We start from the raw sequence: 57,671 nt of genomic DNA on the forward strand, positions 1-57,671 counted from the left end.
GCCCTCCCTGCGACACACACCCGCCGAAACGTCTCATCCTGATTGTCGCTGAGTCTCATCCTGTTTGTCGCTGCGCATCCTCCTTCGTTCTCTTTGTTTATACCAGCGAATAGGTCTTGCCCGCGCCTGCTTCAAGGAGGAAACTGCGCCCCTCTCCGAGACAGGCTATTACACGTGCGTCGGCGTCTCGCGCCGCTATAAGCGCGGGGTTTGGTGTCTCCTCCGCAGTCATGCCACAACCCCCGCGGCCGGCGGGGCGATTGCCGGCGGAGGTACATCCTGTTCCGCTAACCACACGAGGCCATCCCGGATATAGCGTGGGACCGTCCACTTCTCCTCGCCCAGTGCGAGCGTCAGCGCGACCTCGGATTTCTTCAACGTGAGCGCTTCAGTCCAGGCTTGCCCCTCCCGTTCCTCTGCAGATGGCCCTGGAAAGGGAATGAGCCGCCCGGCGGCGCCGGGGCCGGAGTCCGGCCCCCGCAACCATAAAAAGCCCGCTAGTACAGCACGCTAGCGGGCTTTTCGACTCTCAAGCTATAGTCCGGAAATGCGATCGGGTACTATATGGGTACCACTAAGAATCAAGCTGTAGCCATACTCGGAGGAGGAGTGTTCGATATTTCTGGAACTTTTGCTCATGGCGCGATGGCGCCATAGGTGTTGATGTCGCCTACGCATGGCAAGGTTGTGTTCTGTAGAATCGGGCCGACCAATGCGGCTTGGGGAGGTTGCACAAGCAAGTCACGTTGGGATTCACGCTGACATACCGCCAGAACTGCTATTACGACGCGGGGTTCCTCGCTTATCCAAGCTTTAATAAGCGCTTCAGAGCTAGTCGGTAGCGCGCCGGAGCAGTCTTCCAGGCGAGAGGAAGCAGGGTTATGAGCCCAAGGGCGAGCACCGTTAACCCGGCACGCCGCCAGTCACCGGAGGCGAGCTCATCTCCGAAATGCGCGAGCAGGAAGCTCGCCGGGATGATACCGAACAGGGTAGCAAGGGCAAAGCGCCAAGTCCTGAGCGGCGTCAGACCGGCGGCGTAGCTGATGACGTCGAAGGACAGGAACGGCATGAGCCGTGTCGCGAACACAACCGCCATGAGGGCGTTCTGGGACGTGATGAAGCGGTGCAGGACACCCGTCGACAGCCGCGTGCCGAGCCATGCCTTGAGTGCGTCGTATCCGATGAGGCGCGCGACGCCAAAAGCGGTTAGGGCGCCGATCTCGGAGCCAATGGCAACGTAGAACGCGCCCCAGTAATGGCCGTAGGCCGCGCCGGAGGCGAGCGCGATCGGCGCGCTTGGAATCGGGCTCATGACAATGGCGACGGTCATCAGGCCGATGATCAAAAAGGGACCGAGCGGGCCGAATTGCATCACAGCCTGCTCAAGCGCTGCGCCGTCGCGCAGGCGGTCCAGTATGCCGATGCGCCATAACACAAGGACGGTCGCGAGGAAGACGGCCAACACCGCCAGACCGGCGATGATGCGGGGCCAGGGTGGATTGGGTCGTGTGTCCTGCCCTTCGTTCACATTGGTCCTTTGGTGATTTCGCTCAGGGGACGGTGCACGTCGAACAGCTTGGCGTTGAGGTTTTCGATGGCGGGCGCCAGCCCGTCCATCGCCTCGACCGTGTCCTGGCCGAAGGGACCGTTACAGACGAAGTCGAACTGCATCAGCATCACAGAACCGTCCCTTTCTCTCCTTGGGGGCGGCTTCCGCATTCAGGATGCGGCAGCCGCCTTCCAGACGTTAGCGGTCTTCGTCCATCTCCATCATCATGCGCTGCTGTTCGAGCATCTGTTGCATCATCTGCTGCATCATGCCCTGCTGTTCTTGCATGCGCCCCATCATCTGCTGCATCCGTTCGGACATATCGCCCGACATGTCCCCGGACATGCCCATGCCCTGACTGCCGGATCCCTGATCGCCCGACATCCGGCCGCCCATCTGGCCCTGCATGGGCATGTTCCCCATCATGCCGTGCATCGCCTGCATCTTCTCGACCATCATCTGCATGTGCTGGCGCGTGAGCTGACGGCGCTCGGCGGGGTCTGTTGTCTCGCGGGCCTGCTGCATCATCTCCTGCATGCGCTCGAAGGACGGCCCGCCTTGCATCTGCTGCTGCATCTGCTGGGATTGGCCTTGCTGTGGCTTTGCTCCATGCTGGGCCGCCAATGCACCTGCCGCGGTGAGGACGGTGAGGCCCGCGGCTATGGCGAGAGCTTTCAAACCCGGCAAACGCATCGTGCTGGAAGGTATCATCGGCCGTGAATCTGTCATCTCCGGTCTCCTTGGTTGGGATGAAAGACGCTGTAGGGGTGGAGGGGGCGCAACCGGTGCAGCGTCGGACATCGGATCGCTATGGTGACCCGAAGGCACAACCATCTGGACTTACAGACGGAACGACTTGCCCGCCGTTACAGCTTCAGCCCACCTGCCGGCCCCGTGCACAATCCGTCTCTTCACAGCGGCAGTCGAGGAAACCATGGATCGGGCAGATCAGGCACAAACAAACCCCCTGCTGCTGCTTTTCCAGTGCTTGCTTGGTCGTGATGCAGCCTCACAGCGACATTCTTCAAGTCGGCGCCGAGGCGCTGCCGCACAATTCCGCGAATCTCCCAACAGCTCTACGCGCGACATCAAGTCGGCGCATTCTAGCCTGAGCGTGGACAAGGAGGCTGTGGGGAGAAAGTTGCATATCCCGTCGCCGAATTCCGCGTCGGTCTCGGTCGAGAAGGCTTCGAGATCGTTTGGACTCACCACCTCGCGCGCACTTCAGCTTGAGTATGTCGGCAAGGGTTCTCTTTCATCGCTCCATCCTCTTGAGAGTTAAAGCCTTCGGCAAACCCGGCGCGGTTCAGCCCGCCGATAGAAGGGCAGTTGTAGAACTTTGTGATAGTTACAAACTACAGCTCTTGCCGTTGCGCATTGATTCACAGGTGCAGTCGTCAAATCTACCTTCGGAGCAATCGGTGCAGAACGCTGCTAGAGAAACACGCAGTGCTTGGCGCGCCCGATGCAGGCGCACTCTCGCATTCGATGGTGTGATCCCAAGATCAGCTGCGGCTCGTTCACGCGGTTCATCCGACAGATCGATCCGTTCAAGAATCTCTGCATAGTCCGGGCGCAACCCCGGCACAAGCTCTCGAAGACAGCTGCAAACGCTTTTCTCGTTCGCAAGATCTATCTGGCCATCGCCCAATACCATCTGGTCTTGCATGTAGCTGTCTTTTCGGCGCCGCCGTGCAGCCTCACTGCGGTAATGATCGGTCAGCACCGAGCGCAGCACCGTATACAACCAGGCGACCACACTTTCGCTATTCCTAAGTACTGTCCCGCTGTTGATGACTCGCACGCAGAAAGTTTGAAGCACATCCTCCGCAGTGACCGAATCCCCGACCCGACGCACGAGATAGCGACGAAATTCGTGATAATAGTCGGTGAGTGCCATTTCTATTTCCGGCGTCATCGGCCGTGACGTGTTGCCGAGCTCATCGGAAAGTGGGTCGGTTTCAATCGTCTTATGTGCTGCTACAGTCATGCTCAAAACCTCGGCCCGAGTTGGCAAGATCGGGCGATCCGGAAACATCTTCGGGCTGAGCGCCTTAGGTCAACGCACGACAACACCCCACGCTCAGCCTTGCGCTAAAACCCACCATAGGGGTCGAGTTTCGGGCTCATAATGCGAGAATCGAGAGCAACGGCATTGATCTAAATCAAAGCCATAAAGAGTAACGGTACAGTAGTTCAGTGAGGGCAACCGCCGTGGTCGAAGGTAAGTCGAGAGAAATCTGTGGTGGAAGCTGGGCGCGAACCTAGGCCGGGCAGCAGCAAACCAACACGGTTGCCCTTATCCGGCCATTCTGGCCGGCTTAGTCCCTCTGCGCGTCACCAACACGACCCCAAGAATCGCAAGGACAATGCCGGCGATCTGCATCCAGCCAAGGGTCTCACCGTAAAACAAAGCGCCCATTGCAAGGCCGAAAATCGGGATCAGGAAGCTGAACGCGTTCGCGCGGTTGAGAGGCGCTTTCTCCAGCACGGAGAACCATAGCCAGTATACCAACGCCGACCCGAACAGACTGAGAACAAGGAGCGCGCCTACAAATGGCAACGTCCATCGGATCGTTGTTGGCTCCTCCGTGGCCCAGGCGACAATAGCGAGCGGAACACTGCCGATGAGCAACTGGAGGCCCATTGCCATAAGGGCGTCGACGTTTCCGGCAATTCGTTTAATTACAACGTTGCTGACCGTGACGCCGAGTGCAGCCAGGACAATATAGGCTACTCCTAGAATGTAATTTTCTTGCCCGCCGGTGAGTATCTGGGGCGAAGTGATGACGAGTATCCCCATAAAGCCCAAGGCAAGGCCTGCTTTGCCCAGCGCGGTCAACTGTTCTTTGAGGATGATACCCGCCAGACTCGCCGCCAACAGCGGTTGGGTGTTGGCGATTACAGTGGCGATGCCCGGGGAAACGAATTCCGCGGCATGGAACATCCCCAAGAAGCCCAGGCTGGTGGCACCTGCGCCAACGATGGCCAACATTGTCCAGATTCGACGACTTTTGGGCAGGGGCTGCCGCAATGCAAGCGCGACGATGATCAACGCTGCGCCTGCCAGGAACGCGCGCAGCGTGGCGAATGTCAGGTGAGGGGCAAATTCAATGCCGACGGTTATCAGCGGGAAGCAGGCAGCCCAAAGCAACATGACCAGAATGATTTGCGCGATGATTCCAACGGTCACTCGACTTTCATCCCATCGTCTATCCGTCCCGCGACACCACCATCACGACCTACTGGCGTTTGTCTGCCAAGTCTCGTGTCGTTGCTGATTGGATTCACACGAGTTGATCCGTTCGGTTCACGCACACTGGCAGGGATGAACGGCCCGGTTTTCCGCGCCGCGCGACATCTCGCGGGTCAACCAGAAACCGGCCCCGAGCAGCAATGCGCCACCATAGATCATGCCCTGCGCCGGGATTTCGGCGAAGATAAGGTAGCCCAGCGTTGACGCCACGACCGGTGAGACGATGATATCGACGAGCGCATAGACATTGGCGTTGAGCGTCTTGAGGACGATGGAGATGCCGAAATAGGCGAAGCCGGTCGAGACGATGCCCAGCCCCGCTGCCCAGAGCATCACCGGCAGGTCCATCCCGAGTGCGGCATAGGAGATGGTCGCGGCGGGCGTGCCGGGGCCGGCGAGGATGAGCGCTGGCGACAGGATCAGCGCCCCCGCGAGCATCGACCAGGCGATGTCGTTGCCGGCCTCGGTCTTTCCTTCGTAGCGCATGTAGGCGACCATGGCGGCGTAGATCGCGCCGTCGCCGAGTGCGACGAGGTTGCCGATCATGTGGCCGCCCTCAAGCGGCTTGGCGAGGACGATACCGGTCAGCGCGACGGCGAAGATCAGGATGTAGCTCTTGCGTGCCTTTTCGCCGAGAAACAGCGCCGAGAAGATGAACACGAAGAAGGGCGCGACGCTCCAGAAGATCACCGCATTGGCGATGGGCACCAGCGTCATGGCGTAGTTGAAAACGCTGATCTGCGTGGCGATCAGCACGCCGATGATCGCGGTGTCTTTCAGGTTGCCTTTCGGAAAGCGCAAGGGCCGGCCGGTCGCCAGCGGCATGACCGCCATCAGAAAGGCGGCCGCGAAGCTCAGAGCGTAGAAATTCAGCGTCTGGATCGGGATCAGTCCGTCGGTGAGCTTCACGAACACGCCGATTGTGGCCTCCGACAGCGTGATCAGCAGGAGCAGGAGAACGATCTTCATTTCCGGCTGCGGCCCCCTGCCGTGCGCGTCACGTCGATGGCTTCAGCCCCGGACTCATCAAGGCAGGTGTCCTCGACCTGCAAGGTGACGAAGAAGAATCCGAATTTTTCTTTGAGCATGGCGTGCGCTGCCGCCAGGACCGCTTGGGGATCGGTCTCGTCGGCGACGCGCACATGACCGGAGAAGACGTAACGGCCGCTGGTCAGAGCCCAGGCATGGACGTGGTGGGCATTCGCAACGCCTTCGACCTGCTCCAGCGCGCCGGTGACATCGGACAGGCCGACGTCGGCCGGTGTGCCTTCCATCAATAGGTGAGCAGCGTCGCGCAGAATGCCCCAGCTGGCCCAGAGCAGCACGAAGCCGAAGCCCATACCAAGGATCGGATCGATCAGCAGGAACCCGGTGAATTGAATCACGAGTGCCGTCACGATAATGAGCAGGCTGCCGACGAAGGTTTGAATGATGTGCCAAAGTGCGCCTTTCACGTTCAGGTCGCTCTGGCTCTGCTTCCAGATCAAGCCGAGCGAAATAAACTCGGTGAAAAGCCCGCCCGCCGCGGCCCAAAGCATCGGCCCGGTAGGCAGCTCGATCGGGTCGGACAGCCGCATCGCACCCATTACGATCACGATGAGCGCCATGCCCAGAAGGAAGCCGCCATTGACGAGCGCTCCGATAATCTCGGCGCGGTACCAGCCGAAACTGCGATCCTCGTCGGCGGGGCGGCGGGCAAGCTTGGCGGCGACGATCGCGACTAGTACGCCACCCACCGCCGAGAAGGTGTGGAAGGCGTCGGAAATCACCGCGATCGAGCCCGTCCAGAGGCCGATGCCCATCTCGATCACGAAATAGATGCCGGTCAGCCAAGCCGAGATCACCATTCCCCGTCCGCTTGACGGCATGTGGCCGGCATGGCCGCTATGGGCTTGGCTCATTGATTCTATCCTCTCTTCACGTACTCTTTGACTACAAAGTTCTGCGTTCATTTCGCGCCACGGCGAGGCAGACGCTCCCGCGGCTACCACCGGCTTCAGCGTGAAAGGATCCAGGATCGTTGCATCGCATCAGACGACCTGTCACTCCCCTCTTCGAGATCAGCCCCTATCTCATCCCTTGATTGGACGGGACAGGGGTAAATTCGCAGAAACTCGAGAGTTATTGCCAATTGATCTGTCGCTACTGTCGATTCCAAGTAAATTCTTGATTGCCGTTTTATTTCCCAGCACGGAACAGTCAAAATGTTTGGGCATCAAACCTTAAGAGGGGGTTCCAGCGTCAACATGACGAGGTGTAGGAGGGTCCGGCGGCCTAGCTGAAGTCGTCTGATGACTATCTGTTCGCTGAGACCGAGATCTGTGGCGATCCTGGTGGGCGGATGATTCAGAATTTCCGCGCGCCACACCACCTCGGCGTAGCGGGGTTCCAAGAGACGGATAAGCGTTTCGATAAACTCCTGCAGAATTGCCTCCATCTCGGTGTCGTCGGAGCCGTCCGAGTCCGGTGGACACCCAGAATCTCCCTCCCCGTCGCTATTTCCGTTCCGGCCTTTGTGTGCCGCCAAAACGCCACCATCAAGGCAGTCGCGCTGGCGTCGGCATGGCTGGCACCTTGGGGTTAAAAACCCTTCTGGATGAACGAGCTGTTCGTTATCTGGATCAATCAGGCCGGCTTTTGAAGCGGCACGGATTCCATCTTCCATCGTCTCGATCACTTGGCCTCGCTCCTCCGCTGCTCAAAACCGGGACGGTGTGCCCACCCGGATTTTCATTGGCGTCACATAAGACGTGAATGGGTCGCCGAAAGTTACACAAATCCTTCACGGCCACCGGAGCGGGTCGGAGCTTTCCTTCCCGTCGAACGACTATGCGATCAGCGCTCCTTGTGTAACGGAGCCAGCCGGGCATCGTCTTCTAGACATGGAGGACCCGGAAGGATTGAGCCCGTAAGGAGGAATGAACGTGATCAAAGACCTTGCCCAACGCGACACAACGCAATCTGCAGTTTTCGCACAAGGCTGCAACGGCCGTTGCAGAGCGGTTGGTATCTCTTACGGGGGTTGAAATCATGGGACGAACGGCATTGGTGACCGGCGGCACGCGCGGAATCGGCTCCGCGATTGCCAGAACCCTGCGCGATGCGGGCTATACGGTCGCCGCTAGCTACCACGGCAACGATCTGGCGGCCGAAGACTTCAAGGCGGCAACGGGCATCCCTGTTTTCAAATGGGATGTGGCCGATGACGAGGCCTGCGCCGCCGCCGTCGCGAAAATCACCACCGCATATGGCCCGGTCGAGATTCTCGTGAACAATGCGGGGATCACCCGCGACGCTATGCTCCATAAATTAACGTCAGAGCACTGGCGCGCGGTAATCGATACCGATTTGACCGCTTGTTTCACTATGTGCCGCACCGTCATTTCCCCGATGCGGGAGCGCGGTTACGGCCGCATTATCAACATCAGCTCGATTAATGGCCAGAAGGGCCAACTGGGCCAGACCAACTATGCGGCGGCGAAAGCCGGTCTTCTGGGATTCACCAAGGCGCTAGCGCTCGAGAGCGCCGCCAAAGGCGTCACCGTCAACGCCATTGCCCCGGGCTATATCGAGACCGACATGGTCGCCGACGTTTCCCCTAAGGTTCTCGATAGCATCGTCGCCCAGATCCCGGTCGGCCGCCTCGGCCAACCCGAGGAAATTGCCCGGGCCGTGGTGTTTCTGGCGAGCGACGACGCGGGTTTCATCACGGGTTCGACGCTGACCGTCAATGGCGGCCAGTACCTGATCTGAGCGGAATCAGGAACCAATCCACTCAAGCGAGACAAGAAGGAAAGCACACCGATGACTCACAAGCAGGTTATGCTTTGTACCCCCGTGCGCACCGCGATCGGCACCTATGGAGGATCCTTGAAAGATCTGCCGGCGACCGAGCTCGGCGCAACGGCGATCCGCGCGACGATCGAGCGGTCGGGCGTCGATCCCTCGCTCGTTCAAACCGTGGTCATGGGACAGGTGATCCAGGCGGGCGCCAGAATGAACCCTTCACGCCAGGCGGCAATCGGTGCTGACATTCCGGTTGGCGTGCCAGCGATGACCGTCAATCGGGTGTGCGGCTCTGGGGCTCAGGCGATCGCCTCGGCGGCCCAGGAGATCATGCTCGGACATATCGACTGCGCGGTCGCCGGCGGCATGGAGAACATGGACCAGGCCCCCTACATCGTTCAAAACGGGCGCTGGGGTTATCGCATGGGTGATGCCCAGATGTACGACAGCATGCTCCGTGACGGCCTGAACGACGCCTTTTCCAGCGAGCACTCCGGCTGGCACACGGAAGACTTGGTGAAGAAGGCTCAGATTACGCGCGAAGATCAGGATCGCTGGGCCGAACGCTCTCAGCGGCGCTTTTCCGAGGCGCAGGCTGCTGGCAATTTCAAGCAAGAGATCGCTCCGGTAGAACTCAAGACTCGTAAGGAGACGACCACATTCGATACCGACGAGCACAACCGGCCCGACACGACCCTCGACAGTCTGAGCAAGCTCAGGCCTGCCTTCCGCAAGGAGGGTACGATTACGGCTGGCAATGCGCCGGGACTCAACAGCGGAGCGGCGGCGATGATAATCGCCGAGGCGACTTGGGCGGAGAAGAACGGTCTTAAACCCATGGCCAGGTTGGTTTCCTACGGTGTGGGCGCGGTCGATCCCGGCATGTTCGGCCTCGGACCGGTACCGGCCGTCTTTCAGGCTCTGGAGCGGGCGGGCTGGAGCGTTGGCGATCTCGACCGCGTCGAGATCAATGAGGCCTTTGCCGCCATTGCCGTTGCGCTCGCGCGTGAGATCGGAATCGAACAAGACATCGTTAACGTCGAAGGCGGCGCTATTGCCCACGGTCATCCGATCGGCGCAACGGGGGCCGTTTTGACGACGCGACTCCTGCATGCAATGGAGCGCAATGGGGTCAAGCGGGGCTTGGTGACGCTCTGCATCGGCGGCGGGCAGGGCATCGCCCTCACCTTGGAGCGGACGTCCTGATGCTGACTGTCGGATCCGCAGGTGACGGGCAGGTAGCTTGAAGATGCCGTTCAAACCTACCGTCGCTGCGTGACCATAGTGCTTCATGCCGTTTTCTCCGCGTTCAAGCGGCCACAAAGATACTTAAAAACAAGAATGCCGAAGGATAGGGGCCAAAATGCTTGTCGCGACAATACTGGCGCTGTCACTCGCCATATTGACGTTCTTATTTCATTATGCGGTTCTGCGTTGGCTGTCCGGTGGCATGGCGCGCATCGCGATGACCGCTGGTGTGCGTATCCTGGTCATCGTTCTTATGGTGACCGCAGCGCATCTCATCGAGATTGGGATTTATGCGGTCGCCTATGCGCTTGGTGATGGCGTCCTCGCCCTCGGCGGTTTCGGCGGCCTGGCCGTCGCCGAGCCGCTCGACTACCTCTATTTTTCGATCGTGAGCTACACCTCGCTCGGGCTCGGCGATGTGTTTCCTTCTGATCACCTCCGCTTCATCACCGGCGTTGAGGCCTTGAACGGCCTGTTGCTGATCGCTTGGTCGGGATCCTTCATATATATCGCGATGGCACGTCTTTGGCCGTGGCGATCCTGCACCGAGCCGACTCGCGGCAACGCGGACAAGAGGTTCAAGTCGGCCCCGATGCCACCTCAAAATACGGACAGTATGAATTAGCCTTCCAAATGCTCATAGAATATTTCTGGTGTGGGCAGAACGGCAGAGACAATGTGCAGTATAGGAATGCCCATATTCTATAGAGTGGGCGAGAGGATCTGATGAAATCTGATTACCAGGCGAACAGCATCACTCTGACCGGCGGTGTCTCGATGGGCACCGGCGTCATGATCGGAGCGGGAATCTTCGCGCTTACCGGTCAGATTGCAGAACTTGCGGGCCCGTGGTTTCCGCTTTCCTTCATCGCCGGCGGGATCGTTACCGGATTCAGCGCCTACACCTATGTGAAGATGTCGAACGCTTTTCCGTCCGCCGGCGGGATCGCAATGATCTTGCAGAAGGCCTACGGGCCGGGGGCGATCGCGGCGGCAGCGTCTCTGCTGATGGCGCTCTCGATGGTGATCAATGAGAGCCTTGTCGCGCGGACCTTCGGGACCTACGTCCTCAGACCGTTCGATCTGGGTGCGGATAGTATTCTTGTGCCCGCGCTCGCCGTTGGGCTGATCGTCTTTGCTTATCTGGTTAACATCTCGGGCAACCGCTCCGTCGGCCTGTTCTCGGTCGTTATGGCGTTTTTGAAGATCGGCGGCATTGCCGTCTTCGGCATTGCGGCGCTCGCGGCCAGCGGGTTCACCTTCGAGCCTGCGTCCGGATCGTCCGAGACCATCCCGATCGCTGGCTTCACGGCGTCGGTCGCCCTGTCGATCCTCGCGTTCAAGGGCTTCACCACGATTACCAACAGCGGCGCCGAGATCGTCGACCCGCATCGCAATGTCGGCCGCACGATCATCTTTTCCATCGCGATTTGCGTGGTGGTCTATCTGCTCGTCGCATTCGCGGTCGGCTCCAGCCTTTCGCTTGAAGACATCGTCGCCGCCAAGGACTATTCACTGGCCGAGGCGGCGGAGCCGGCGCTCGGTCCCTACGGCTTCTATTTCACCATCGCGCTTGCCGTTGTCGCCACCGCTTCGGGCCTGCTCGCAAGCGTCTTCGCCGTCTCGCGCATGCTGGCGATGCTGACCGACATGGAGATGATCCCGCACAGCCATTTTGGCATGTCCGGCCCGATCCGCGAGCATACGCTGGTCTACACGGTGATGATCGCGTCGGTTCTGGCCGTGTTCTTCGATCTCAGCCGCATCGCGTCGCTTGGCGCGTTCTTCTACCTGGTGATGGATATCTTGATCCACTGGGGTGTCTTCCGCCGCCTGCGTCACGAGATCGGCGCAAGTGGTTGGGTGCTAATCGCGGCCATCGCGCTCGACGCGCTCGTGCTCGGCGTCTTCGGCGCCATGAAGCTGCAATCCGACCCGATCATCGTGGTCATCGCGGTTGGCGCCATCGCCGCTGTGTTCGCCTATGAGCGTGTCTTTCTGTCGCGCTGGACCGCGGAGGGAGAGCATAGCGGTCACTGACGACCGGCCTGGCCACCGCTCATCACCGGGCAATCGCGCCGTTTTCGAGTTGTCTCTCGTCATAGGCGAAGACGATCTCCGGATCCGGCTTGGCGGCGTGCTCGTCCTTGTCGGGGCAGTCGACCAGCGACATCAGATGACGGATGACATTGAGGCGGGCGCGTTTTTTGTCGTCCGCCCGAACCACATACCAGGGCGTGATCTCATTGTGGGTGCGCTCGAACATCTCGTTGCGGGCGGCGCTGTAATCGCCCCAATGCTTGATGGCGACCTTGTCGATCGGACTGATCTTCCACTGCTTTAGCGGATCGATGCGGCGGTCCTTCAGCCGGCGCTTCTGTTCCTCTTTTGAGATATCCAGATAGTATTTGAAGACTTGGATCCCGGCATCCACGAGCATGTGTTCGAAGGGCAGCACCGAGCGCATGAATTCTTCATATTCGGCGTCGGTGCAATATCCCATGACACGCTCAACGCCGGCGCGATTGTACCAACTGCGGTTCATCAGGACCATTTCCTGGTTTGAGGGCAAGTATGGAACATAGCGTTGGAAATACCAGGAATGGCGATCCCGGTCGGACGGCTTGCCGAGCGCGACGACGCGGGTTTCGCGCGGGCTCAGATTCTTCGTTATCCGCTTGATGACACCGTCCTTGCCCGCGGCGTCGCGGCCTTCGAAGAGGATGAGGATTTGAAGATCATTCTCGATCAGATGCCGCTGCAGCTTGACCAGTTCCACTCGAAGGTGGTGCAGGCTCTGTTTGTAGCCCTCGCCATCGGGTTTATCGTTCTTGGCGTTCTTGCTCATCTCTCAAACTCCTTGAAATTTCGCTGTGTCGCGCCCTCAGGCTGTCTTGACGATGATGTCATGCAGGATATCGCCGGCATGCGCCAGATGATCAGCGGCGTTGGACAGGTGACGATAAATCTCACGCCGTTTCAGCGCCTCCATGACAAAGGACAACCCTTGGACGACCGCGGCGCATGCCGCCTGATCCATCGGCTCCAGCAATAGTTCGAGGTCTTCCCCCGGTTCCTTCCGACGCGCTGCGAGATCCCGCACGTAATGTTCCGGATCGAACAACTCGGCGATCGCCTGACGGTAGATCTTTTCGGCCTGGCGTTCGGTCTTTCGGACGGTGGCTGCGTCGCGCTCCGTGTCCAGCGGCTTCGTCTTCAACCTGGCGAAGCCGGCTTGCAGTGCTTTCGCACCCTGATGCAGGAGTCTTGCCATCTCAAGCATGTGCATGTCAGGCTCTACTCCAAGTATCTCCATCTCGCGCACCGTGGTCTTGGCGTAGTTGAGGCCTTCGTCAATGGCGGTACTCGCCCGGTAGATATCCTCGCGATCGAATGGCGTCGAGAAGGAGCGATTCAGCACGTCGATGTTTCTGGCCTTGAGCTTGTCGCCTTCGTGCTCAAGCCGGCGCACTTCCTTCGCCTTGGCTGTATCCCCCGTTTCCATGAAGGCGACAAACTCGTCCATTGCATGCACAACCAGATCGCATTGATCGTTCAGCAAGCCATAGAAATCCGGCATACGCGGAAACACTGCATTCAAGAGTCTTAAAAACCGCGAGGTGGGTTTATTCGTTGTCGTGTTTGGCCTGGTCATCACCGCATTTCCTTTGCTCGCTCTAGCCAATCACTTTGGAGAAGATCGTCCGGTTGTTGCCAAAGCATACAGAGGGTGCACTTCGTCAACGATCGGCGATCCGGATGTGATTGTCCTCTCTTGACTACGGGAGAGGCAGTCATGGAAATGTCCTTATAAATATTCATATGATATCATCCCCACGAAAATGCCGACGGACAGGGCGGAGAATCCGAAAAACGTGGGCCATCTCAGAGCTCTGTCACCCAAGATCAAAATAATTCCGAACTTGAAGATCAGGTTGGCGAAAAAGGCTAAAATCACTGCATAAGCCGCCACTTTCGGTGCAACGATTTGATCAGAAACGAGTTTAAGGTTTGATACCGTGATCGCATCCAGATCAGTCAGCCCCGATACGAAGGAAACCAGGAAAACGCCAGTATCGGCCAGCACGTCGTTCATGAATGCAGAGAGAAACAATACCACTGCGAAAAGGAGTGCGAAACTGGCGGCAGTGACGAGTTTGGTGGGGTTTCCAGTGTCCAGAGCTGGCAGAGGATTGCGCGACCTAATAACCCGACGATACGACCACAGCACGAATAGCGCACCGGCTGTGCCGCCACCCACCAGCCAGGGGATCATGAGCGGAAGCATCGTATATTCAATTACAGAGACCAAGATGCCAACACGGATGAATTGAACCAGGTGGGATAATAAAATTATCGTGGCGGCTATGTATGAAAATCCTTCTTGTTGCCTGCTGTGTTTTGCATAGACCAATGTTGTTGCCGTTGTTGACGCCATTCCCCCCAATAAACCGACGATCAGAATTCCAGACCTGTGGTCGAACAATCGCAGCGCAACATAGCCTAATAGACTGAGACCGCTGATCAGGACGACAAGCCAACCAATTTCATAGGGATTTATGACATCATAGGGGCCATAGGTCGCATTAGGTAAAATCGGTAATAAGATGAACGCAATTGCGGCAAACTGTAAAAATGAGATGATATCCTGCTTGGTCAATCTGTGTGGGACGTTACGCAGTTCCTTGCGGAAATAGAGCAGGGCGGTAATAAAGACGGCGAGCGCGGTGGCTAAAATCGGGTGACCTACCCACAGCATGTATCCGAGGCCGAAGGTGAGAACGCCTGCCAGAACCGTTGTAGTATGGGGGTCTTCAGATTTGGATTTGAACTGCGCGACCAGCAGGCTTATGGCCACCAGTCCGAGAATTACGAGCGCAATCTCGTTATCGGTGCTTTGTTTGCTGATATAGCCACCCAACGAACCTGCGAGCGCGATCAATGTGAACGTACGTAAGCCCGCTACTGCATTTCCATGTCGCTCCCGCTCAAGACCGATCAAAAAGCCGATGCCAATGCTTTGTGCAAAAAGCAGCAGATGAGAGAGCTCCAGACTCTGATCCATCATCCTGTTACCTCCAACGCAATCCGCGTAAGAAGGTAGAACCCGATCGACACGGCAGCGGCCCCCGGCATGGTGATGAGCCATGTGCCAGCGATATGCCGGGCTGTGTTCCAGCGCACTGCCTTTGGCCGTTCGGAGGCGCCGATGCCCATGATGGCGGTGCTGACTACCTGGGTGGTCGACACCGGCCCCCCGATCGCGGAGGCGGCCAGAATCACGCCGGCTGACGTCAGTTGGGCATCCAAAGCGTGGATGGGCCGAACCTTGTAGATGCCAAAGCCGAGCGTCCGCACGATCCGCCAGCCGCCCGCCAGCGTGCCCAGAGTGATCGCCGACGCACTTGCGAGGATGACCCACAAAGGCACATAGAATTCGGCACTGACCCCGCCGAGCACCAGCAGCATGGCGATGATGCCCATACCTTTCTGCGCGTCATTGGTGCCGTGGGAGAAGGCGAGTGCTGCGGTCGCCAGCCATTGGAACCAGCGAAGATACCGGTTGGCGGTGGGACGCGCACCGCGTAAAGCAAAGCTCATGATCCGATGGGTCACCCAGCCGAAGAGAAATCCAAGAACAGGCGAGATGAGGAGCGCGCCCAGAACCTTGGTGACGCCCGTCAGCTGGCCGGTCGCCGCAGCTGCGAAACCCCAGACAACATGGCTTGGCCCGGCGGCAACAACAACGGCGCCGACGAGGCCGCCGACGAGCGCCTGGGATGATGAGGCCGGCAGGCCGAACCACCAGGTAATCAGGTTCCATGAAATAGCGCCGGCAAGCCCGGCAAGGATGACCGTCAGCGAGGCGACAGACTCGAGATTGGTCACGTCGACGAAATTCCCGATCGTGTTGGCGACCGCCGTGCCGCCGAGGATGGGTCCGAGAAAGGTGAAGAACGAGACGAGGATGGCCGCCTGGATCGGCGTCGTGGCTCGCGACGCCACGATTGTCGCCAGCATGTTAGCGGCGTCCTGCAAGCCGTTGGTGTAGTCATAGACAAGGACGATGAGCACGCCGGCGATCATCAGGGCCACTGCGCCGGTCATCGGACGGCCAGCGGTTTCGATTGGGCCGAACGTGCTGTGCCTAGACCTGTCATTTCCAGGGTCTCATGCGCCACGCCAGAACGGCTTGGCGCGCAGGAACGCGGCCATGTCTTTGACGAGGCGATCTTTGGCCGCGATCGCAGCATGGCGATGCCAACCGACGGTCAGGCCACCGGCATGAGCCCAGACCGGGGCCGCTTGATCTCTGCCGGTGAGGGCCAGTTCGCGGAGGAGCGTGTCCGCAGCGGCCACATCGTTCAGATACCCAAGCCCATCCTGAAGGCCAGCGAGATGCTTGCGGTAGGCTTTCGCCTGCTTTTTTGGGTAGAGACTCTCGAAGAAGTCCACCGCATAGCGCAATCTTTTTACGGCGAGGCGCAACTCATGAAGCGCGGTCTCGGATAGATTTGCGATATCTCGTCCTTGTCTTCGGACGTTCCGGTCCCGCTTCTGCAGCAGCTTCACGCAATGGTCGCCGATCGGATCGAGAAGGCGTGTCGTCCGTTCCGTGACCGGCTGATCGCGCCAAGCCTGGCTTGACAGCCAGGCGCTGAGGCGCAACAGGAACTCCGTGTACCTCTCCGTCCCTAAGGCCTCGCGAGCGCGCCGGCGGCTCTGCTGTCTTGCCTGCTCCACCGCCGCCATTAGGGCGTCGAAGCCTTGATCCCCGCCATAGAGCTGCGCCACGGGTGCTAGGAACTCATCAGCAAAGACATCCCATGCGCGCGCCGCCGACAGCTCAGTCATCAACCATTTCGCTTCGGCCGCGATCCAGCCATACTGATCCTTGGGAAGGGTGGATTTGAAAAGTCTCAAGGAAGCGCGCAGCCGCCTCAGGGCGATACGCATCTGACGAACACCTTCGGGGTCATCCGTTGCCAGAGTGACAGTTTCGTTCATTTGCAGATGATCAAGGCTGTGCTGAACAAGTTCGGTCAGAACTTGTTCGACGGTGTCGTCTTTCGTGAGGCTGAGCTTCACATATTTCTGTGGTTTGAGTTCGTCCTGCGTCAGAAGTGCGTAACCGCGCGAGGCCTTGCTCATGGCGGCAAGCCGGAACGGAACTGCCTGGCGAATCTCGGATGCCAGTTCAAATAGCCGTTCGGGGGCGCCGCTGTGCAGTTCCAGTTCGAATTCGCATATTGGTTCGGAGACGTCACCGGCGATGATCTCACCAATGTCGAGGTCGAGCGATGCCGTACTGCCGTCCTCGAATTTAAGGGATCGCGAGTTGCGTTGAAAGTCCGTGCGAAACACGGGTTGCAGGCGCGCCGTGCCGGCGCGCCGTATTAGCCGGCGAAGTTTTTTGTCTTCGATGACGGAGACTGCGGGGTCCTGGCTCGGGACCGGCCCTTCCCATTCCATCCGCACCGGAATGCCGCCCAGTCGTTTGTGGGTCTGTTTTACGCACTGCACGTAGGCGCGGCCGATCTTCCGCACACGAAGGGAGAGGCCTTGCTGACGCAGGTCATAATCCGGCGTGTCGTAATAGACCGTCACAAGCTTCCTCGACCGCGCCCGTCCGACGGCTCGCTTCCTGATGGCCGCAAGATCTTTGACCTTGTCGAGTTGCTCCGGGCGAATTGTCGCCTTCAGTTCTATCTCGCGGTTTGCCGACATGGTGCGTTTAAGCCTCTCACCTTGATCATGGGGAGCCTGTCATTATTCTGCGGCAGTCAAGGTTGAATCTTCTTGGCCGTGGCGCAAACCGGTCTGCGCGCGGTCTACCAGTGCAAGTGTTCTCCGGAGCCTGACAGCTTCTGCGCCACGCCCTTGTCCGCGCCGTTCGAGCTTCTTCAGTTTTTCTCTGAAAATCGGCGCATACATCGTAATGAGTTGACTGCTTCTGCAGTCGTGCCGGGTATTGGGCATGTGGCAATCTCCATGTCTTGGTCCGACGTATAGCTTTGCCGGATAATTCGTCGGCAGCAGGATTGCTGGTCCAGTCCGACTGAAGCTGCTCAGCTTCTGTTAAGAAAGACGATGCAGGTGGCGTTTCGTTACAGTTTTATGACAGCCATTGGCTGACTGGAGTGCCCTTGTGCTGAATGTTTCTGGTAATACGCGGGCGCTTAGAGTAGTAATCGCGATCAGGCTGGCCGACGATTGTTACGCTGCATTGGAGCCCTTTTTATCCTGCGTCTTCGGAGCCGCTAGGTAGTCTCGCGTGAGAGGCACCGCGTCTTGTCTCTTGGCGATCTGGATCTGGAACACGACGTGCCCGCCGTGCCGGAAGGCAAGCTCGCTCAAGATGAGATAGAACCGCCACATTCGGCAGAAGCGCTCGTCATAAATTACGCGAACCTTGTCCAGGTTTGTCTCGAACCGCTTGCGCCAGGCCTTCAGTGTCTCCGCGTAGTGCAGACGCAAAACCTCGACATCGGTGACATAGAAACCCGCACGTTCGATGACGGCGAGGACTTCCGACAGGGCTGGGCTGTAGCCGCCGGGAAAGATGTACTTGGCGATCCAGGGATTGGTGGCCCCAGGCCCGTCGGCCCGGCCGATCGTGTGCAGAAGCGCGACGCCGTCAGCCGCAAGGCGATTGTGCACCGTCGTGAAGAATTCGCGATAGTGGGGTACGCCGACATGCTCGAACATGCCGACCGATACGATGCGATCGAAAATTTCGTCGACTTCGCGATAGTCTTGCAGATAGAAGCGGGCGCGATCGTCGAGTCCTTCGGCCTGGGCGCGCTCGTCAGCGATTTTATGCTGCTCCTGCGAGAGCGTGACTCCGGTGACCTGGGCGCCATGCTCTCGGGCGAGGTAAAGCCCAAGCCCGCCCCATCCGCAGCCGATATCGAGGACACGGTGGCCGGGTTCCAGAAGAAGCTTGGCGGCGATGAGCGCCTGCTTGTCTCTCTGTGCGGTTTCCAGGCCGTCATCCGGATGCCGGAAATAAGCGCAGGAATACTGACGGTCGGCGTCCAGGAACAGGTCGTAAAGCGCGCCCGACAGGTCATAGTGATGCGCTACGTTACGTCGCGCCCGCTCGACCGGATTGAACTGCGCCAGCCCGCGACAGAGCCGCCGGAGACGCGCCAGCCAGCGATAGTGCCATACGTCGGGCTGATGAGCCAGATTGACCACGAGCAGTTCAATGAGACCGTAGATGTCGTCATCCTCGATGGTAAGTGTCCCATCCATATAGGCTTCGCCCAGCGCGAGATCGGGATTGAGGACAAGTTTCCGAAGCAGGGGCCACGTATGAAACCGGACGGTGACAGGTAAGGATGACGCTTCACCATATCGCACCGATCGCCCATCGGGGTATACAGCAACCAAGGCGCCCTGCCGGATCAGACGGGCGAGAAAAAGTGACAGAAATTTAGCCCACATTGTCTTTTCTCATCTTTGATACCATTAAGCCTTTACAAGGATTACTTCATCGCATTAATTAATGGGCCTGACCCTGGGGCGTCGACATGAACTCACCGGCGCTGCCCCGCCCCCCCTGCACGACTATCCTTAAGGACGACGGGGCTCTCTGTTCGTTACAATAGGCGGTTAACGGCGAGACAGGCGTCGTTCGCGCAAAGCTCGGTTGGAGGGCTGCGAAGGGAAAACGTTGAACTGACCATGTATTCGCACGGGAATGGATGTCGGGAGTGAACATGACTGACGATCAAGACAGCAAATCGCCGGGAGACGCCGTTCATGCGGTCATGGTCGAGGTTCACCAGGACATGCTTCGTTTCCTCACGCGCCGGCTCGGCAACGAGGACGAGGCCGCCGATGTCCTGCACGATTTCTATGTCAAGGTGCTGACGCGGATCGGCGACGTTCGCGAGACGGAAAAGCTTCGCGCCTGGATGCGCCGGGTGCTCGAGACGACCTTGATCGACTATTACCGCGCCCAGGGCAAAAGACGCCAATCCGAGAGCGAATTCCAATATCTGGAGTCAGTACGACTCACCGGCAAGGGCAAGGACGACCTCGATCTCATCATCTGCATGTGCCTTTACAAGCTCCTGCCGACCTTGAAGCCAGAATATGCGGACATCCTGTGGCGCGCCGACTTGATCGGCGAATCGCGCGAAAGCATCGCGGCAACACTCAATATCTCCGAGAGCAATTTGCGTGTGCGGTTACACCGGGCCCGCCAAGCCCTGCGGCAGCGGCTGGAGGAGGCCTGCCGGACGTGCCCGATCCATGGTTATCTGGATTGTGACTGCGATTATGGTTCACATATGCGCACCGGGATCGGGCAAGACGCGCCTAAACTGTAACGAAGGCTCCTTTGGACCGTCTATCTGATGACTGTCCAAAAGGAGCTGACCATGCCAGACACATCCAAATCCACCAATCCGGCGGTTCTGCGCTTCCGGGGTCTTGACCTCGAAGCCATGACGGCCCTGCAGATGCGCAATATCGACGCCGTCCGGCGCATGGCGAACCTGATGCTCGACAGCACCCAAGAGATTACCGAGCGCCAGGCCGCATTCCTCAAAGCCGGCGCCGACCAGATGAACGCCACGTTCGAGCGCGGCGAGGGCGCGTCGGATCCCAAGGCCATCTTCGAGCGGCAGACCGAGGCCTATCGCGATCTGTTCGGCGCGTTCGTCACCCATGTCGGCGAACTTGGCGAGATAACCTCCAAGTGCTGCGCCGGCCTGGCTCATGAGGCGACGGGGAAATTGACTGACCGTCCCACGCGTGAAAGCCGAACGGAACAGCCGGCGAAGATGGCTGGATGCTGCTGCGGTCCTAGCAAGGATGCGGCCGAGAATGAGGTTGACCTTCCTACGGCGGAAAACCGCACGGAACCGACAGCAAAACGCGCCGGCGCGGCCTCGAAGACCAGCCCGGCGAAAAAATAGCTGCAGGTGGGGTCCATGAACGCGCTGTTCTATTTCCTGATCTGGGCGGTGATCATCTTCCTGATGATGCGTTTTGGCTGCGGCGCCCACGTCATGGGACATGGCCACGGCAAGGCCAAACATGGCGGCGGCGGCCAAGAGGGGCGGGGAGAGGCCGAGGGTATGCGGTGGATCCCGCCGGCCAAGGACGTCGACCCCGTCTGCGGCAAGACCGTCAGTACCAACGGGGCCAAGCCGAGCGTCTATGAGGGCAGCGTCTACTATTTCTGTTCGCGGGAATGCCGCGAACGCTTCGAGGCCGCGCCCGAACAATATGTCGGCCCCCACGCCAAGGGGCCGCAGCCCCAACTGGAGAACAGCCATGTCTGATGCCACAGCGTCTTCGATGACCACACCTCGGTCCGGAACGCCCCTGCCAACTCAAGCCGCGCCAAGAGTTCCCATCATTGCATTCGGAATGAGCCTCGGCTTGTTTTTAGCGATCACGTTTGCGCTTTGCGTCGGCTTCGACCTCTTGTTTCCCGGCCAGGCAATGTACGAGAGCTGGCTCCGTCTGCTGCCCGGCTTCACATGGCTGAGCTGGCCGAGCTTCTTCCTCGGCCTTGCCGAAAGTTTCGCCTATGGCTGGTACGTCGCCCTGATCTTCGGGCCCCTCTACAACTTCTTCGCCGCGCGTAGCGGCCGCGCAGGCCGGCCATGACCACGACCGCAAGACAAAAGGCCCCCGCCCGCAATAAACGACCGGCACCTGCACTCAAGGTCGTGAGCCCCGTGGATGCCAAGCGAGACATGGTCGTGGAAGCGCCGCCGGTGCCCAGACTCCCCGGTCAAGACTTCCTCGATTATCAAGTCGACTTCTGGCAGCGGTCGGTCCTGTTCTGGGACACCCTTAGGCAGCGGGCCGACAACATGCTCGCGCATGAGCGCGCCGGCCTGCCGCCGCTCTTGGACTTCAAATACGAGACGATCCTCGACGCGCGTCGCTTCGACCATCCGGCGAACTACGCTTTGTTGCGGATTACGGAGGTGGGCGAGGACTGCTGGGACGATTGCGTCGATCCGGACAAGCCGCCGGTCATGGTGCTCGATCCGCGCGCCGGGCACGGACCGGGCATCGGTGGCTTCAAGCACGACTCCGAAGTCGGCATGGCCCTGCATGAAGGGCACCCGGTCTATTTCGTGATGTTCTTCCCCGACCCCGCGCCGGGTCAGACGCTGGCCGACGTACTGCATGCGCTCCGGCGTTTCGTCGAAGAGCTTGTCCGGCGCCACCCGGGCAAGCCGCCGGTGCTCTACGGCAACTGCCAGGCGGGCTGGGCCGTGACCCTGCTGTCGGCCGACTGCGAGGGTCTCGTCGGCCCGGCGGTCCTGAACGGGTCGCCGCTGTCCTATTGGGCGGGTGAGGCCGGGGTCAATCCGATGCGGGTGAGCGGCGGCCTGCTGGGCGGCGCCTGGCTCGCGCATTTCACCGCGGATCTCGGTGACGGGCGCTTTGATGGCGCCTGGCTCGCCCAGAATTTCGAGAACCTGAAGCCCGAAAAAGCCATTTGGGAGAAATATGCCGGCCTGTTCAACAAGATCGATACGGAGCGCGACCGCTTCCTCGAATTCGAGCGCTGGTGGAACGGCTTCTACTTCCTGAGCCGCGAGGAGATCGTCGCGATCGTCGAGAACCTGTTCATCGGCAACAAGCTCGAAAAGGGCCTGATGCGCATTTGCGACGGCTGTATCGCCGACCTGCGGCGCATCCGGAACCCGCTGGTCGTCTTCGCCTCCTACGGCGATAACATCACGCCGCCGCATCAGGCCTTGGCGTGGATACCCGCGGTCTACGAGAACACGGACGATCTCAAAAAGGCCGGCCAGCGCATCGTCTATCTGACCAATCCGCATGTGGGCCATCTCGGCATCTTCGTCTCGGCCAAGGTCGCTCGCTTTGAGCACCGCGCGATTCTCGAGAGCCTGGAGGAGATCGAGGCCCTGACGCCGGGCCTTTACGAAATGAAGATCGACAATCCGAGCGGCGATCCCGACTGCCACAAGCCGCAATATTCCGTGAGCTTCGAGGATCGCCAGGTCGAGGATATCGAGTTTCCGCAACAGACCGAGGCGTTCGAGCGGGTGCGCGAAGCGTCGGAATTCAACGAGTCGTTTTACCGCACCTTCGTCAGCCCCTGGGTTCAGGCGGCGACCAACCCGTGGGTTGCCGAAGGGCTCAAATGGCTGCATCCCATGCGGACCAGCCGTTACCTGTTTTCCGGCGCCTTCAACCCATGGATGCAGGGTATCGCAACCCTGGCGGATGGTATTGCGAAGACGCGAAGCCCTCTTCCTGAGGATCACCCGCTCCTGAATAAGGAGCGGGAGCTTATCGCTCATGTCTCCGATGCGATAGAAGACGCTCGAAACGCGCGGGACGGCGCCTACGAGCAGGCATTCAAACTGCTTTATGGCGACACCCCCGAAGGGACAGCCGGGAAATGACCGATGGCGTTGACGGAACGATCCTGGTCATCAACAGCGGCTCCTCCAGCATCAAATTCGCGCTATTCGATATGGCCGCGGACGAGCCCCGCCGGGTCTGGCAGGGAGCGCTGGAACGGATCGGCTTCGACGCCGGCCGCTTCGCCGCGACGGACGTCCGGGGGACGATTCTCATCGATGAGACCCTGGCAATACCCAACCACGTCGTCGCCCTCGACCTGCTGCTCGGCTGGGTCGAGGACCGGATGTCGCAAAAGGACCTCATCGCCGTCGGCCACCGGGTGGTCCATGGCGGAGAGGAGTGCGACTGCTCGCTCCTCGTCACGCCCGCGCTCGAAGTCCGCCTGAAACGACTGATCCCTCTCGCACCGCTCCACCTGCCGCACAACCTCGCCGGTATCGTGGCGGTTCGCCTGCGCCGCCCCGACCTTCCCCAGGTCGCCTCCTTCGACACCGCCTTTCACCACGGCTTGCCCCGCGTGGCGCGCTTGACCGGCCTGCCCCGCCGTTTCGAGGAGGATGGCGTCCGCCGCTACGGATTTCACGGCCTGTCCTATGAATACGTTATCGACGAGGTGCGTCGGCGGGACGACGACGCGGCTACAGATGGGCGGATCATCGTTGCCCATCTCGGCAATGGCGCCTCCATGGCGGCGATCAAGGACGGGCGCAGCGTCGAGACCACGATGGGCTTTTCGACGCTCGCCGGCCTGCCCATGGGGACGCGTCCCGGCGATCTCGACCCCGGGGTGTTGCTGCATCTCCTGATCGAGAAGCAGATGCCCGCCGAGGCGTTGCAGGATCTGCTCTACGACGCCTCGGGATTGCTCGGGATCTCCGGATTGAGCCGCAACATGGCCGACCTCTTGGCTCGGCGGGTCGCGCCGGAAGCGGCCGAGGCGATCGAGTTCTTCTGCCACCACGCCCGCCGGCATCTGGCTGGCCTGACGGCCGCGCTCGGGGGCCTCGACCGGCTCGTCTTCACCGGCGGGATCGGCGCCAATTCGCCCGAGATCCGTGCTCGCATTTGCGACGGTCTCGGCTATCTCGGCCTTGCACTCGATGCGGGCCGCAATGCCGGTCATGAGCGTGTCGTTTCATCGGACGGCAGCCCCGTGCTTATCGAGGCCTTTAAGACGGACGAGGAACTGGTCATCGCGCGGCATGCGCGGGACCTGCTGGGCGCATCGTCAACAGTCGAAAAGACGCATGCTCATGGTTAATCAAGCCGAGACCCTCAAGGATTTGGTAGAGGCGGCGCAAGCGCACGCGCCGATCCGCGTGGCCGTCGTCGCCGCCGATCAAGGACTTGTCCTCGAGACGGTGCGGGAAGCCGCCTCGCTTGGCCTGATCGAGCCCCGCCTTATCGGCGATCCCGACGGGATCCTCGCTTGCGCCAAGGACGCCCATGTGGAGATCGACCGGGCGGCGATCGTCAACGCGAAGAGCGACGCCGAAGCGGCGCGGGCGGGCGTCGATCTCGTTCGGACCGGAGACGCCGACGCGGTCATGAAAGGCAACATCCACACCGATGCCTTCATGCGGGCGCTTCTCGACAAGGACCGCGGATTGCGGGTCCCGGGCCAGCGGGTCAGCCACGTGTTCATGGTCGATATCCCGACCTACCCCAAGCTCCTCGCGATCACGGACGCGGCCATCAACATCACGCCTGATCTCACCGCCAAGGCGCAGATTCTTCAGAACGCCATCGAGGTCTTGGGACTGCTGGGCGTGGAGACGCCCAAGGCCGCTATCCTGTCGGCGGTCGAGACCGTCAACCCGGCCATTACATCGACCCTGGACGCCGCCTGTCTGACCCTGATGGCCAAGCGGGGACAGATCGCCGGCGCCATCGTCGATGGGCCCATGGCCTTCGACAACGCGATCTCGGCCGATGCCGCGCGAGAAAAAGGCATCATCTCGGGGGTCGCCGGCGATGTCGATATCCTGTTGGTGCCCGATCTCGTCTCCGGCAACATTCTGGCCAAGAACCTCGAGTATCTGGCCGGCGCCACGGCCGCGGGTATCGTCTTGGGTCTGTCGGTGCCAGCTGTGCTCAGTTCGCGCGCGGACCCCCCGGCCGCACGCCTCGCCGCGCTAGCGCTCACTGTCCTAATGCATCAACCCCGGGCGCAAAGGAGGGAAACAACGGAGCCGGAATCGGCCATCCATTGCGCACCCCAGCCCGAAGACGCTTGCTGTCCGATCGGAGCCTGAACCATGCTGCAGGTGCCAGACGATAAGCGAAAGGGACTCGACAGTACGTCGCCTTGTCCCGATGACGAGGCGAGGTCCCGGCCGTCTCTGGATCAACCCCTACACGCGGCGCTCGGGCGGCTCACTGCCGGGATTTCGCCGGTGGCGCTTGCTCAGGCCTATACGGATTGGGCCCAGCATCTCCTGCTATCGCCCGACAAGCAGATAGAACTGGTCGGGAAGGCGGCGAGCAAGTGGGCGCGCTATCTGGAATACTGTCCGCGGGCTTGCTCGGATCCTCATTGTGAGGTCTGTATCGAGCCCCTGCCGCAGGACAAGCGCTTTGCCGGCGATCCGTGGCAGACATGGCCATACAATGCGTTCTATCAGGGCTTCCTCCTGACCCAGCAATGGTGGCACAACGCCACGACCGGCGTCCCCGGAGTCTCCAAGCATCATGAGGAGGTTGTCTCCTTCGTCGCCCGGCAACTCCTCGACATGGTCTCTCCGGCGAATTTTCCGGCGACCAACCCCGAGGTCCTGAAGGCGACTCTCGACAGCGCCGGCCAGAACCTGGTTCATGGGGCCGCCAATTTTATCGAAGACTGGCAACGCGCCGTCAGGGGCGAGCGGCCGGCCGGCGCGGAGGATTTCGAGGTCGGCCGGAACCTTGCGGTGACGCCCGGCAAGGTGATCTTCCGCAACGAATTGATCGAGCTGATCCAATACGCGCCGGCGACGGACAAAGTTCATCCCGAGCCGGTCCTGATCGTGCCGGCCTGGATCATGAAATACTACATCCTCGACCTCAGCCCCGAGAACTCGCTGGTGAAGTACCTGGTCGAGAAGGGCCACACGGTCTTCATGATCTCCTGGAAGAACCCGGCGGCGGAGGACCGCGACCTCGGTCTGGAAGACTACCGCAGGCTCGGAGTCATGGCCGCGCTCGACGCGGTCTCCGTGATCATCCCGGAGCAGCGGATCCACGGCGCTGGCTACTGCCTCGGCGGCACACTCCTGTCGATCGCCGCGGCGGCCATGGCCCGCGACGGCGACGAACGGCTGGCGACTCTGACCCTGTTCGCCGCGCAGACCGATTTCACGGAAGCCGGCGAGCTGATGCTGTTCATCGATGAGGCCCAGGTCAGTTTCCTCGAGGACATTATGGCGGAGCAGGGCTACCTCGATACCAAGCAGATGGCCGGCGCCTTCCAACTGTTGCGCTCCAACGACCTGATCTGGTCGGCCATGGTGCAGAACTATCTCTTGGGCGAGCGCCGTCCGCTGTTCGACTTGATGGCGTGGAACGCAGATGCGACGCGCATGCCGGCCAGGATGCACTCGGAGTATCTCCGGCAGCTGTTCCTCGACAACGATCTGGCGGACGAGCGCTACTGCATCGACGGCCGCCCGGTTTCGCTGCGTGACATCCGTATCCCGATCTTCGCCGTCAGCACCCTCTCCGACCACGTCGCCCCCTGGCGGTCAGTCTATAAGATCCACGCCCAAACTAATGCCGATGTCACCTTCGTGCTGTCCAACGGCGGCCACAATGCCGGCATCGTCAGCCCGCCCGGCAACGCCAAACGCTATCACCAAATCGCCACGCACGACGACCTCGCCGCTTATCTAGATCCGGACAGCTGGCAGACGCAGGCGGTCCACCATGACGGCTCTTGGTGGCCCTGCTGGCAGGGCTGGCTCGCCGAACATTCGGGCGAGCCCATCAAGCCGCTCCGGCTGGGCGCGCCGCGCAAGGGCTATCGGCCCCTGGGCGACGCGCCCGGCGCCTATGTGCGCGAACCGTGAACATTGGCATACAAATGATCGGGGTCCGGAACGACCCGTAGTCGCGATGGGTGAGGGAGTGAGCGATGGCTTGGCTGGCAGAGAACTGGGTTTGGGTCCTGATCGGAATCGCGTTCGTCGCGATGCATCTTTTCGGGCACGGCGGCCATGGCGGTCACGGAGGTCACAGTGGGGGCGGTGAATCGAGCCGGCGCCCGAGAAATGAAAACGAGACGGATCGGTCCGGGCAGCACCGGCACTGACGGATCGTTTGACCGGCTCCGATCGCCGGCGCGCCGTCGGATGATGCCGGACAGGATTCTCATGTGCGCCGGATCAGAGGAAGCGGAACAAGTCGGCGAGATGAAGGATGAAGATTATGCTGAACACGAAGCTGGTCACATGGGCGTTGGGGATCTGGACAAGCATCACATTCGTGGTTTGCGTGATCTACGGTCTTGTGACACCGCAGAGCCTTCATATGAGCGCATTTCTTGAGCAGGTCCTGCCGGCCTTCAAATGGCTGACGTGGTGGGGTTTCCTGCTTGGTCTGACCGAAAGCTTCCTTTACGGCGCCTACGCCGGGCTTGTGTTCTGCCCGGTTTACAACTGGCTGCATCGGCGCTGGGGCGCGACATGAAAAACAATACAAGGATCGATTTATGAAAACGACCGTCATCGAGGTCGCGGGGCTGGTCTCCGTGCTTAGCGCCCGGGGCGTAGAAAAACGGCTCGCCCGGCTTCCCGGCGTTCGCAAGGCCGAGGTGAACTACGTCGCCGGCAGCGCCACCGTCGTCTACGACGAAAAGCGCACGGACCTCAAGGCGATCAAGGCGAAGGTGGCCGAGTGCGGCTATCACTGCGGCGGCGAACTCGTGCCGAAGCATGTCTGCGAGACCGAGGATCCGCCGGCTGAGAGCGTCGCCGTTGCGATGCCCGCGCACGAGCACCATGCGAAGGCGGGCAGGGCGAAGGCGGAAGCCGGAAAAGCGCCCGCCGTAGATCATGCGGCGCACGAGATGGGCCATGGCGGCGGCATGAGCATGGAAGCCATGGTTCGCGACATGCGCAACCGCTTCTGGATCGCGCTGGTTTTCAGCATACCGATTTTCGTCTACTCGCCGATGGGCGGGCTGTTCACGCCGCCTGCGCCGCCGTTCGGGCTGCGCTTGGACATCTGGCTCTTCTTCCTGGCGAGCGCCGCCGTGCTCTATCCGAGTTGGCCGTTCTTCGTCGCCGCCTGGCGGGCGCTGCGCAACGGCGTCCTCAACATGGCGGTGCTGGTCGTCCTGTCGGTGGGCACCGGATACATCTTCAGTGTCGGCGCCACCTTCTTTTTTCCCGGCGTTCAGTTCTACGAAGCGGTCGCCGTGCTCTTGGTTTTTATTCTGCTCGGCCATTGGCTGGAGATGCGCGCCCGAGCGGGGGCTTCCGACGCCATCCGCTCGCTGATGGATCTCGCACCGCCCATGGCCATTGTACTGCGCGACGGCCGCGAAATCGAGGTCCCCACCGCGGAAGTACTTAAAGACGATACGGTCGTGATCCGGCCCGGCAACAAGATCCCCGTCGACGGTGAAATCCTCGAGGGCGAGTCGCAGGTGGACGAATCCATGCTCACCGGCGAGTCCATGCCGGTGGCGAAGAAGCCCGGCGATAGCGTCATCGGTGCGACGATCAACAAGAGCGGCAGCTTTAAGTACCGCGCCACCAAGGTGGGCGCCGACACGGCGCTCGCCCAGATCGTCAAGCTCGTGCAGGAGGCGCAGAACTCCAAAGCGCCGGCACAGCTGCTTGCCGACCGGGCTTCGCAATGGCTGGTGCTGATCGCGGTCGTCATTGGCCTTGCGACCTTCGCCACCTGGTTCTGGTGGGTCGGCGAGCCCTTGCTGTTCGCCTTGACGCTGACGATCACGGTCTTCGTGATTGCCTGCCCGGACGCCTTGGGGTTGGCGACGCCGATGGCGGTGATGGTGGGTACGGGCCTCGGTGCCATGAACGGGATCCTGTTCAAGAACGCCGGCGCCCTGGAGGATGCGACCAAGCTCGATGTCATCGTCTTCGACAAGACCGGGACGTTGACGATGGGCGAACCGGACGTGGTCGAGGTTGTCGTGTCGTCCGACATGACAGAAGACAAGGTCTTGGCCTTGGCGGCGACCGTCGAGCAAGGCTCCGACCATCCGTTGGCGCAGGCGATTTTGAAGCACGCGGGCGACATGCAGAAGGCGCAATTGACCGGCTTCGAGAACATCGAAGGCAAGGGTGCGCGGGCGGAAATCGATGGGCAGGAGGTGTTGCTCGGCAACCGCCGGCTGATGGACGAACGCAAGGTCGCGATGGACGCGCTTGAACCCGAGGCGAAGCGGTTGCAAGGCGCCGGTCAGACGGTGGTTCATATCGCGCGTTCCGGACAACTGGTCGGTCTGATCGCCATCGCTGATGCGCCCCGGCCGACCGCTGCCCCGATGGTGGCGAAGCTGCGCGAACGCGGCGTCGAGGTGGCGATGCTCACCGGCGACAATCAGGCGACGGCCGACCGGATCGCGGCGGGCCTTGGCATCACGACGGTCCTGGCCGACGTGCTGCCGGGCCAGAAGGCGGACAAGGTGAAGGAGCTGCAAGATCAGGGCAAGCGGGTCGGTATGGTCGGCGACGGTGTCAACGACGCACCCGCCCTGACTCAGGCTGACGTGGGGTTCGCCATCGGGGCGGGCACGGACGTCGCGATCGAGAGCGCCGATGTGGTGTTAATGAAAAGCGACCCCTACGACGTCGTGGGCGCAATCGAGTTGTCGCGCGCGACGCTGCGCAAGATGCACCAGAACCTTTTTTGGGCTGTGGCCTACAACGTCGTCGCGTTTCCCGCGGCAGCCGGCGTTTTCTATCCCTTTGTCATCAGTCCCGAGGTCGCGGCCCTTGCCATGTCGGGGAGTTCGGCCCTGGTGGCGGTGAACGCCATGCTGCTGAAACGAACGCGGCTGGAGGGCATTCATGCCGCGCCCCGCAAAGCCTGAAGTTGAAGCATGGCGCCCTTACTTGTCACCGGACGAACCGGTGACCGTCGTCGGCGCCGGCGTGGCGGGGCTCGCTTGCGCCATCCTGCTGGCCCGAGCCGGTCAGTCGGTCATCGTGCGGGAATGGCACAACACGGTCGGAAGCCGATTCCATGGGGATTTTCAGGGCCTGGAGAACTGGAGCGACGACCGGGACATCCTCGACGAGCTGCGCGTCGCTGGCATTGAGACAAGCTTCGAGGCTCATCCCGTCCGCGAAGGCACTGCCTTCGACGCTTGGGGTCAAGCCTATCCGATATGCGGCGAGCGACCCCTTTACTATCTCGTCCGTCGCGGCGGCGAAGGCAGCCTGGAGCTCGCCCTGCTCAAGCAGGCCATCGGCGCCGGCGCCGAGGTGCGGTTCGGCGACCGCGTCGCAGATCCGGTCGGGTCGACCATTCTCGCGGTCGGGCCAAGGACTGCCGACGCCATCGCTGCCGGCTATGTCTTCGAGACCGATCGGCCGAACGGCAACTGGATCGCCTTCAATGATCGGCTCGCGCCGCTCGGCTACGCCTATCTCCTGATCCACGCCGGCCGCGGCACGGTGGCGAGCTGCATGTTCACCGGCTTCAAGCGGCAGGCGGAACATGTCGAACGCACGGTGGCCTTCTTCCGCGAGAAGGCAGGGCTTGAAATGTGCGATCCCAAGCCGTTCGGCGGTTTCGCCAACTTTCGTCTGCCGCGCACCGCTCTGCAGGGAGGGCATCCCGTGGTCGGAGAGCAGGCCGGGTTCCAGGACGCGCTCGCCGGCTTCGGCATGCGCTATGCTCTGCGCTCGGGCATTCTCGCGGCTCGTAGCCTGCTCGAGGGAACTGACTACACGCGGCTCTGGCGTCAAGAGCTTCTGCCGCTGCTCAGAACGGGCGTCAGCAACCGGTTCATCTTTAACAACGCGGGCGCGCGCGGGCGGCGCTGGGCGCTGCGCGGGATGAGCCGCTCCAATACGGCGGCGAAGCTGCGACGCCTTTATCGGCCGTCGGTCCTGACCCGTCTCGTCTACCCGCTTGCAGTTTGGCGCTACCGGGCGCCGCTCGGCGATCCGAGTTGCGATCATGTGGCCTGCGCCTGTGTCTGGTGCCGCCACGGCGTAGGCCATGCCGCGCCAAGCGACGTTTAGCTCGCTCTGCCGGAGAAGGAGTAATAGTACTTATGGAAGTCATCGATCTTAAGGGCCGGAAAGGCCTTGTGGTCGGCATAGCCAACGAGCACAGCCTTGCCTGGTCGGCGGCCCAGCATTTCCGGAACGCAGGGGCCGATCTGGCCATGACCTATCTGAACGACAAGGCCAAGCCGTTCGTCGAACCGCTCGCCCGCGAGGCCGGAGCATCGCTGTTCCTGCCTTGTGACGTTGCCGAGCCGGGTCAGTTGGAGGCTGTGTTCGAAGCGATAGATAAGGAATGGGGCCGGCTGGATTTCCTGCTGCATGCGATCGCCTGGGCCCGCAAGGAGGACCTGCACGGACGGCTGACCGATTGTTCGGCCGACGGCTTCGCCGAGTCCATGCTTATCTCCTGCCATTCTTTGATCCGCATGGCGAAGCTCGCCGAACCGCTCATGGACAAGGGCGGCAGCCTGATGACGTTGAGCTATTACGGCGCCGAGAAAGTGGTCGACCACTACAATGTGATGGGCCCGGTCAAGGCCGCGCTCGAGGCCTCGGTCCGCTACCTGGCGCATGAACTCGGGCGCCGCTCGATCCGGGTTAACGCGATCTCCGCGGGCGCGGTTGCAACCCGGGCCGCCTCTGGCATCGAACATTTCGATGAACTGTTGAACGAGACCGTTCGCAAGGCGCCGCTGCGGCGTACCGTGGACGCCTGCGAAGTGGGGCGCGCCGCCCTCATGCTGGCAAGCGACTATACGAGCGCCATTACCGGGGAAACCCTCTATGTCGACGCGGGATTTCACATCGAGGGGATGGTATTTCACTGATGGCTGCACTCGGACCCGAGAAGGACATGATCGTCACAGACCCGGTATGCGGCATGCGTCTGGCGCTGGAGAAGGCCGCGGCCCAGCACGAGCATGAGGGCTGGGCCTATTTCTTCTGCTCGAATGCCTGTCACAAGCTCTTTCTGGCGGCGCCGGAGCGATATTCTTCGAGTCGCCGCCAAGTCTCGCCGGCACAGGTCGACAAAGAACCCTAGCCACGCCAGCCCGCTGTTGACTGAAGCGGCTGATTCTCGGGCAATAGCTCGATTCGGAACAATGTCTGGTTGCGGGCGTTCTTATTTTCATTAGACTGGAGGCGTGAAGACATTCCGGCATTTACTGTGGGCTAGTACTGTGAATAGAGCGTGCCGACATCTTGTAATCCTCTTGCAGGTTCTTGCGCTCGTGACCTTCCCACAGTTGGAGAGCGTTGTGCGGGTCGACGCGCCGGAATTAAAACCTATGATGATCGGCGCTTCACCCCATCACCACAATGGGACCGTTCGCCGCGAAGCTCGCGGTCATGATCGCACTCAGGTCGAGGACTCCGAAAGTCGGACCTCCGCCGTTCCCACGGGCTCGCCAGTTGAGGTCCCGATTACATGTGATCCCTGCTGTACCGTGGGCATAGGCCACTGCGTTGCGCTCATGTTTGCACTGCCAGGGATCCCGGAACCAGAGTGGCTCCGCGCATCTAAAATCACAAGGGTCGACTCTCTGAACTCGCGTCAAGTCGCCCCGCTAGGTCATCCCCCCAAAGTTCACGCCTGATCGACGCGCGCTGACGTCCCGTCACTGGCTCTCGTCATGTACGGCTGAGTAAAGCTGCTTGCGCATGAGCCTGCCGTCTCGTCGGTAGCCCATCAAACGCAGAACTCCACGTGGTTTCGAAATGCTGATCCGCAGAGCCTCGGCTCGCGGGGCAGGGCTTGTTGGCCAAGTCCGCAAGCGGCGCGTTGCCGGACCACAGTGCAATCCAGCAATCAAGGTTGCCGCCAAGTGGATGCCGAACACCCGCAGGCAAGCAACCCGAGATCAGGAAGATCGAAATGACACCGCACTTGAAGAATCGGCCCGTCAAGCGACAGCTTGGCCAGTCGTCGTTGGCCGGGCATGGACGCCAACAGGATATCGAACCGCTCGATCCGAAACTTACGGCGATACTCACGGCGAGCCGCACGCAGTTTCTACGTTATCTCCAACATCGCCTCGGCGACCGGGACGAGGCCGAAGACGTGCTCCAGGACTTCCATATGAGGGTCCTTGCCAAAGCCAGCCAGATCAGGGACACGGGCTCTACCATGGCTTGGCTGCGTGCAGTGCTCAAATCGGTGCTTGCCGATCACTTCCGTCGCGCGGCAGCGGAAAGAAACGCTCGCCAACTGATGGTAGCCGACTGGTTGGCGACAAACACTGAACAGGAGATGATTCCGACCGAGGAAGAAGGTTTCGATCGCATTGCATGCAACTGCTTTTACAAGCTGCTGCCCACGTTGAAGCGGGAATATGCGGATGCTCTCATGCGGATCGACCTGGCGCAGGAGCCGCGCGAGGACGTCGCCCGCTCCCTTGGCATTACGGCGGGCAATATGAGAGTCCGGTTGCACCGTGCGCGTCGTGCCTTGAAGGAAACACTCAAACGCTCATGCTGGCGGTGCCGGGCGCACGATTGCTTCGGGCAATGTGGGCCGCCGGGTGGGCCAGAACGAGGGAATACACGCTCGACTTGCGAACTGTAACGAGGCCGCGATAAGCCCGTCGCCTATGAGGAGAAGACGGTGATAGCGCCGCTTTCCTTGTCGTATAGAGGCCGGGTGGATTTGCCACTACAGCGGATAGTGTTTCGGGACAGATTCCCGGGATGATCCGAGAGGCTGGCTTCAGGAACATCGCCGGGTTGCCAACCCTGCCCCGGAAGACCGCCGCGCTGTAACGCTTCGGGTTCCGATCCGTCTATTAGGATAAGTCAGTTGCTGAACTGCGACTGAAGTAGAGGTGCATGCCGTCACGAGCGAGCGATGGAGATTTACATGATGGCAAGACTAAAGGCGGCCCTGTTCGTATTCCCGAGCGCCTTCGTATCGCTGCCGGCCCTGGCGCAGGCGCCGGCTGATCGGCCGGGTTACTGGCATCCGGACTGGGGATGGGGTCATATGATTTTTGGTTCGCTCATGATGATCTTGTTCTGGGGCGGCATAATCCTGCTGATTATCCTTGCGGTCCGCTGGATAGGCGGCGGGCCCTCCGGTGAACACGCGTCTCCGGCCGCGCGCAAGACGCCGGTCGACATCCTTCAGGAGCGCTTCGCCAGAGGTGAAATCGACAAGGACGAGTTCGAGGAGCGCAAACGGCTTCTGTCGGATTGAACGCGACAATAGCGGGACATCAGCGGATGGCGCGCCGGACCGGCTACGGGACAAGACAACAGTTGAGGAATAGACAATGGAGAAAGTGGTTGAGTTCCCGGATCGCAGTGACAGCTCGGTCGCGGACAGACCGTCCCGCGGTGGCGCGCATATCGACCTTTCGGTAGGCGGCATGACGTGCCGTCATTGTCCGCCGATGGTCGAGAAGGCGCTTGAGGGGATCGATGGTGTCAAAGCGGCGCAGGTGAACCTCTCCTCCGGAACTGCGGCCATCGACTACGACCCCGGTCAAGCCTCAGTCGGCGACCTGGCAAAAGCGATCCGATCCGCCGGCTACAGCGCGGGCACCGCCAAGACGCGTCTCCTGATCAAGAACATGCATTGTTCTTCTTGCGTGACACGCATCGAACTCGCCCTGCGGATGACGCCCGGTGTGGTCTCGGCTCGGGCCAATCTCGGTCCCAACGCGGTCGATGTCGAGTACCAGCCGGAGGTCGTCGATTTCGCCGCGATCCGCAGGGCGATCGAGTCCGCCGGCCACAAGATCGCCGAACCCAAGCCCGCCGAGATCAAAGCCGCCATCGAGGAAGATGCCGATCCGGAAGAAGCGGCGCGCAATCAGGAATACCGTACCCTGATGCGCAAGTTCTGGTTCGCCGCGATCGTTTCGGTCCCGGTGATGGGGCTGAGCTATCCGGACCTGATCCCTGGCCTTCGTGACTGGATGCCGATGGGCAGCGAGACGCGGCGCATCGTCTGGGCGCTGTTGGGCGTGCTGACACTGCCGGTGCTTGTCTGGTCTGGCTCGCAGTTCTTCTCGGGCATGTGGGACGGACTCAAGCACCGGTCCGCCAACATGCACACGCTGATTGCCATCGGCGTCTCGGCGGCCTTCGTCTACTCGGTTGTTGCAGTGGCCTATCCGGCGATGTTTCCGACGGTTGCGTTGGCGGAAGTGTTTTGGGACGTGACGTCAGTGGTGATTGCCCTTGTCGTGCTGGGGCTAGCGCTGGAGTTGAAAGCAAAGGGGCGAACCTCGGAAGCGATCAAAAAGCTGATGAGCCTGCAGGCGAAGACCGCGCGGGTTCTTCGGGACGGCAAAGAGATTGACCTGCCCGTAGAAGAAGTCGTGGTGGATGACATCGTGATCGTGCGGCCGGGTGAGAAGATCCCGGTCGATGGTGAACTGTCCGAAGGGTCGAGCGCGGTCGACGAGTCGATGATCACCGGCGAGTCGATCCCAATCGAGAAGCAGGTCGGCGACGAAGTCATCGGCGGCACGCTGAACAAGACCGGCAGCTTTCAGTTCCGTGCCACCAAGGTTGGCAAGGACACCGCGCTTGCCAGCATCATCCGTATGGTGAAAGACGCACAAGGTTCGAAGGCGCCGATCCAGCGCGTTGTGGACCTGGTCTCGGGCTATTTCGTGCCGACGGTGATGATCCTTGGCATTCTCGCCTTCGTGGCGTGGTATCTGGTGGGTCCGGAGCCCAGAATCATCTATGCGACCATCGTTCTCGTCACGACACTGATCATCGCCTGCCCCTGCGCGCTCGGCCTCGCGACGCCCACCTCGCTGACTGTCGGTATCGGCAAGGGGGCCGAGAACGGCATCCTGATCCGCTCCGGCGATGCGCTCCAAACGTCCGAGAAGCTGGATTCTCTTATCCTCGACAAGACCGGCACCATCACCCGCGGCGAACCGGCACTCACCGACGTGGTTACGGCCGAAGGTTCTGATGAGACGGAGGTCTTGCGTTTAGCCGCGTCCCTGGAGCGCGGCTCCGAACATCCGCTCGGTGAGGCGATCGTCAAAGGCGCGGAGGATCGCGGCATCGATCTGACGAGTGCCGAAGGTTTTGCCGCTATTCCCGGTCACGGTGTGAGTGGCGGTATCGACGGCAAGAATGTGTTGCTCGGTAACGCCAAGCTGATGCGTGATCGCGGCATCGAGATCGATGCCCTGACAGCTGACTGGGAGCGGCTGGCAACCGAGGGCAAGACGCCGATGTATGTCGCGGTCGACGGCGCCGCAGCCGGTCTGGTGGCCGTAGCAGACACCGTCAAGTCGGACTCAAAGGAAGCCATCGATCTCTTGAAAAAGATGGGCATCGAGGTGGTCATGCTCACCGGCGACAACCAGCGCACCGCTGACGCTATCGCGCGCGAGGTGGATGTTGACCGGGTTCTGGCGGAAGTTCTGCCCGACGATAAGGCCCATGAGGTGCAAAAGCTCCAGCTCGAGGGCAAGCGGGTCGGCATGGTGGGTGACGGCATCAACGACGCCCCGGCGCTTGCTCAGGCGGATGTTGGTTTCGCCATTGGCACCGGCACCGACGTGGCGATCGAGGCAAGCGATGTCACCCTAATTAAGGGCAGCCTCATAGGTGTGGTCACGGCCATCGAGATCAGCCGGGCGACGATGAAAAACGTTCGCCAGAATCTCGTCGGCGCTTTCGGTTACAACACCGCCGGAATCCCGGTAGCTATGGGCGTGCTGTACCCGTTCTTTGGGCTGCTGCTGTCGCCCCTGATTGCGGCTGCAGCGATGGCGTTCAGCTCGGTGACCGTCGTCACAAACGCCAACCGCTTGCGCTTTTTCGAACCGAGGAGGGCCGTCAAATGACGCCGGATCGCTGGATCGTTCTTATTGGCGGGCTCGTGCTCGTTGCCTTCATCGTTTGGTTCTTCTGGCTGAAGCGCGCCAAGGGCGTGCGAGCGGCAGAGACCTCCGGCGGGCACCAGGAAGTCATGGTGCTGGTCAAAGGCGGCTACACGCCCGACACCATCATCGTCCGGCACGGCAAGCCGGTGCGCCTTAACTTCCGGCGCGAGGAAACCGCATCCTGCTCGGAGAAGGTCATCTTCGCCGATTTCAATAAGAGCGCCGACCTGCCGACCGGCGAGACGGTGCGCGTCGAGTTCGTTCCCGATACGCCCGGAGAGTACGAGTTCGCCTGCGCAATGGGCATGTTCCGCGGCAAGCTGGTTGTTGAATAGGGAATGGCATGATCATCGGCAGCGCCATGGAAGCCTTGGTCACTTGGACCATCGTCGGTCTCGAACTGGCGGCGCTCGCGGTCATTGCAGGCGGATTTGCGTGGAGCGCCGGGAAAACGTTTGTCGTTTACATCCGTGACAGAACGGAACAGCGCTACCCTTCATTTCGGCGGGAGCTGGGCCGCAGCACGCTGATCGCGCTCGAGCTTTTGGTGGCTGCCGACATATTGCGTTCGCTCGTGCTTGAGCCATCGCTATCGAACATCGCGGTTCTCGGCGCCCTTGTCGCCATCCGCACCTTTCTCAGCTTCTCCATCGACGTGGAACTGGACGGCTGCTGGCCTTGGGAGCGGGCGAAAGCTCGTCCACAAGGGGCGGCGGAGCAGGGGACACTATGAGTAACCGATCGACGCAATCCCATCCACGGTTCTGGCGTTCGCGCGCCGGTATCGTCCTTCTCGTTTTTCTGGGGATCGCTGGCTTCCTTCTGCTCTATGAGCATCGCGCCCATGTGTTCACGGGAAGCGGCATACTCATCGGCCTGCTCGTCTTTTGTATCGGCATGCATCTCTTCATGCACGGTGGGCACGGCGGCCATGGCGGTGGTCATGGTCACGACGCACCGACAAATCCGGACGAGGACTAACCATGGAAACAAGCTCCTACGGTCTATGGCTTCTGGTCGTCATTAACTCCGCGATTTTCATTCTGTTTGCGTTCAGCTTCTTCAAGCCGAAGACCGGCAGGGACTGGCGGTCCTTCGGCGCTTTCAGCGCTTTCCTCGTCGCGCTCTTCACCGAGATGTACGGCTTCCCGCTCACCATCTATTTCCTGTCCGGCTGGTTGCAGACCAATTACCCCGACATCGACTGGCTTGCCCACGATTCCGGCCATCTTTTGGAAATTCTGTTCGGCTGGAAGGGGAATCCGCATTTCGGGCCGTTTCACCTACTGAGTTTTGTCTTCATCGGCGGCGGGTTCATTCTGCTCTCGGCCGCTTGGCGCGTCCTCTATCAAGCGCAGCGGTCCGGAGCGCTGGCGGAGACCGGCCCCTATGCCCGCATTCGCCATCCGCAATATGTCGGCTTCGTCCTGATCCTGATCGGTTTCCTATTCCAATGGCCGACCATCCTCACCCTCGCAATGTTTCCGGTGCTGCTCGTCATGTACTGGCGCCTTGCTCTACGGGAGGAGCGGGAGGTTGAAGCCGAGATGGGTGACGCCTATCGACGCTACGCTGCGCGGGTGCCCCGCTTCGTGCCGCGCCTGCAAGGCATCTTGGGCAAGTCGGCCGCCGAACAGGACCGGCCATGAGGCGAACCTGTTGTAAGCAGTAATGCAAGGGCGGCGACACGGAAAGGATCGATAGGAGTGACGTCTGCGACAGTTGATAGCCCATCTTCGGGTTCCGATTCTTTGGAGATCAAACGGCGCGATTTTCTCTACGTTACGGCCGGCGCCATGGCGACGGTCGGCACAGCGGCTGCCCTGTGGCCGTTTATCGACAGCATGAATCCGTCGGCGGACGTTCTTGCCCTGTCATCGACCGAGCTCGACCTCGCTCCCATCCAAACAGGACAGCGCATCACCGTGGTGTGGCGGGGCCAACCGGTGTTCATCGTCCGCCGCACCGCCGATGAGATCGCACGCGCCAGGGCCGATGACGGCAACCCGGACCTGATTGATCCGATGGCGGATGCCGCGCGTGTGCAGCGGCCGGAATGGCTGATCGTCGTGGGTGTCTGCACACATCTCGGCTGCGTGCCACTCGGACAGAAATCGAGTGATCCTCACGGCAAATACGGGGGATGGTTCTGCCCCTGCCACGGGTCCGTTTATGACACGTCAGGCCGCGTCCGGCGGGGACCGGCGCCGCGCAACCTCGACGTCCCGCCCTATACGTTCCTGGACGACTTGCGCGTCCGGATCGGATGAGACGGGGACCGGACACTCCGCGGATGGTTGCGGCGGAATTTTCCAAATTCCTGTACGGCGAAAGGGAGACAGAACCCCTCGAGCAAGTCCAGCAACACAGAGGACTTGGCGCCAATTGCAGGGCGAGGTTGGTAAGCCGGATCGCTTCCCACGCGGCATGCCAGCGTCGCGGCTTTAGCACCGCTAAGTGCCAAGATACTCCATCGACTCACAATGATCGGAGTTCCCAACAACCAGAAGGGCGGAATTAAGAATAGCATGGCCAACCGGGTCAACAGGAAAGGAAACTTAGCGCTCCTCGATCCGGGGGCTTCTTGCCTGCTGTTCATCGATTTTGACGAAACGTCGCCGGGCATAACGCTCGAAGCGCCAGTCGTGAGCACCACCCACCAAGAGGTTTTGAGCAAAGCGGTCGAGCTTTCCATTCCCGCCTTTGTTTCTTTTATGGCCAGTAAAGAGCATGAACACTCGAGCTCTCCGCTGGATCTCCTCATACTGAAAGAAGCCCGATTGCAGCGATCAGTCATCAATCCATGGAAGGATGACCGTCTCTGCCAAACGATCTCCGAACAGCGGCGACATTGCCTAATTCTCGCGGGTGGGTGGCCGGAGGGCTCTTTGGCTCAAGCCGCCCTCGGCGCATTGGGAGAGGCATACGACGTCTATGTTCTATTCGATTTATGCAATGGACTTCTCGACTTGCAAAACTCTCCGGTTGCAGCCCGATTGATGCAGGCCGGTGTCGTTCCTCTGACAGCGCGTCAGCTCATCCTTGAATGGACCGACGCAGCGGGGATTACTTAAAAGTCACTATCTAAACCCTCTCAGCCACGAAGTTAAATTACTGACCGCGACCTTAAGGAATGCGGCTTACCCAAAGGGCCCACTGTCGCATCATCTCACCCGCCTAGTCGCCAGACATCATTCATCTGAGCCCCGACTCCGCGCGGTCGTCGCTCATCCAGGACATGATCCCTCAGCCCTGCGCAAGATTTTTGGCCGGTGAGGGCGCCGCGAGCCTGCTTGTCGCTGCTCCCTGCGCGGAGGGTGCGCCCTTCCCCAAAAGTAAAAGTCCTGTTCCAGCCGGGCGAAGCCCGGCTTCCCGGAAAGCAAAGGGGCCGGAGCTTCTCCTCAAAACTTCAACCTGAAGGAGACTGGCTTATGACCCAGCACCAGACCCCACGGCACGAAATCGGGGAGACCGTGCATCTCCCGCTTTCCAAGCTCGTGATGTCCCGCGAGAACCCGCGCAAGACCAAGCCGAATACGGCGGACGACCTCTTGGTCGCGTCGATCCGTTCGCGTGGTCTTCTGCAAAATCTCGGTGTGCGTCCGTCCGACACCAGCGCCGGCAAGTACGAGGTCCGCTACGGCGGACGGCGCCTTGCGGCGCTCCGCCTGCTGACCAAGGAAGGCCATTTCACCAAGACGCAAGAGTTCCCGTGCCGGATCGTCCCCAGCGACGACGCCGACGCTTCCGAAGAAGCGCTCGCGGAGAACATCGTCCGTGAAGCCCTGAGCCCGATTGAGAACGCCGGTGCAAAACTCCGCCACTGAAGCGGCCGGATGACCCGGCTGTTGGCCGGAGCAAAACTCCGCCAGTGGTAGCCTTCTGGCCTTTGGCAGAGGGCGGGGATGAAGGGCGTGGAACTATATGGACGGGTCAGGCGAGCGGTTTTCGTCGAAGGCATGAGCCGGCGCGAGGCTGGCCGTGTTTTCGGGATCGACCGCCGCACGGTCGAGAAGATGCTGCGGTTTTCGATCCCGCCCGGATATCGGCGCAAGAAGCCGGTTCGCCGTCCGAAGCTCGATCCGTTTGTCGAGGTTATCGACCAGATCCTGACGGAAGACAGCGGTCGACCAAAGAAGCAGCGCCACACCTCGAAGCGGATCTTCGAGCGGCTGCGTGACGAGCGCGGCTACACTGGCGGCATCACGATCGTGAAGGACTATGTCCATGCCGCCAGGCAGCGCCAGCGCGAGATGTTCGTGCCGCTGGCCCATCCGCCGGGCCACGCCCAGGTCGACTTCGGCGAAGCGCTTGGCGTGATCGGCGGCATCGAGCGCAAGATCCATTTCCTGGCGATGGACCTGCCGCATTCCGACGGCTGCTTCGTGAAGGCCTATCCGGCGGAGACGAGCGAGGCGTTCTGCGACGGGCATGTCTCGGCCTTTGCGTTCTTCGGCGGCGTTCCGCTTTCCATTCTCTACGACAATACGAAGATCGCGGTCGCCCGCATTCTTGGCGACGGCACCCGCAAGCGCACGCGTATCTTCTCGGAACTGGTATCCCACTATCTGTTCGAGGACCGCTTCGGGCGGCCCGGCAAGGGCAACGACAAAGGCAAGGTCGAGGGACTGGTCGGCTATTGCCGCCGCAACTTCATGGTGCCGCTGCCGCGCTTTGCCAGCTTCGGCGACCTCAACACCTGGCTGGAAGACCAGTGCCGCCGGCGCCTGAACGACAGGCTGCGCGCTCATGACGAGACGATCGGAGAACGCCTCGAACGCGACCGCGCTCACTTCCAGCCTCTTCCGGCCGTGGCCTACGATGCCTGCGACAAGCGCGCTGCCCGGGTCAGTTCGCTGTCACTGGTTCGCTACCGCGGCAATGACTACTCCGTCCCGACCGCCTACGGCCATCGCGACGTTCTCGTGCGCGGATACGTCCATGAGGTGGTGATCGCGTGCGGCGCCGAGATCATCGCCCGCCATCACCGTTCCTGGGAGACGGAGGACTTCATCTTCGACCCGCTTCACTATCTGGCGCTGATCGAGAAGAAGACCAATGCGCTCGACCAGGCAGCTCCGCTGGCCGACTGGGATCTGCCAGAAGACTTCACCACGCTGCGCCGGCTCCTGGAGGCCCGGATCGGCAAAAAGGGCAAGCGCGAGTTCGTTCAGGTTCTGCGCCTGCTCGAGACCTTCACGCTGGACGACGTCCATGCCGGGGTCCGTAGCGCGCTGGAACGCGGCACGATCGGGTTCGACGCGGTCAAGCATCTCGTACTTTGCCGGATCGAGCGGCGGCCGCCGCGTCTCGACATGGCGGTCTATCCGTATTTGCCGCAAGCCCGGGTCGAGGTGACGTCAGCCCGGAGCTACATGAGCCTTCTGGCCGGAGCCGGATCATGAACGAGACGCCGCAACTGCTGCTGTCCCATCATCTGAAGGCGCTTAAGCTGCCGACCTTCCTGCGCGAATATGACAAGCTGGCCCGGCAGTGCGCCGCCGAAGGAGACGACCATACGCGCTATCTCCTGCGGCTTGCCGAACTCGAACTGATCGACCGCGAACGGCGCATGGTGGAGCGGCGGATCAAGGCGGCCCGCTTCCCGACCGTCAAGAGCATCGACAGCTTCGACTTCAACGCCATCGCCTCGCTGAACAAGATGCTGGTGATGGAACTGGCGCGCTGCGACTACGTCAATCGCAACGAGAATGTCATCGCCGTCGGCAACAGCGGCACCGGCAAGACCCATGTCGCTCTCGCCCTTGGACTGGCTGCCTGCCAGAAGGGAGTGCCTGTCGGCTTCATCACCGCATCCGCCCTGGTGCACGAACTCCTCGAGGCGCGTGACGACAAACGACTGCTGCGGCTGCAGAAGCAACTGGCCAGGGTTCGGCTCCTGATCATCGATGAGCTTGGCTATGTGCCGCTGTCGCCGACAGGAGCCGAGCTGCTGTTCGAAGTCTTCTCGCAGCGATACGAACGCGGCTCGACCATCGTCACGTCGAACTTGCCCTTCGATGAATGGACCAGCGTCTTCGGTTCCGAGCGACTGACCGGCGCGCTCCTCGACCGGCTCACCCACCACGTCCATATCCTCGAAATGAACGGCGACAGTTATCGTCTCGCGCAATCCCGCAAGGCTGCCAAGCCGCTGCGTGATCCAGAAACAGACTGATCCTCAACCCAGCAGCACACCGTCATGCGAAGGGGCCCGATCGGGCCCCTTCGCATGACGTCGTCTGGCACATATTTGCTCCGGCCAACTGGTGCATATTTGCTCCGGCGTTGACACCTTTCAACGTCCGTGGAACGCCCGTCTCGGTCTGGGTAGCCATGAAGGTGTGCGCCGCGAGCACTGGACGAGGGTAAAGGCTCTCAACAGACGTATCGCAGGTGAGCTGGATGACGAGTACGACACGCTTCGTCCGATTGCGGACCTCGTGGCGCGGCTGAGCGAGTCGATATCCCGGTTCCTTGACTCACCTACCCGGTGGACACGAGAGCCGGAAGACGAGAGCGAGGCCGAGGCCGCAATCGCAACTGTGCGACGGGCCGTGTTCAATGACCTCCACGACTTCGTCGCCGGGCGCATGATCGGGGCGCATCTGCCGAACTGGCGCGAGGCGTACGAGCTTCGCGGCCGTGGTTCCACTTTTGACAGAGCCCGTGAAATCCGCGGCATCTACGAAGCAGCCGCGCCCGTCCCGACTGCGGTGGTAACGCAACCTTCCGCCGAGTTCCTGCGCGACATACGGGCGCTCGTCACGCGGTCCATCCAGGACAATGGCGGCGAACTGAGCATGTCGTCAGTCGCCTGATACATCCTCTGACGCACCCGCCGGGATATTGCTGACGGCGCGCCACCACGGCGCGCCGTTCGCATTCCTGCCTGATTTACGCTGATCGGTGGCGGTAGCCTCGGCCGCCGCTGTCCCGAAGCTCATCACGCTCCTTATCCATTCAGCGGACCACGACCCGGCCTTTCATCACCGGCAGCCTGGGGCCGGCGGCCGTCGCCGCAAGCGGTTTTTTCCCCGCCCTGGCGGGCTTCCTCGCGCGCCAAAAAACCGCTTGGCGTCTCCGTCCCTGCACCGGCCCCGGTTCGACTGCCGTGAAAGGCCGCGAGGGTCGCGGCCTCAATGACTGAAAGGAGCCACTAAAATGAGTATTCAATCCATACAACTGGCCGATCTCAGGCCGCCCGCGCACAATCCGCGCCGCGTCATCGCCGACGATGCGCTGGACGAGCTGGCGGCGAGCATCCACAGCGACGGGCTGCTGCAGAACCTCGTGGTCGCGCCGTCACGCGGCAAGACCTACAAGGTCATCAGCGGCGAACGGCGTTTCCGCGCACTGTAGCTGCTGTGCGAGCGCGGCGACATCGACGAGAGCTTCGAGGTTCCCGTCGAAATCCGCAGCAAGCTCAGCAAACGCGACAAGCTGCGCATCGCCACCGTCGAGAACGTGCAGCGCGAGAATCTGGCCCCGATAGACGAGGCCGAAGCCTTCGCCGAACTGGCGCGCAACGGTGTTGCGCTCGACGATATCGCGGCCGAGACCGGCAAGTCGGTCGATACCGTGAAACGCCGTCTGGCAATCGCGGGGCTGTGCGACGAGGTCAAACAGGAGCTGAGCGAGAACCGCATTTCGCTTTCCGTGGCCGAGATCATGACGCTGGGCTCGCATGACCGGCAGCGCGGCATAGACTCCGCAACGAGAAATGGCGTTCGCGGTCCTTCGAAAGGATGCTTGGATCGCGTTAGACTTCTATGCCGCAGCTTGGAAAAGGCCCTGCTGATATCGTTGGTTGCGGGCCCCCGCAACCACTTTCGTTATAACTCCATAGAATGCGAGATATAACAATCACTTAGGCCGCCGCGAGGCGGCCTTTGCTTTGTCCGCTTCCCCGTGACCTGCCACTAAACTTTCATCCAGCGGCGACTGGAACTCTATTGCTGTTTACACCAATCGGCGCGAGTTGAGCAATCACATGACGCGCGGGGCTGTCATCTCGTGCAGCGCGGCGGGCGATTGCTTCGACTCGCTCACTCACTCGACATGTATGGTGACGTCATAGCCCAGCGAGCGGAGCGCTTTCGATGTGCGTCCGTTTCTCGGAGGAAACCGATCAGGTAAAGCCCAACCCACGAGTTCCCCGAGGGCACTTATCCCAAGGCCATCGATTTTCCACTTCGGATCGGTCACTGCTTGCCAGAGACGCTCAGGTAGCTGTTCGTTTGACCCCCCATACAGTACGTGTTGGAGCAGGTCGCTGACACGGGCACCGCCAGACGAACGGTCATTCCAGATGCGCTTTGAAAGCGCGGCGACTTTCTCTGGTATCGTATAGGGGGTGCTATCATCGGCGAGGCTCACCGCCTTGTTCGGAACCCGTCGCGCGTAATCCTTGATCGCGTGCACGCCCAAGCAGATGTCCTGGAACTCTGCATGCGTCATTGATCCAAGACGTTCCGCCGTCAGCGAGGAACGAAGAAGGGGGGCCGTGATGTTTAGCATCTCATCTTCGTTCGATGGCGCCGTTGGCAACCTCCGCCACCAATCTATCGCCTCAAAGAGAGCCCCCTCCCGACGCCCCTTGTTCAGCTCATAGAACGCGGCGTAATTGGCTTTTCGCCCGTCGAAGGTGCGCTGGTAATAGTGCGCGTGGAGAAACTGATCTGTCTGAGCCCCGACGGGAGCAGACTCGCTGATCCATGCGGGCCGGTTTTCAGGAAGGCTGATTTTCGTCCCGATGTTGCGAAGATCCTGAAGTGTTGAGTGCCACTCTTCGAGGAAGGCCTGGCGTCTCCTATCGCTGGCACTCTTCGGGGCGGTTTGTACGAGGCCTGACCATTTCGTAAAGCTTGGACTCGCCCAGAAGCTCTTGGGATCCGGCATCGCTGCAGCCAAGGCTTTCGCCCGTTGGGTCATCTCGCGAATTAATTCCTCTGTCAGCGGGGTTGAGTGCGCGTCAAGCGTGGCAAACAGATCAAGAAGATCGCTACCCATTTCGTCGGAGATCTCTTCCTCAGAAAAGAAGCATCCGGCTTCGACATTCTTGTACCACGCGCTGCCGGTCAGATTGGCAGAGCCAATGTACGTACCCACTCCGCGCCACCAGATGACCTTGGCATGGTGATGTTGGACGAGACGGCATACGAAGTTCGGAGATTTCTTGCTCAGGAAGCTTGCGAGGATCGGTACGCTAACTGCGACGCAATCATCCAGCCGGCCATAGAATTTGAGCGGAATCTTATTTTGCCAGCACCAGTCAAAGAGCAGAGAGGCGTCCGTAGCATATGCCACGGCGGCCAGAACCTCCTCGGTATCGCGCGAACAGTTTTCGGTGATATTTCGGAGGTAGTGGCCATTGATGCCGCCCATTATGAGTCGCATGGGCCGGGCCCCTTCTGTTTCGACTTCGGACGACAGCTCACACTGATACTCGTTGTGATGAGGTGTGTAGCTCTGCCGTCCATCGTCGCTCCAATTTAGCTCCAATCCGTTGCAATGAACCGCTTCAAACCGGATCAAGCGAGATTAACCTCGAATACAACACCCACGATAGGCATGTGGATGAATGCGGTTTGCACGGATTTGCTAGTCGCCTGGGTAACCATTTGGCCATAAAGCCTGAGCTGAGGTGTGAACTCTTGAGCCTTCTCTAGCCACGTATCTGGTGCGCCAGGGAAGGTCTTGTGATCGAAGATCACGAAGCCGTTGTCGGTCTCTAATAAGAGGTCGATGCGGCCGCTGGCGCGCTGATCGCCGATACGGCTGAACACCGGCACCTCTTTGTGTCGTCGGGCTTGTGGCCAGCGGTCGGCAACGAATCGCTCGAGGCGATCACTGGCCTCGATCAATGATGCAGGCTGCATGGCGCCGCTCACTCCCCACCGATCGAGAATGTCGCTCGCCATCACCTCGCGCTCCGCTAGCGGTCGGCTGGTGCGATCGGCTGCCAGAAATCCGTGAACCGCTTCGCCCAAAAGGCGCATATCCGGACTTCCGGTTATGGGGAGGCGCGAACCGATTTCGATGGGTGCCTCCGCTACGCCCGAGCTGCTGACTTCACCCTCAACCAGGAGCGCGCTTGGTAACAGCCATGCTGGTGGGTACTTGGGTGGATCGCCCGTGAGAAGGGGAGGCCCATACCAGGCGATCGCCTCGGTTCCGCCTTGCGGGATCGCCGGTGCAAGCGCGGTCACCGACTCGACGACCATTGTGAAGGTCTGGCCGTCCACGTTCAGTTCGACCTCACCGTTTGCCTGCGGCAGTGTGAGCACCGAAGTTCCGTCATCCCGGGTCAGCAGATCGATCCAGGCTGAAGGCGTTGACGGTCGGGTGGCGAAGACCAAGTAATCGCGCGCTCGGGTCATACCCACATAGAGCAGCCTGACAAGTTCTGCGATCTCGGCCTCCGTTCGGGCCTGGGCCTGCGGGCTTGCCGCCGCCGTCGCATCGAGATGGACGTCCTTGGCCTGATCGCCGTACGGCCAGGGCCAAAAGCGAATCCAGCGTCCCGCCAGCGGATTCCAGGCATCCAGTCCGTCTTCGGGGGCTTCTGAATAGACGCCGAAAGGTGACCGTTTTGCTCCATCCTGAAGGTCAAGCAGGATAACGACGGGCCACTCCAGGCCCTTTGCGCGATGGTACGTGAGAACCCGGACGGCATCGTCACCTTCGAAGGCGGGGCGCTCACCGCCGTTTTCCAAGCCTTTTGCGAAGTGTGCGATGAGCCCCGCGGCAGTCGCCGCGCCCCGCGTGGCGCGGCATGCATCCTCGTACAAGAGCGCTACCTTCCGCAGGGCGTCCAGATTCGCTAAGCGTTCGCCTGCGCGGTCCCACCGCCGAACGAGCTGATCGATACGGGCCGCCGCGATGGCCGTCTCGAGTGCTTCGGCAGGCGTCAAGTGAGCCAGGTTACCGCGTTGCTCATCAAGGGCGACGACTGCTTCGCACCGGGCCTTTAGCACATCTGCGCCTTCGGTCAGCCACACGGCCAGCCAGTCGTCGTTTCCTTCAATGAAGTGCGCAAGCTCGGCGATCGCGAGCGTGTCCGCCGGGTCAACCAGGTAGCGCAAGGCGGCAATCGCCAAGACCGCTTCCGGTGTGTCGAGCAGACCATCTCTCGGCATGGCCGCGAGAATGCCGCGTGCGCCAAGGGCATCGGCTACGGTTTTGCACCGTTCGTTCTGGCGACAAAGAACCGCGATATCGCTTGGCTTCAGTGGTCGAGTGGTGCCGTCGGCGCGATTGACAACCGGAGTGGCTTCGGGTGCTGCCAGCAGCGCGTGGATGCGCCCCGCCATAGCTTCCAGTGCAGTCGGCCAGCTCTTACCCTCCAGCATCCAGTGATGAAGGGCTGGACCAAAGCTCGGCGGTTCGTCTCGATGGATCTTTGGGATCACCACCTTGTCCGCCGGTACGCCCTTTGGCGGAAAGGCCAAGGCAAACACGGAGTTCGTGAACCGCACGAGGTCAGGCCGTGAACGCCGGGAGGTATCGAGCATCTCCTCCCCACCTCCCGTGGCTGGTCTGATTTTCTCGATAACAGCATTTACAAGTGCCGGATCAGTCTGCCGGAAACCGAAGATGGCTTGCTTCTGGTCGCCGACCCAGAGAGAGCGCTTGACCGCTTTGGCCAACTCCAGAAAAACCGCCAGCTGGATGGGGCTGGTGTCCTGAAACTCATCCACCATTAGAAGGTCGAAGCGTTCGCGCATGCGGGCGCGAATGTCAGGTTGGCGCAGCAGATCAAGTGCAAGCGCTTCCTGATCGGTGAAGTCGAGCAGACCGCGCTCCCGCTTGAACTCTGAGAAATGGTCCAGTGCCTCTGCCGCACAGGCAAATGTGAGTTCGATGAACATCCGGATATCAGTGTGAAGACGCGGGTGGCCCGGATGACGCGCGGCGATGTCTCGCACCTCCTGGAGGAAGGGCTCCGACGCCTTCGCGGCCTTGAGCTTCGACAACCGAGCCCACGCGTCCCATGCCAGGGGTCTGCCGCTCGCCATCTGTGAGGCCGCCGTACGCAGCACACTCAGGGATCTTGCTGTTGTGCTCGTTGAATCCCCGCCGGCTTCGATGTCAGCGATGCATTTCCGAACGGCTGTTAGCAAAGCATGATTCAGCTCATCGGCCGTCGCGGAGTTCGCGGCGGGCATGAGAAGTGGCTCCATCCCCTGCCAGGACTTGGCTGCAAAATCGGCGAACTGCTTTGCGTCGAGCCCGCTACCGCGAGCCAAGCGAACGATCTCAAGTACGGTCGTGGGCCAGTCATCCTGGCGCAGTCGTTCGGCGATGGGATCAATGCGATCAGAGAACTTCTGTATGGCCTCCTCGGTCGCCAGGCGAAACAAGGAGTCAGCCATTTCAGGGGCGATCACCTCAGCGACCGGCGACAGGCCTCCATCGATCGCGAAATCTCCGACGAGGCGCCCGCACACGCTGTTCACTGTGCCAACCAAGCCCGCCAAGGCGGATTGAGCGGCATCGGCGTGCCCTTCTTGAATGAGACGGGCGCGCACTCGCTCCAACAGCTCGGACGCCGCCTTGACCGTGAAAGTCGTCGCAATGATGCGGGCGGTCGACATCGCGCTTTCGGCAGCCTCAACGTACTCCGTACTCAATCGCCAGGTTTTGCCCGTGCCTGCGCCAGCGCTCACAACGGAGATCGGCCCCATACCATTCATGATCGACCTCCCTTGATCGAGGCGCCGCACAATGGGCGGTAGTCACAGAATCGGCAGCCGGGTTCGACCTGAGGCATCGGATCAACGTCGGCATCGTCGGGACCTGGCTCGACTCCTCGGACCAGGATTTCACCTTGCTCCAGCTGTGCCATTCGATGATCGTAGGCGTGCTGGAGCACGTACCACGTCTGCTTGAGATCGGAGCCGGGCACATGGTGAGCGGCCGGGAATGGATGCGGGCTCGTGAAGAGCAAGGTCTGCTGCCGCAGCATGAAGTACCCGGCGCCGATCGCCCTGCGGCCGGCCTGCTCCTCAAGCCAAGCGTATGCGGCCAACTGAAGAGCGCGGCCCTCCTGTATCTCCTCTCGACGATATTTGTCCCGCCTCGACCATTTGAGATCGAGAACAACGGATCTGCCGTTTGCATCCTGAAGAACGAGATCGAGGTAACCGCCAAAATCCTGGCCCGGCGCCAAGCTCACGACGACCTCTTCCTCACATCCCCTGACGGTCAAGCCGGCATCGGAAATCATCTGGACCAGCAGGCGGATTGATGAGGACACGCGCGCTTTGGCTCGTTCATACTCGACGGCATAGCCTGGCCTCAGCAACGGAGCGGCGATTGTGAGGGCAAGGCTATCGAATAGCCGTGCAGCCTCGTTTGCCGCGTCATCCGGCAGCCAATTCTTTCGTTGAGCAAAGAGATGCTCCACGACAGCATGAGCGAGAACACCAACAAGCTGCTCGTCGTCAGGCAGCACATTGAGTACGCTCGGGCGAATTCTTGCTCCGTACTGCAGCGCCCACGCAAGCGGGCACTCAATCAAGGTTTTGATGCTGGTGATCGATTCCATAGATCTGCGCGAGAGCGCGCACGCGGACAGCGTCCACTTTCGCCTGGGAGAGGGTAGGGGCATCGGGCCAACGGCTTGCCGCTTGATCACGCGATCGGCCAGCTGCGCTGTGCCAGCCACGGTAATCGATCGAGCCGGAAACCTTGCCTTCCCAACGGCTCTTAGGGGTTCTAATTGCGCAAAAATTTCATGCCACAAAGGATGTGCCTCGGCAGCTTCACCACGGAGTTGACGGGGCATTACGAGGATCGCCCGCGATCGGACATTGAAGAGTGCTTGTCGCCAGCTGGCGGCCTCACGCAGGATCATGTCCTCGGCTGGCTCGATGCGGATATCGGCGGTGGCGAGTGCCGCAAGCTCGACATCAGACCATGGCAGTCGCGGAGGCGGTGTAATTTCGCCGGCAAACCCCCACCAGACGAGGGAATCGGTCATGCCCCAGAGCTGTCCAGGCTGATCAACGATAGACCAAGGGGCCGCCTCCTCGGTTGCTACTGGCGCAGCCGCGCCTTCGGCGGTTACAGCATCGATTAAGCGGCCAAGCTGGACCGGGGCAACACGAGGCGACCCTAGGGCCGCGATCGCCTCGCTGAGGGCGACCGCGTGCGAAGCCGCCGTCAGAAACAGAGGGTCGTCGTCACTTTGGGCAATGCCGGCTGACCATTGCGCAATGCGACGGCACACGCCCTGTACCACCTGCACAGGAATTCCATCGGTGCGTCGAAAGCGCTGGGGTTCAAGCCAAAACCGCCATTCCGCTTGAGCTTTCTCAATTTCCTTTTTGACCGTCGGATCGTCCAATCCGTCGTCCCGCTTCCACCCCGTCAAGTCGTTCACGCAGGTCTGCCAGGCATCGGTCCATAGTTCTCCCCCGATGCCTGGCTCGTTCATCAGAGCTTGCGCGAATCTGCGGGACACAAACCGGGGAAGAGGGCAGCGCGGCAGGCTCAGGAACTCGAGGATCCTCGCAGGCTCAATGGGATCCCATAAGATTTCCAGTGCCAAAGGCAGGACCTGGAGGGCGCTGCGCTGTGCGGAAGACTCGGTCCAGCCCGGACGCGGCAACCCTAGCCTTTGACATGCTGCATCCAGGGCGGGGCATCCTGTTCCGCGGATGATGACTGTTTCGCCGTTGTCTCCCGAGGCAAGCCAAGCCGCCACTGCGTCAGCGGCTTGCCACTCATCGTCAGCGTCAAGGACGATAAGACTTCCATCTCCTGCGAATTCAGAAGCCTTACCCCCGTTTAGCGATCTCTGGATGGCCGCGAGATCGGAGTCCCCCATGGGCTTGGGCGCTTCCAACGCCTGAATGTCGACGCCTTTGGCCCGCAACTCAGTCAGCAAGCGTCGCCAGAGCGGAGGAAAGCGTTCCTCCGGTGACGTCACTTCGATTCGTTTGATCGGCAGATCGGCCCCATCGCGCAGACCATCCAAGATGGCCTGCAGCCTCTCACCCAGGCTTGTGCCCAAAGGGAGGCCATTGGCGGCCTCCAAGGATGCCATCGTGTCAAGGCGGGCTCCCCCACCGTCGATTGGCTGGCCATGCCAGCCGGCGGCGTAAAGCTCATCACGCCAAATGAGCAACTGCTTGGCTGTCGACCATGCGTCACGCGCGAAGGAGCGAGAATAGAAGCGGGCTCCGTCATCGAGTCCTCGCAGCCGTCCCTGGTACCGCGCAATGCGAACAGCCGCGGGCGTGCTGGGGCCGGCGAGCCCGAGGGGAGCCTCAAGAAGGCCAAGGAGGCCGTGCGGGCCGACAACGGGTTGACCTATCGCCGCCGCTGACGCCGTTGCCGTTAGGGGGTGGCAAGGGCCATCAAGCTTCCATCCGAAGATAATCTGCATAGACGCCCCCCCATTCTTGAGGCAGATGTGCGGGCGAACCCACTCCGCTCATAAAAGTGAACTATATCAACTCGGCAAATGACCCGATTCGGATCGTAAATCGGTAACTGAGATGCCGGTCTTCCTTGATCGCGTCAGCAACTTCGACCTCCAGTAACTTGTCTCTTATCAGACGCCCGATCCTGTCTTGTGTGTAGAGAATCGTTAGCTGGATCCCTATTCGACAAGAGCCTTGAAGACGGCGTCCGACCCGTCCTTGTAAAACTCGATGCTGATCTTCGTCCAAAGCTCGTCGGGAAGATCGTTCAGCTGCCGGCGTGCGGAAACCGGCATCAGAAGGGTCTGAGCTTGCTTGTCGATAGCGAGCTCGGCGATCCTGACTGCGTTCGGGATCATTTCGATCGAGCCCCCGAGATTCAGAGCGCCCACGACCATCGTTCCCCCTCGCGTGTTTCGGCCGAGCACGGCGCCGCAGAGGGCGACGAGCACGGGCACGCCGAGGCCCTCGCCGGACTTGTCCGTGTCCAGGGGCCGCATCTGGATGGTGAACTCCTCTTCCCGCGGGTTGCGGTCGCCCACCAGCTCTTTCGCCCTCGTGTACAGGTTCTGTTCGCCGACGCGGACGCTCTCGCGAAACGCCGGCGGGGTCGGCTGATTGAGAATTCGCACGCCACTACCCGGACCGCAGGTGACCTCGATGCGGTAGAGGCCGGGGCCGGTCTCGGACGTGCCGAGACTGACACCCCAAACCTGGCCCGGTGGCAGAGGATCACTCTCGATCGCTTCGTCGCTGTGGAGCTCAGGCGTTGCGACGAACTGCTCCACGCCCTCGGGCCCGAGAATGTAGCTGAAGTGTGTGTTCCGGAACTCGCTTTTGAAAACGCGTCTCTGCTGCTCCTTCACGCGGCGCCGCGCTTCGAGCGCGATCCGGACCATCCATTCCAGATCTTCGTCGGAGATCGGCATCTCGGGATCGGGGAAGAGCAGCTTGGTCAGGCCGCTGACCGTCTTGTTGACCGCCTCGATGTCGCGACCGCTGAGCGCGCCGCCGAGATGGACGCGCCCCTGCATGAACGAGATTCTGTTGCCGCTGCGGAGCCGGCTCCAACCCTCGCTCAGGAAGTCGCTTACGAGCCCGAAGTGGTCCGTGAGGTGCTCGCTCGGCTTCAGCTTCGGGTAATCCCAACCCGGCGCGTAAGCGTGAATGCGGTCCATGAAGGCGGTGTCGTCGCGCATCTCCGGCGGCATCGGGCTCAGCAGATGGCCGATTTTCTGCTGTTGCTCCACATCCACGTCGAGGTTGCCGACCATTACAATGCTGCCTTCGGCGCGGATGTTCTCCTTGGCCCGGCTGAACTGGCCTGAGGCCATGTAGCCCTTCATGATGTTCACGCCGTCCTTCTGATCGAAGGAAATACCTGATACCTCATCGAAGCAGACGACGTCGTACTGGCAGACTAGGCCGCGTTGCCCGGTCGCGTTGTTCACGAACATCTTGGCGACAGTCGCCTTGCCGCCGGAGATGAGATGGGCGTAGGGCGATATCTGCTGGAACAAATGGCTCTTACCGGTGCCGCGCGGGCCGAGCTCCACGAGGTTGTAGTTGCGCTCCACGAACGGCACCATGCGGAGCAAGGCGACGCGCTTCGCCCGCTCGCTGAAAGCCGATGGCTCCAGACCGATGGATCGCAGCAGGAAATCAGCCCATTCGGCGGTGGTGAAGGCGCGCCGGCCCTTGATGTAGATGTCCAGGACATCGGACTTTGACATCTGGATCGGCCGCAACGCGTCGACCTTGAAGGGGCGCCCGCCCTTTTCCTGCGCGATGATCCCGTCGTAACTGAGCGTCACTTCGGCATAAAAGCCGTCGGTCAGCATGCGCTCGTTCTCGCGCACCATCTCGTCATCGATGCGGACATCGCGAAGCACGAGGCTTGGCAGCTCGGCGACGTAGCAGTCATTCTTGGCGTCGAGCCGCGCCTTGAGCATGTCGATGATCTTGACCGATCCTGTCTCGCGCGCGCGTGCCTTGAAAAGCTCCTCCTCGCCGGTTCGGACGGTGCGGTCCTTGAGCTGCTTCTCAACGATCTGCAGGCCTTCGGCGATCTCTTCCGCGTCGACGCTCGCGCAATAGCGGCCCAGCAGGAACTCGACCACGTAAGTCGGAACCGGGTATTGCCGGGAATATTTCTGCACCAAGTCCTTGCGCACGAGGTAGCCGTCGAAGACGGATGCCGCGAGCTTGTCGAGATGGTCCAATTCCATCGTCATGTTTCTTCTCCGACGGTCGTCGGCTTGTTGTCGAGCACCCGTCCCGTTTGATCGAAGACGACGACCGAGGCCGCAGCACCTTCATGGCTGTCGTCGGACACAGCAAGGCTCGTTTCGCCCGTCGAGCCGAGTTCCTTTGGGGCCGCGACGATGCTTGTCTTGGCCTGCTTCCAGTTCAGCCGCAGATCGACCTTGAGCCCCGAAACATTCGTCTCGACCGCGACCCGGCAACGCATGCCGCGCCAGCTGATCTCGGTGATGCTGGCGGCGACGGCTGCTTCGCCACGCTCGACAATCAGCTCGGGGATCACGCACTCCTGCAGGCTGACGCCGCCATGGGTGTATTCCGTGCTGGCGAGGAATGCGCCGATGCCGGGTGGTGAGGCGATGCGCAGCAACGGATTCCAGTACCAGGGATAGGTCGGCACGGTCGGCGTGGAGCCGCCCTGCACCGCGGCGCACCGCGCCCACTTGGTGGCGACGAGGTACGGCGGCAGATCTACCTTCGGCAGTCCACCGGGCAGCAGCAGCCAGCCGTGATCGGTGACGACGCGGACCGCTCCCCATCCGGCGCTGAGCAAGCCCTCTATGCGGTCGACGATTGCCTCGATCTCCGGATCGAGCTGGCGGATGAGCAGGCTTCCAAGGGAATGTCCCAGTGAGTCGATCTTGCCGATCTCGGCCCACGCGCCGGCCTCGGCGCCGACGGCCATGCGGGCTTCTTCGGCATCCAGCACTTCAACACCCTGTCGCGCCATCGCGTCGCGCAAACGCTGCGCGTTCGCCGGCTTTCCGCTCTCTGCGATCAGCGGGTAGAAGTCCTCGGCGTCGGCGCCGCCCGAGCACGCGCCGTGGGCGGGAGATGCGAGCGGCTTTGCCGTCGCCGTCACGGTGGGGATCGGCGCGACCCGGTGCGACATCCGGGCCTTTAGCCCGCGCGCTTCGAGCCTCTCCAGCAGCATCATACCGAGATCGAGGCGCAGGCCGTCCGCGAAGAGCACGCACGTCTCCCGGTCGGCGGACACGCCAGAGGCCAGCTTTGCGGGGTCGGTGCCGTCCGTCGAAAGGAGCTCCTGGAACCGGCGTGCAGAGCGATCGAGCCAAGGTTCATAAAGCGCCCGCACCACCTTGGTGACGAGGTTGTTCTCATTGCCCGGCTTGAGGCTGGACAGCGCCTCGATCGCCGCGCGATCGCACCGCCAGCCTTCAGAAGCGTAGTCGGCGATCAGTGCTTCGACTGTCGCGCCGCCGAGCGGGCGCCTGGCGGCGCGGGCAAGCCGTCCGAGCGGTTCGAGTGCGACGGCATAGGGGCTTTCGCCGATCTGCGCCCACACCCAGCCGCGCCGCTCCTTGTGTTCTTCGTCGAGGGCGATGATCTTGTCGCAGGCCTGTGCATGGGCAAGATCGACGACCGCTTCCAGCGCGGCGCGCAGCTTGTCTTCCCGCTCGTCGTTCAACCCTGGCCGGCGGGACTGATCGACGAGGCCGAGCAGGTCCTTGGGCCGCGCCTGGCGCAGGACCGCGGAGATGCCCGGATAGAGGTTCGGAGCGTCGCAGAACCGCTGCCACACCTCGTTCCACTTGCCGCCGCCGTGCAGCAGCGCGTCGGCCGCGGCCTGAATCCCGTCCTGATCCGGATCGAAGCCGAACTCGCGGACGCAGACGTCGCGGAAGGTTGCCCAGCGGCCGGCATCGCAGCGGCCCTCGAAGGCCTCCCTGTCGCTCATCCAGGTGAGCAGGTCGCGGATCGGATCGCCGATCGCGAGACGATCGAAATCGTCGGCTTCCAGCCGCCGGCCACGCAATGCCGCAATGGGTTCTTCCGCGAGTAGGGGTAATGCGCGGAGCATCGCATCGCGCGTACGCTGGTCGCGCGCGACATCGAGGCCGAGAGCGTCTTCGGAGGTTAGGATTGCCTCGACAGTCCAGTCCCGCCCGTTCCGCTGATGCCAGACCGCTCCGCGGTACTGAAGCTCAACGAGGGGCATAAGGTGCCGTTCCTTTGCCGGAAAATCGCCGCCGGCGCGAAGGTCCTGCCGCGCGACGTTCGGCAGGTAGAGGATGGGTGCAAGCTCGGGCGCCGGCGAGACGTCCGGCAGCGTCCGCTCGACGATGCATTTGAGCCAGATGACTGGCCCCTGTCGCTCCTCGGGCGCGTAGGGGCCAAGCACGTAGAGTTCCGGCAAGGCCTTCATCAGCGCCGGGAGCAGCGGCTTCCAGTGGCCGTCGGCGTCTGTCCACAGCAGGGCTGCCGGCGGCGCCACGCCGTCCGGCGCGCGCAGGCTCGCAGCGAAGGACGTCTTCAGCGCATCGAGCAGGGTCTCGGGCGAGGCGCTCGTCACGACCTGCCTCCCGTCTCGGCGGCATGGCGGTCGCGCGCCGCCTGCTTGAAGGTGTGGCTGCAGTGCAGGTCGTTCCATCGATTGCCGTCGAACTCCCGGCCGCCAGCGAAATCGACGGCGAGATTGAGATCCTCGGGATCCCAGCCCCAGAACCAGGGATAGTCGTTCCTCTCGCGCTTCGGTTCCTTGCCGCGGTCCTTTTCCCATTTGATCTTCGGTGTCGCGCGCAGGATGCAGGCGGTCTTTGCGCGACCGTTCAGGGGGCGGGCGGTCATGAACGGGCGGATGTTCATCCGCACGCCGTCATTGATATCCGGCTCCCAGCCGATCGGCTGCTCGTGGAGCGGCTTCCAGCGGACGAAGATGTCGTAGGGCGGCTCGCCCTCCAGAATCTTGATCAG

At 61.2% G+C, this 57,671-nt stretch carries 53 protein-coding genes (1 of these 53 running past the window's edge); 33 read left to right on the top strand and 20 right to left on the bottom strand.

The genetic code is table 11. The features are described 5' to 3' along the window. Positions 1–802: 802 nt before the first annotated feature. From BKM74_RS15355 to BKM74_RS18580, 8 genes are all read right to left on the bottom strand, one after another. Positions 803–1,528 carry a TVP38/TMEM64 family protein gene (locus BKM74_RS15355; RefSeq protein WP_084399039.1) on the bottom strand — a complete coding sequence of 242 codons (726 nt, stop codon included), beginning with the start codon at positions 1,526–1,528 and terminating at the stop codon, positions 803–805. After that, positions 1,525–1,677 (bottom strand): hypothetical protein, encoded by a 153-nt coding sequence (locus tag BKM74_RS18790; protein WP_158085718.1) that lies wholly within the window; start codon positions 1,675–1,677, stop codon positions 1,525–1,527. Before BKM74_RS18790 ends, BKM74_RS15355 begins: the two co-directional genes overlap by 4 nt. Before the next feature lie 70 nt (positions 1,678–1,747). Further along, complete coding sequence (locus BKM74_RS15360) at positions 1,748–2,278, bottom strand: hypothetical protein (protein WP_140056102.1); 531 nt, start codon at positions 2,276–2,278, stop codon at positions 1,748–1,750. Positions 2,279–2,897: 619 nt separating this feature from the next. Continuing rightward, on the bottom strand, positions 2,898–3,539 hold the full coding sequence (locus BKM74_RS15365) for an RNA polymerase sigma factor (protein WP_158085720.1): 642 nt from the start codon (positions 3,537–3,539) through the stop codon (positions 2,898–2,900). Positions 3,540–3,848: 309 nt separating this feature from the next. Further along, entirely contained in the window at positions 3,849–4,742 is an 894-nt protein-coding gene (locus BKM74_RS15370) for a DMT family transporter (RefSeq protein ID WP_086466596.1), read from the bottom strand. A gap of 117 nt (positions 4,743–4,859) precedes the next feature. Beyond that, entirely contained in the window at positions 4,860–5,774 is a 915-nt protein-coding gene (locus BKM74_RS15375) for a DMT family transporter (RefSeq protein WP_086466597.1), read from the bottom strand. Continuing rightward, entirely contained in the window at positions 5,771–6,706 is a 936-nt protein-coding gene (locus BKM74_RS15380) for a cation diffusion facilitator family transporter (protein ID WP_008892264.1), read from the bottom strand. The genes BKM74_RS15375 and BKM74_RS15380 overlap by 4 nt, the downstream gene beginning before the upstream one ends. A 314-nt stretch (positions 6,707–7,020) precedes the next feature. Then, positions 7,021–7,482 (bottom strand): sigma-70 RNA polymerase sigma factor region 4 domain-containing protein, encoded by a 462-nt coding sequence (locus tag BKM74_RS18580; RefSeq protein ID WP_084399043.1) that lies wholly within the window; start codon positions 7,480–7,482, stop codon positions 7,021–7,023. A gap of 353 nt (positions 7,483–7,835) precedes the next feature. Between BKM74_RS18580 and phbB the strand changes: the two genes are divergently transcribed. From phbB to BKM74_RS15405, 4 genes are all read left to right on the top strand, one after another. Beyond that, the gene (gene phbB / locus BKM74_RS15390) at positions 7,836–8,558 is read left to right on the top strand and encodes an acetoacetyl-CoA reductase (RefSeq protein ID WP_143435594.1); all 723 of its coding nucleotides are present in this window, start codon (positions 7,836–7,838) and stop codon (positions 8,556–8,558) included. Positions 8,559–8,609: 51 nt separating this feature from the next. After that, on the top strand, positions 8,610–9,797 hold the full coding sequence (locus tag BKM74_RS15395) for an acetyl-CoA C-acetyltransferase (protein ID WP_086466599.1): 1,188 nt from the start codon (positions 8,610–8,612) through the stop codon (positions 9,795–9,797). A gap of 157 nt (positions 9,798–9,954) precedes the next feature. Further along, a complete protein-coding gene (locus BKM74_RS15400; protein ID WP_008892268.1) occupies positions 9,955–10,464 on the top strand; it encodes a potassium channel family protein in 510 nt (169 codons plus the stop codon). A gap of 101 nt (positions 10,465–10,565) precedes the next feature. Next, positions 10,566–11,879 (top strand): APC family permease, encoded by a 1,314-nt coding sequence (locus BKM74_RS15405; protein ID WP_086466600.1) that lies wholly within the window; start codon positions 10,566–10,568, stop codon positions 11,877–11,879. A 22-nt stretch (positions 11,880–11,901) separates the two neighbouring features. Here BKM74_RS15405 and ppk2 read toward each other — a convergent pair whose 3' ends face one another. From ppk2 to BKM74_RS15435, 6 genes are all read right to left on the bottom strand, one after another. Next, positions 11,902–12,687 (bottom strand): polyphosphate kinase 2, encoded by a 786-nt coding sequence (gene ppk2 / locus BKM74_RS15410; protein WP_086466601.1) that lies wholly within the window; start codon positions 12,685–12,687, stop codon positions 11,902–11,904. A 36-nt stretch (positions 12,688–12,723) separates the two neighbouring features. Continuing rightward, positions 12,724–13,494, bottom strand: coding sequence for a DUF47 domain-containing protein (locus BKM74_RS15415; protein ID WP_217895504.1), 771 nt, complete (start codon positions 13,492–13,494; stop codon positions 12,724–12,726). Positions 13,495–13,647: 153 nt separating this feature from the next. Beyond that, positions 13,648–14,907: an MgtC/SapB family protein gene (locus BKM74_RS15420; protein WP_176342562.1), complete on the bottom strand. Its 1,260-nt coding sequence runs from the start codon at positions 14,905–14,907 to the stop codon at positions 13,648–13,650. Further along, positions 14,904–15,947, bottom strand: a complete 1,044-nt coding sequence (locus BKM74_RS15425) for an inorganic phosphate transporter (RefSeq protein ID WP_086466604.1) — start codon at positions 15,945–15,947, stop codon at positions 14,904–14,906. The genes BKM74_RS15420 and BKM74_RS15425 overlap by 4 nt, the downstream gene beginning before the upstream one ends. A gap of 63 nt (positions 15,948–16,010) precedes the next feature. Beyond that, positions 16,011–17,567 (bottom strand): CYTH and CHAD domain-containing protein, encoded by a 1,557-nt coding sequence (locus BKM74_RS15430; RefSeq protein ID WP_086466605.1) that lies wholly within the window; start codon positions 17,565–17,567, stop codon positions 16,011–16,013. Between the two features lie 489 nt (positions 17,568–18,056). Then, the gene (locus BKM74_RS15435; protein ID WP_086466606.1) at positions 18,057–19,289 is read right to left on the bottom strand and encodes an SAM-dependent methyltransferase; all 1,233 of its coding nucleotides are present in this window, start codon (positions 19,287–19,289) and stop codon (positions 18,057–18,059) included. Between the two features lie 275 nt (positions 19,290–19,564). On the opposite strand from BKM74_RS15435, the gene BKM74_RS15440 reads away from it, so the two are divergent. The 29 genes from BKM74_RS15440 (at position 19,565) to BKM74_RS19215 (ending at position 45,123) form a co-directional block, all read left to right on the top strand. After that, positions 19,565–20,179, top strand: coding sequence for an RNA polymerase sigma factor (locus BKM74_RS15440; RefSeq protein WP_086466675.1), 615 nt, complete (start codon positions 19,565–19,567; stop codon positions 20,177–20,179). A 27-nt stretch (positions 20,180–20,206) separates the two neighbouring features. Further along, positions 20,207–20,770, top strand: coding sequence for a phasin family protein (locus BKM74_RS15445; protein WP_086466607.1), 564 nt, complete (start codon positions 20,207–20,209; stop codon positions 20,768–20,770). Positions 20,771–20,785: 15 nt separating this feature from the next. Next, entirely contained in the window at positions 20,786–21,139 is a 354-nt protein-coding gene (locus BKM74_RS15450) for a YHS domain-containing protein (RefSeq protein ID WP_086466608.1), read from the top strand. Next, positions 21,132–21,470 carry a DUF5676 family membrane protein gene (locus BKM74_RS15455; protein WP_245825960.1) on the top strand — a complete coding sequence of 113 codons (339 nt, stop codon included), beginning with the start codon at positions 21,132–21,134 and terminating at the stop codon, positions 21,468–21,470. The genes BKM74_RS15450 and BKM74_RS15455 overlap by 8 nt, the downstream gene beginning before the upstream one ends. Continuing rightward, positions 21,467–23,254 carry a DUF3141 domain-containing protein gene (locus BKM74_RS15460; protein ID WP_086466609.1) on the top strand — a complete coding sequence of 596 codons (1,788 nt, stop codon included), beginning with the start codon at positions 21,467–21,469 and terminating at the stop codon, positions 23,252–23,254. Before BKM74_RS15455 ends, BKM74_RS15460 begins: the two co-directional genes overlap by 4 nt. Beyond that, on the top strand, positions 23,251–24,477 hold the full coding sequence (locus BKM74_RS15465; protein WP_086466610.1) for an acetate/propionate family kinase: 1,227 nt from the start codon (positions 23,251–23,253) through the stop codon (positions 24,475–24,477). The genes BKM74_RS15460 and BKM74_RS15465 overlap by 4 nt, the downstream gene beginning before the upstream one ends. Continuing rightward, complete coding sequence (locus BKM74_RS15470) at positions 24,470–25,471, top strand: bifunctional enoyl-CoA hydratase/phosphate acetyltransferase (RefSeq protein WP_245825961.1); 1,002 nt, start codon at positions 24,470–24,472, stop codon at positions 25,469–25,471. The genes BKM74_RS15465 and BKM74_RS15470 overlap by 8 nt, the downstream gene beginning before the upstream one ends. A gap of 3 nt (positions 25,472–25,474) precedes the next feature. Beyond that, a complete protein-coding gene (locus BKM74_RS15475) occupies positions 25,475–27,259 on the top strand; it encodes a PHA/PHB synthase family protein (RefSeq protein ID WP_176342563.1) in 1,785 nt (594 codons plus the stop codon). 65 nt (positions 27,260–27,324) lie between these two features. Then, the gene (locus BKM74_RS19180) at positions 27,325–27,501 is read left to right on the top strand and encodes a DUF2933 domain-containing protein (protein WP_086466612.1); all 177 of its coding nucleotides are present in this window, start codon (positions 27,325–27,327) and stop codon (positions 27,499–27,501) included. A gap of 116 nt (positions 27,502–27,617) precedes the next feature. Continuing rightward, positions 27,618–27,878, top strand: coding sequence for a DUF5676 family membrane protein (locus tag BKM74_RS15485; protein WP_086466678.1), 261 nt, complete (start codon positions 27,618–27,620; stop codon positions 27,876–27,878). Between the two features lie 22 nt (positions 27,879–27,900). Beyond that, entirely contained in the window at positions 27,901–30,255 is a 2,355-nt protein-coding gene (locus BKM74_RS15490; RefSeq protein ID WP_086466613.1) for a heavy metal translocating P-type ATPase, read from the top strand. A gap of 40 nt (positions 30,256–30,295) precedes the next feature. Continuing rightward, the gene (locus BKM74_RS15495; protein WP_176342564.1) at positions 30,296–31,414 is read left to right on the top strand and encodes an NAD(P)/FAD-dependent oxidoreductase; all 1,119 of its coding nucleotides are present in this window, start codon (positions 30,296–30,298) and stop codon (positions 31,412–31,414) included. A gap of 32 nt (positions 31,415–31,446) precedes the next feature. Next, positions 31,447–32,229: an enoyl-ACP reductase FabI gene (gene fabI / locus BKM74_RS15500; RefSeq protein ID WP_086466615.1), complete on the top strand. Its 783-nt coding sequence runs from the start codon at positions 31,447–31,449 to the stop codon at positions 32,227–32,229. A 26-nt stretch (positions 32,230–32,255) separates the two neighbouring features. Next, a complete protein-coding gene (locus BKM74_RS15505; protein WP_176342565.1) occupies positions 32,256–32,444 on the top strand; it encodes a YHS domain-containing protein in 189 nt (62 codons plus the stop codon). An 834-nt stretch (positions 32,445–33,278) separates the two neighbouring features. Beyond that, positions 33,279–33,968: an RNA polymerase sigma factor gene (locus tag BKM74_RS15510; RefSeq protein WP_086466617.1), complete on the top strand. Its 690-nt coding sequence runs from the start codon at positions 33,279–33,281 to the stop codon at positions 33,966–33,968. A 279-nt stretch (positions 33,969–34,247) separates the two neighbouring features. Then, positions 34,248–34,595 (top strand): SHOCT domain-containing protein, encoded by a 348-nt coding sequence (locus tag BKM74_RS15515; RefSeq protein ID WP_245825962.1) that lies wholly within the window; start codon positions 34,248–34,250, stop codon positions 34,593–34,595. A gap of 76 nt (positions 34,596–34,671) precedes the next feature. Further along, complete coding sequence (locus tag BKM74_RS15520) at positions 34,672–37,221, top strand: heavy metal translocating P-type ATPase (RefSeq protein WP_086466618.1); 2,550 nt, start codon at positions 34,672–34,674, stop codon at positions 37,219–37,221. Continuing rightward, on the top strand, positions 37,218–37,595 hold the full coding sequence (locus tag BKM74_RS15525; protein ID WP_086466619.1) for a cupredoxin domain-containing protein: 378 nt from the start codon (positions 37,218–37,220) through the stop codon (positions 37,593–37,595). The genes BKM74_RS15520 and BKM74_RS15525 overlap by 4 nt, the downstream gene beginning before the upstream one ends. 8 nt (positions 37,596–37,603) lie before the next feature. Next, on the top strand, positions 37,604–37,993 hold the full coding sequence (locus tag BKM74_RS15530) for a DUF1622 domain-containing protein (protein WP_217895505.1): 390 nt from the start codon (positions 37,604–37,606) through the stop codon (positions 37,991–37,993). After that, positions 37,990–38,241, top strand: coding sequence for a DUF2933 domain-containing protein (locus tag BKM74_RS15535; protein WP_086466620.1), 252 nt, complete (start codon positions 37,990–37,992; stop codon positions 38,239–38,241). The genes BKM74_RS15530 and BKM74_RS15535 overlap by 4 nt, the downstream gene beginning before the upstream one ends. A 2-nt stretch (positions 38,242–38,243) precedes the next feature. Continuing rightward, a complete protein-coding gene (locus tag BKM74_RS15540; RefSeq protein ID WP_086466621.1) occupies positions 38,244–38,909 on the top strand; it encodes a methyltransferase family protein in 666 nt (221 codons plus the stop codon). Positions 38,910–39,011: 102 nt separating this feature from the next. Next, on the top strand, positions 39,012–39,530 hold the full coding sequence (gene petA / locus BKM74_RS15545) for a ubiquinol-cytochrome c reductase iron-sulfur subunit (protein WP_086466622.1): 519 nt from the start codon (positions 39,012–39,014) through the stop codon (positions 39,528–39,530). Between the two features lie 258 nt (positions 39,531–39,788). Then, positions 39,789–40,334 (top strand): cysteine hydrolase family protein, encoded by a 546-nt coding sequence (locus tag BKM74_RS15550; RefSeq protein WP_086466623.1) that lies wholly within the window; start codon positions 39,789–39,791, stop codon positions 40,332–40,334. A 357-nt stretch (positions 40,335–40,691) separates the two neighbouring features. Further along, positions 40,692–41,087, top strand: a complete 396-nt coding sequence (locus BKM74_RS15555; RefSeq protein WP_086466624.1) for a ParB/RepB/Spo0J family partition protein — start codon at positions 40,692–40,694, stop codon at positions 41,085–41,087. A 78-nt stretch (positions 41,088–41,165) separates the two neighbouring features. Then, a complete protein-coding gene (istA, locus tag BKM74_RS15560) occupies positions 41,166–42,665 on the top strand; it encodes an IS21 family transposase (RefSeq protein WP_086466625.1) in 1,500 nt (499 codons plus the stop codon). Then, a complete protein-coding gene (istB, locus tag BKM74_RS15565; RefSeq protein WP_086466626.1) occupies positions 42,662–43,438 on the top strand; it encodes an IS21-like element helper ATPase IstB in 777 nt (258 codons plus the stop codon). Before istA ends, istB begins: the two co-directional genes overlap by 4 nt. A 91-nt stretch (positions 43,439–43,529) precedes the next feature. Continuing rightward, on the top strand, positions 43,530–44,081 hold the full coding sequence (locus BKM74_RS15570) for a hypothetical protein (protein ID WP_140056103.1): 552 nt from the start codon (positions 43,530–43,532) through the stop codon (positions 44,079–44,081). Positions 44,082–44,424: 343 nt separating this feature from the next. Further along, positions 44,425–44,622: a ParB N-terminal domain-containing protein gene (locus tag BKM74_RS15575; protein WP_086466628.1), complete on the top strand. Its 198-nt coding sequence runs from the start codon at positions 44,425–44,427 to the stop codon at positions 44,620–44,622. 105 nt (positions 44,623–44,727) lie between these two features. Beyond that, entirely contained in the window at positions 44,728–45,123 is a 396-nt protein-coding gene (locus BKM74_RS19215) for a hypothetical protein (RefSeq protein ID WP_086466629.1), read from the top strand. Between the two features lie 189 nt (positions 45,124–45,312). On the opposite strand, the gene BKM74_RS19020 is transcribed toward BKM74_RS19215, so the two are convergent. The 6 genes from BKM74_RS19020 to BKM74_RS15610 form a co-directional block, all read right to left on the bottom strand. Beyond that, positions 45,313–46,797 (bottom strand): phospholipase D family protein, encoded by a 1,485-nt coding sequence (locus BKM74_RS19020; RefSeq protein WP_245825963.1) that lies wholly within the window; start codon positions 46,795–46,797, stop codon positions 45,313–45,315. Next, positions 46,794–49,958 (bottom strand): UvrD-helicase domain-containing protein, encoded by a 3,165-nt coding sequence (locus tag BKM74_RS15590; protein WP_086466631.1) that lies wholly within the window; start codon positions 49,956–49,958, stop codon positions 46,794–46,796. Before BKM74_RS15590 ends, BKM74_RS19020 begins: the two co-directional genes overlap by 4 nt. Further along, positions 49,955–52,657, bottom strand: a complete 2,703-nt coding sequence (locus BKM74_RS15595) for a PD-(D/E)XK nuclease family protein (RefSeq protein WP_086466632.1) — start codon at positions 52,655–52,657, stop codon at positions 49,955–49,957. Before BKM74_RS15595 ends, BKM74_RS15590 begins: the two co-directional genes overlap by 4 nt. A 216-nt stretch (positions 52,658–52,873) precedes the next feature. Then, complete coding sequence (gene brxL / locus BKM74_RS15600; RefSeq protein ID WP_217895506.1) at positions 52,874–54,928, bottom strand: BREX system Lon protease-like protein BrxL; 2,055 nt, start codon at positions 54,926–54,928, stop codon at positions 52,874–52,876. Then, positions 54,925–57,270 (bottom strand): BREX-1 system phosphatase PglZ type B, encoded by a 2,346-nt coding sequence (gene pglZ / locus BKM74_RS15605; RefSeq protein ID WP_086466633.1) that lies wholly within the window; start codon positions 57,268–57,270, stop codon positions 54,925–54,927. The genes brxL and pglZ overlap by 4 nt, the downstream gene beginning before the upstream one ends. Then, positions 57,267–57,671, bottom strand: the final stretch of a protein-coding gene (locus BKM74_RS15610) for an Eco57I restriction-modification methylase domain-containing protein (RefSeq protein WP_086466634.1). It continues 3,135 nt past the right edge of the window; the window shows 405 of its 3,540 coding nt (coding positions 3,136–3,540); its start codon lies off the right edge, out of view; its stop codon occupies positions 57,267–57,269. Before BKM74_RS15610 ends, pglZ begins: the two co-directional genes overlap by 4 nt.

Source organism: Oceanibaculum nanhaiense (assembly GCF_002148795.1).
Taxonomy (GTDB): domain Bacteria; phylum Pseudomonadota; class Alphaproteobacteria; order Oceanibaculales; family Oceanibaculaceae; genus Oceanibaculum; species Oceanibaculum nanhaiense.

Excerpts from the sequence above, each read along its gene's own strand:
- BKM74_RS15595 (WP_086466632.1), bottom strand. The coding sequence starts at position 52,657 with ATGCAGATTATCTTCGGATGGAAGCTTGATGGCCCTTGCCACCCCCTA.
- BKM74_RS15590 (WP_086466631.1), bottom strand. The coding sequence starts at position 49,958 with ATGAATGGTATGGGGCCGATCTCCGTTGTGAGCGCTGGCGCAGGCACG.
- BKM74_RS15445 (WP_086466607.1), top strand. The coding sequence starts at position 20,207 with ATGACTGTCCAAAAGGAGCTGACCATGCCAGACACATCCAAATCCACC.
- BKM74_RS15540 (WP_086466621.1), top strand. The coding sequence starts at position 38,244 with ATGGAAACAAGCTCCTACGGTCTATGGCTTCTGGTCGTCATTAACTCC.
- BKM74_RS15425 (WP_086466604.1), bottom strand. The coding sequence starts at position 15,947 with ATGACCGGCGCAGTGGCCCTGATGATCGCCGGCGTGCTCATCGTCCTT.
- BKM74_RS15555 (WP_086466624.1), top strand. The coding sequence starts at position 40,692 with ATGACCCAGCACCAGACCCCACGGCACGAAATCGGGGAGACCGTGCAT.
- BKM74_RS15520 (WP_086466618.1), top strand. The coding sequence starts at position 34,672 with ATGGAGAAAGTGGTTGAGTTCCCGGATCGCAGTGACAGCTCGGTCGCG.
- BKM74_RS15405 (WP_086466600.1), top strand. The coding sequence starts at position 10,566 with ATGAAATCTGATTACCAGGCGAACAGCATCACTCTGACCGGCGGTGTC.
- BKM74_RS18790 (WP_158085718.1), bottom strand. The coding sequence starts at position 1,677 with ATGCTGATGCAGTTCGACTTCGTCTGTAACGGTCCCTTCGGCCAGGAC.
- BKM74_RS15525 (WP_086466619.1), top strand. The coding sequence starts at position 37,218 with ATGACGCCGGATCGCTGGATCGTTCTTATTGGCGGGCTCGTGCTCGTT.
- BKM74_RS15515 (WP_245825962.1), top strand. The coding sequence starts at position 34,248 with ATGGAGATTTACATGATGGCAAGACTAAAGGCGGCCCTGTTCGTATTC.
- istA (WP_086466625.1), top strand. The coding sequence starts at position 41,166 with ATGAAGGGCGTGGAACTATATGGACGGGTCAGGCGAGCGGTTTTCGTC.
- ppk2 (WP_086466601.1), bottom strand. The coding sequence starts at position 12,687 with ATGAGCAAGAACGCCAAGAACGATAAACCCGATGGCGAGGGCTACAAA.
- BKM74_RS15485 (WP_086466678.1), top strand. The coding sequence starts at position 27,618 with ATGCTGAACACGAAGCTGGTCACATGGGCGTTGGGGATCTGGACAAGC.
- BKM74_RS15475 (WP_176342563.1), top strand. The coding sequence starts at position 25,475 with ATGCTGCAGGTGCCAGACGATAAGCGAAAGGGACTCGACAGTACGTCG.
- BKM74_RS15420 (WP_176342562.1), bottom strand. The coding sequence starts at position 14,907 with ATGATGGATCAGAGTCTGGAGCTCTCTCATCTGCTGCTTTTTGCACAA.
- BKM74_RS15415 (WP_217895504.1), bottom strand. The coding sequence starts at position 13,494 with ATGACCAGGCCAAACACGACAACGAATAAACCCACCTCGCGGTTTTTA.
- BKM74_RS15435 (WP_086466606.1), bottom strand. The coding sequence starts at position 19,289 with ATGTGGGCTAAATTTCTGTCACTTTTTCTCGCCCGTCTGATCCGGCAG.
- BKM74_RS15470 (WP_245825961.1), top strand. The coding sequence starts at position 24,470 with ATGGTTAATCAAGCCGAGACCCTCAAGGATTTGGTAGAGGCGGCGCAA.
- BKM74_RS15535 (WP_086466620.1), top strand. The coding sequence starts at position 37,990 with ATGAGTAACCGATCGACGCAATCCCATCCACGGTTCTGGCGTTCGCGC.
- BKM74_RS15530 (WP_217895505.1), top strand. The coding sequence starts at position 37,604 with ATGATCATCGGCAGCGCCATGGAAGCCTTGGTCACTTGGACCATCGTC.
- BKM74_RS19180 (WP_086466612.1), top strand. The coding sequence starts at position 27,325 with ATGGCTTGGCTGGCAGAGAACTGGGTTTGGGTCCTGATCGGAATCGCG.
- istB (WP_086466626.1), top strand. The coding sequence starts at position 42,662 with ATGAACGAGACGCCGCAACTGCTGCTGTCCCATCATCTGAAGGCGCTT.
- fabI (WP_086466615.1), top strand. The coding sequence starts at position 31,447 with ATGGAAGTCATCGATCTTAAGGGCCGGAAAGGCCTTGTGGTCGGCATA.
- phbB (WP_143435594.1), top strand. The coding sequence starts at position 7,836 with ATGGGACGAACGGCATTGGTGACCGGCGGCACGCGCGGAATCGGCTCC.
- brxL (WP_217895506.1), bottom strand. The coding sequence starts at position 54,928 with ATGACGATGGAATTGGACCATCTCGACAAGCTCGCGGCATCCGTCTTC.
- BKM74_RS15505 (WP_176342565.1), top strand. The coding sequence starts at position 32,256 with ATGATCGTCACAGACCCGGTATGCGGCATGCGTCTGGCGCTGGAGAAG.
- BKM74_RS15360 (WP_140056102.1), bottom strand. The coding sequence starts at position 2,278 with ATGACAGATTCACGGCCGATGATACCTTCCAGCACGATGCGTTTGCCG.
- BKM74_RS15465 (WP_086466610.1), top strand. The coding sequence starts at position 23,251 with ATGACCGATGGCGTTGACGGAACGATCCTGGTCATCAACAGCGGCTCC.
- BKM74_RS15430 (WP_086466605.1), bottom strand. The coding sequence starts at position 17,567 with ATGTCGGCAAACCGCGAGATAGAACTGAAGGCGACAATTCGCCCGGAG.
- BKM74_RS15400 (WP_008892268.1), top strand. The coding sequence starts at position 9,955 with ATGCTTGTCGCGACAATACTGGCGCTGTCACTCGCCATATTGACGTTC.
- BKM74_RS15455 (WP_245825960.1), top strand. The coding sequence starts at position 21,132 with ATGTCTGATGCCACAGCGTCTTCGATGACCACACCTCGGTCCGGAACG.
- BKM74_RS15440 (WP_086466675.1), top strand. The coding sequence starts at position 19,565 with ATGACTGACGATCAAGACAGCAAATCGCCGGGAGACGCCGTTCATGCG.
- BKM74_RS15450 (WP_086466608.1), top strand. The coding sequence starts at position 20,786 with ATGAACGCGCTGTTCTATTTCCTGATCTGGGCGGTGATCATCTTCCTG.
- BKM74_RS15510 (WP_086466617.1), top strand. The coding sequence starts at position 33,279 with ATGACACCGCACTTGAAGAATCGGCCCGTCAAGCGACAGCTTGGCCAG.
- BKM74_RS15375 (WP_086466597.1), bottom strand. The coding sequence starts at position 5,774 with ATGAAGATCGTTCTCCTGCTCCTGCTGATCACGCTGTCGGAGGCCACA.
- BKM74_RS15575 (WP_086466628.1), top strand. The coding sequence starts at position 44,425 with ATGAGTATTCAATCCATACAACTGGCCGATCTCAGGCCGCCCGCGCAC.
- BKM74_RS15380 (WP_008892264.1), bottom strand. The coding sequence starts at position 6,706 with ATGAGCCAAGCCCATAGCGGCCATGCCGGCCACATGCCGTCAAGCGGA.
- BKM74_RS15490 (WP_086466613.1), top strand. The coding sequence starts at position 27,901 with ATGAAAACGACCGTCATCGAGGTCGCGGGGCTGGTCTCCGTGCTTAGC.
- BKM74_RS15365 (WP_158085720.1), bottom strand. The coding sequence starts at position 3,539 with ATGACTGTAGCAGCACATAAGACGATTGAAACCGACCCACTTTCCGAT.
- BKM74_RS15550 (WP_086466623.1), top strand. The coding sequence starts at position 39,789 with ATGGCCAACCGGGTCAACAGGAAAGGAAACTTAGCGCTCCTCGATCCG.
- BKM74_RS15395 (WP_086466599.1), top strand. The coding sequence starts at position 8,610 with ATGACTCACAAGCAGGTTATGCTTTGTACCCCCGTGCGCACCGCGATC.
- BKM74_RS15460 (WP_086466609.1), top strand. The coding sequence starts at position 21,467 with ATGACCACGACCGCAAGACAAAAGGCCCCCGCCCGCAATAAACGACCG.